We start from the raw sequence: 54,654 nt of genomic DNA on the forward strand, positions 1-54,654 counted from the left end.
CCGAGTTGAAATCAACCTACTCCCGCATCACCTTCAAGATGTACTCGGTCATTGACATTTTCTCCCGGTATCGCATCGCGAGTCGAGTTGAGATCGACTCGGCAGGATGTCACGCCGTTGAAATGTTTACCGAAGCCATCGCAAGGGAGGGCGCCCCTCGAGTGATCCACTCAGACAACGGTGGGACAATGAAGTCAACCGCGCTCATGAACCTTTTCGATGAGCACGGCATCGAGGCCAGCAATAGTCGGCCATATGTCTCCAATGACAACCCGTACTCTGAGGCCGAGTTCAGCACAATGAAAAGCCGGTCGTCATACCCGGAGTATTTCGAGAGCTTGCAGAACGCTCGTGAGTTCGACCACGCATATACCGTGTGGGCGAACAATCAGCAGTACCACTCTGGCGTCGCCCACTTCACGCCATCGCAAGTGCACTTTGGTACATGGCGCACAGTGTGGGCAAGGCGCGAGGCGACCCTACAACGGTACTACGAGTCCCATCCCGAGCGCTTCCGAGCAAAACCCAAAACGCCGTCCCCACCAGCGACGGTCGGGATCAACCACCTCGTGCAAACAGCCTGACCCAGAACAGCCACTGACTCCAACCAGCTTGACAACACCCGTCAGCTACACGTTCGTGCCAGACGACCGGAAACAGGGCCGGGCCGGCCGGGGCCAACGGCCCGGTACCGGTGCTGGCCGGGTCAGGGGCGCGGGAGGCGGATCTCCTGGGCGAGGACGGCGGGTACCAGCGGGTCGTCGGCGGCGACGTCGAGCAGGGCCAGCAGGGCGGTGACCCGCTCCGCGTCCTTGTCGAGTCGCGCGGCGGCCGCGATCTCGTCGGCCCGGGGGTCCTTGACCTCCTCTCCGGCGCGGATCCGCTCGGTGACCCAGGCAGTCCAGGCGGCCACGGCCGCGACCTCACCGGGGGCCTGCTCCGGGCCCCCGCGCTCGGCGATCACGGGCAGGGCGCGCACCGTCAGCTTGGCCGAGCCGTCGGCCGCGATACGGATCAGGTTGTCCGCCAGGCGCGGGTTGCGGAAGCGCTCCTCGAGGGCCGCGGTGTAGGCGTCGAGGTCGGTCGGCGGCAGCGGCAGCGTGGAGCGGGCCTCGTCCCAGAGCCGCTCGACCAGGGCGCGCACCTCGCGGTGACCGATCGCCTCGTCCACCCGGTCGCAGCCGGCGAGCTGGCCGGCGTAGGCCATCAGGGTGTGGGCGCCGTTGAGCAGGCGCAGCTTGCGCAGCTCGTGCTGGCCGATGTCGTCGGTGAACTGGACGCCGGCCTTCTCCCATTCGGGGCGGCGGCCGCGGAAACGGTCCTCGAGCACCCACTCGGTGAAGGGCTCGGTGACCACCGGAACCGTGTCCGGCAGGCCCGTGCGCTCCAGCACGAGGTCCCCGGCGGCGTCATCGGCCGACGGGGTGATCCGGTCGACCATCGAGGAGATGACATCGACGTGGTCGTCGAACCAGGAGCGGGTCTCCTCGTCGGTCGCGGCGAGCACGGCCGCGCGCAGGACCTCGCCGTTGCCGCTGAGGTTGTCGCAGGAGACCAGCGCGATGGGCTCGGTGACGCCGGCCTCGCGGCGGGCCTTCAGGCCCAGGGCGATCCGGGCGGGGACGGACACTGCCGGGTCGGTGCCGGCGGCGTAGCCCTTCTCGGTGATGGTCAGGGTGACCACGGCGGTGAAGGGGTCGGCCAGCAGGCGCACCAGGGCGTCGACGTCGTCGGCGGGGTAGGTCTCGTCGATGACGTCGACGATGCTCACCTCGTCGCCCTCGGCGCCGCGGACGATCAGGCCGTAGCGGCCGCCCTGGGCGTTCAGGGCGTCGGCCATGGCGGCGGAGCGGCCGGTGAAGGCGCTGACCGACCAGTTGCCGGCGCGCTGAGTGGCGACCAGGGTGTGGGCGCGCGCGAAGTTGCCGATGCCGAGGTGGACCAGTCGGCCCTCGTCGGTCGCGGCGGCGGCACCGGTGGCGGGGATGGGCTGAGACATCAGGAGGGGTCCTCTCCAGCGGCCGGTCCGAGACGGAAGACGTCCCGGGGCTGCTGCTCGGGCAGGGTCACGGCGAGCTCGGCGGCGTCCTCGTGGCGCATCCGGTGCTCGGCGACCAGTCCGGCGAGGTGGGTGGCGTCCAGCCGGCGGGCCATGTCGTGCCGGGCCGGGATCGAGCAGAACGCGCGGGTGTCGTCGATGAAACCGCTGGTGCGAGAGTATCCGATGGTCTCGGAGACGGCGCGGCGGTAGCGCAGGATCGCGTCGGGGGCGTCGATGAACCACCACGGGGCGCCGGCGTAGACGGAGGGGTACACGCCGGCCAGCGGGGCGATCTCGCGGGAGAAGACGGTCTCGTCGATCGTGAACAGCACGGTGCGGAAGTTCGGGCTGAGGCCGACGTCGTTGAGCATCGGGGCCAGGGAGTGGACGTAGTCCACCGGCACCGGGATGTCGAAGCCGACGTCGGGCCCGAACCGCTCGAAGGTGGCCTGGTGGTGATTGCGGAGGACGGCGGGGTGGATCGTCAGCACCAGGCCGTCGTCGGCGGCCAGGCGCGCCTGGTCGGCCAGCAGGTGGCGGCGCAGGGCGACGGCGGAGTCCTCGTCGATGCGGCCCTCGCGAGCGGCGGTGTAGAGGCGGCGGGCCTCGTTCTCCTCCAGCCGCGCGGTGCCGGGGTCGATGTGGGCGTGGTCCGAGGAGACGGCGCCGTGGTCGCGGAAGTACTCGCGGCGGATGCGCATCGCCTCGTAGTGGCCGTCGTACGTGCTCGTGTCCACGCCGGCCGCGGCACCGAGGGCGTCGGTGAGCTGGACGAAGTCGGCCCGGGCCGGCTCGAGGTACTTGTCCGGCCGGAAGGTGGGGATCACGCGGCCGGTGAAGGCGTCGTCGGCGGCGAGCGCGTCGTGGGGGGCGAGGTCGTCGACCGGATCGTCGGTGGTGGCCATGACCGTGATCTGGAAGCGGTCGAACAGGGCGCGCGGGCGGAACTCCGGCCGGGTCAGCTTGTCGGCGATCTCGTCGTACATCGCATCGGCCGTGGCCGGGGAGAGCACGGTCTCCAGGCCGAAGACGTCGTGGAACTCGTGCTCCATCCAGTAGCGCGAGGGGGTGCCGGCGAAGGCATGCCAGTGCGTCGCCAGCAGGTGCCAGGCGGCGCGGGAGTCCTTCTCCTCCAGCGGGCCGCGGCCGACCCCGAGGTCCGCGAGGTCGACGCCGCGGGCGTGCAGCAGCCGGTTGACGTAGTGGTCCGGGGTGATGAACAGCGAGGTGGGATCGCGGAACGGCTCGTCCTCGAGCAGCAGGCGCGGATCGACGTGGCCGTGCGGCGAGACGATCGGCTGGTCCTTCATCTGCTCGTAGAGGCCGCGCGCGAGGTCCCGGACGGTGGGATCGGCGGGCAGCAGGCGGTCGGGGTGGGGCACGAAGGCGTCGTTGCTCATGGCGCCATGGTGGCGCGGGGCGGCCTCGGGCGGCCCACGGTTGTCATGGGTTGCCGCTGGTCAGGGCATCGGTCAGCACGGTCCGGCCGGGCCAGTCCGCAGGCGCTCCGGCCAGGCCTGCCCGCAGTCGGCCCGCTCAGGCCTGCCCGCAGTCGGCCCGCTCAGGCCTGTCCGCAGTCGGCCCGCTCAGGCCTGCCCGCGCGGCCCGGTGGTGCCGCGCGGGACCAGCCGCACCGGCAGCGATCCTTCGACGGGGGTGCGGTGGGCCGACGGGTTCTCGATGCGTCGGATCAGCCGTTCGATGGCGGCGCTGCCCTGGGCGCGCTTGGGGGTGACGACGGTGGTCAGGCCGCCCCCGAGGTAGCGCGAGAGGGGGATGTCGTCGTGACCCATGATCGAGAGCTCGGCGGGGATCTTCACCCCGGCGCGCAGCGCGGCGACCAGGAAGCCGAAGGCCACCAGGTCGTTGTAGCAGACCACCGCGTGGGGCAGCTTCTCCCGCAGGTCCTCGAAGGCCTGCTCGCCGCCGGCGATGGTGGGGGCGAACGGGCCGTGGCGGTGGACGAGCAGGTCATGGGAGCGGGCGGCGGTGCGGGCCGCACGCCACCGCTCCCCGTCGGACCACGAGTTCACCGGGCCCGCGACGTAGGTGACGGTGCGGATGCCGTTCTCGGCCAGGTGCGCCATCGCCTGGCCCATGCCGTGCTCGTAGTCGGGGGTGACGGAGTCCAGGCCCGCGACCCGGCGGTTCAGCACCACCACGGGGAGGCGCTTGCTGAGGTGGTTCAGCGTGGCGTCGGAGAGCCGGGTGCCGGAGAGGACGATTCCGTCGACGACATCGAGGGCGCTCTCGAGGCTGGCGCGCTCGCGGTCCACGTCCTCGACGGTGTCGAGCAGGAGCAGCAGGAAGTCCTGCTCCTGGGCCGCTTCCTGCATCCCGGAGACCAGCTCGGCGAAGTAGGGGTTGGTGAGGTCCGCGATCTCGATGCCCAGACGCTGGTGCCGCACCCCGCGCTCCTGCGTGGCCGGGGCGGTGGTGCGGTAGTCGAGCGCCTTGGCCGAGGCCATCACCTTGGCGTGGGTGGCGGCGCTGACGCGGCCGGGACGGGAGAAGGCCCGCGAGACAGTGGAGGGCGCGACCCCGGCGGCCTTGGCCACGTCGTAGATGGTCACGCGATCGTCCGCCACGTATCCGGCTCCGTTCCTGCCCGCTCGGCACTGCCCGTTCTGAAGAGATCCGCAGGAGACTCTACCGGGGCGGTCGGCAACCAGCGGCAACTGCCCGCGCCGTGGACGCCGACGGGACCGCCGCCCTCAGTGCAGCTGGAGCCTGCGGTACCGGGCGCTGAGCGAGGAGGGGGCCACCACCGAGCTGGCGGTGCGCGGGGCGACGGAGGATTCGCGCACGTCCAGGCCGGGTTCGAGAATCAGGTCGCGGTCCTCGTTCCGGCCGTCGGCCCGCTCCTGCAGCAGCCGGATCGCCGAGACGCCCATCTGGTGGCGGGGCTGGCGCACCGAGGTCAGCCGCGGCCGGATCATCTCGGTCTGGCGGGTGCTGTCGTACCCCACCACGCTGATGTCCTCGGGCACGCGCAGGCCGGCATCGACCGCGGCCCCGAGGAAATCGATGGCCACCCCGTCGGTCTCGGCGAACACGGCGGTCGGGGAGTTCTCCTCCTGCAGGATCGAGAACAGCAGGTAGCGGATCGCGGGCTTCAGGGTCTCCACACTGCCGCCCTCGATCTGGAGGTGCCGCTCCAGACCCGCGTCCCGCATCCCCTGGGTGTACCCCTCGGCGCGGAGGCTGCCCTTGGCCAGGTGGGCGATGCGCTCATGGCCCAGGCCCACCAGGTGCTCCACCGCCAGGCGCGCCCCGAGCACGTCGTCGTTGCTGACGACGTCCACCCCGGGAACCGCGCGCTCCGCCTTGCCGACCAGGACGACGGGCGTGCGCTGAGCGGCCTTCTGCAGCATCTCGGCGGGAATGGCCGTGCCGAAGGTGACGATGCCGCGCAGCTTCTCGGCCCTGAGCTCCTCGAACTCGGTGCGCAGGTGCTCGAGGTCGCCGCGCCCGTCGAAGAACATCAGCCGCAGCCCCGCGTCGCCGGCGGCCTCCTCCATCCCGGAGACGACGTCGTGGGAGAAGACGCTGACGATGTCGCGCAGCAGCACGGCGACGGTGCCCGGGGCCGTGCGGTTCGGGCCACGACGCACGGCGCGATATCCGATCTCCTCGGCCGCGGCCAGGATCCGGTCGCGGGTCCCCTCCGAGACGCCCGGGCGGTCCCGCAGGGCCAGGGAGACGGCCGTGCTGGAGACGCCTGCCCGCGCGGCGACGTCCTGGAGGGTGAGCTTGCCGGTCTGCTGGGCCATGACTTCGAAGGGTAGCGCCGGCCACCAGCCGCCTCGACGCCGCGAGACCTCGTGACCAGGGCTCTTCCTCGAGCGTTCACCCTCGCGTCACCCTGCGGGAGCGATCCTCACTGAATTCAGTGCTCGCCGGAGCTGAATAAAGCAAATATCACACGCCTTCCTCGCGCCCGTTCACCGTGGCCGTGAATCGTGTTCACCGGCCGGACGAATTCGCACCGTACGGTCATCTTCCGAAGATGCCCCGGAGCTCGACGGGGAACGTCGCATGCCTACTCGGAGGAGAATCAGATGGCCATTCCCAGCCGCACCCGCACCCCCGTCGAAATCCGTCGCCGCACCGCTCTCGGGGCCCTGGGAGGAATGGGGCTGGTCGCATTCGCCGGCTGCGCGAACGACTCCGAGGGCTCGGCCTCCGGGGACGTCGAGGCCATCAACGAGGTCGACGAGATCACCTCGGCCGATTCGCTGACCGAGCCGCCCATGCTCGCCGAGCGCGTCGAGGCCGGCGAGCTCCCGCCCGTCGCCGAGCGCATGCCCGAGCTCGCCGACATCATGGTCGAGCCGGTCCACGAGCAGATCGGTGCCTACGGCGGCACCTGGAACTTCCCGACCAAGTCCGCCCAGGAGGGCCCCTGGGACATCGGCAAGCCCACCGAGGAGGCGCTGTTCCGCTTCACCCCAGAGGGTGACGGCGTCGAGCCCAACGTCGCCAAGGGCTTCGACGTCAACGACGACCTCACCGAGTACACGATCCACCTGCGCAAGGGCATGAAGTGGTCCGACGGCCACGCCTTCACCTCGGCGGACGTGATGATGTGGTGGGAGCACATCATGCGCCCGGAGATCTTCGGCCGCAGCGTCTACGACGCCTTCTGGTCCACCGACCCCGCCACCGGCGAGCGGGCGATGGCCGAGTTCTCCGCGGTCGACGACCACACCGTCCAGGTCGCCTTCCAGCATCCGCGCCCGATGTTCCTCGAGCGCGTCGCGATCGATGCGAAGTGGATGTTCGCCCCGGCGCACTGGATGGAGGAGGTCCTCGACGAGTTCATCGGCGAGGAGGCGGCGCTGGCCATCGCGAAGGAGCGCGGCTACGAGGACCTCGAGGGCTGGTACGAGTCGGCCTGCTACTACTACTGGTTCTGGTCGGATCGCCCGATGCTGCGCGCCTGGATCCCCACCGAGGACGCCGGCCCCGAGCAGGTCACCTGGGAGCGCAATCCCTACTACTGGAAGACCGATCCCGAGGGCAACCAGCTGCCCTACATCGACGAGCTGTCCCTGGAGACCTACCAGGACCCCAGCCACGTCGAGCTGCAGGTGCTCGAGGGCCACTTCGACATCGCCCAGTTCGAGTTCGGCTCCTTCACCCTGCTGCAGGAGAACGCCGAGAAGGGCGACTACACGGTCGCCCAGTGGGAGACGGCCGACTGGTTCTCCAACGGCATCCAGTTCAACATGGAGCCCGAGGACCAGACCCTGCGCGATCTCTTCCACGACGAGCGGTTCCGCGAGGCCCTCTCGGTCGCCGTGGACCGTGAGGCCCTCTCCGAGCAGCTGACGCTGGGCCTGGGAGCCCCGCAGCAGTCCTCCATCGCCGAGGGCCGTCCCTTCTACCAGGACGGCTGGGCCGAGAAATGGGCGAGCTACGACGTCGACCGCGCAGGCGAGCTGCTGGACGAGCTGGGGCTGACCCGTGAGGGCGACTGGCGCGTCCGCCCCGACGGCGAGCCGCTCCGCCTGGTCATCACCCAGGAGTCGGAGGCGCCGCAGGCCGGCCAGTTCGAGGAGCTGCTCAAGCATCACTTCGAGGAGATCGGCATCCAGATCGACGTGCAGCTGGTCGACCGCGGCCGCTACGGCGATCTGAACGACTCGGGCCAGCTGCAGCTGACCACGCGCGGCGCGATCGGCGGCATCCACCCGATCTTCCGCCCGGACACCGTGGTCCCGCTGCGCGCCGGCACGCCCTGGCACACCCAGTACGGCACCTGGTACGCCTCCGAGGGGGCCGAGGGCGTCGAGCCCACCGGCGACATCATGGAGCTGATCACCATCTATCGGGAGATGTCTGCGCAGACGGACACCGCCCAGATCGACACCTACGCCGAGCAGATCATCCAGCTGCACCAGAAGAACCTCTGGGCGCTCGGCTACACGGGGCCGGTCCCGCGCCTGTTCGCCGTCAGCAACAACATGGCCAACGTGCCCACCGAGACCACCTACGCCGATGAGTTCCGCGACCTCGGCCACGGCCGCCCCGCGCAGTTCACCTTCATCGATCCGGAGGTCGAGACGGCGTGAGGCACGGTGCGCCCGCGCGGGAGGAGCCCAGGTGCTGACGTACATCCTTCGGCGCACCCTGACGATGATTCCGGTGGTGCTGGTCATCTCGGTGATCGTCTTCTGGATCATCCAGCTGCCGCCTGGGGACTATGTCTCCAATCGGGTCCTGGAGCTGCAGCAGGAGGGCGAGCAGCTCAGCCGCGTCGAGCAGCAGGCGCTGCGGGACCGGTACGGCCTGGACGACCCCTGGTACGTGCAGTACCTGGCGTGGATCTGGGGCATCCTCACCCGCGGCGACCTCGGCTACAGCTTCGCCTACTCCCAGCCGGTGCTCGCGGTGATGGAGCGGTACATGGCCACGACCCTGATCGTGGCCGTCGCCTCCATGGCCTTCACCTACCTGGTGGCGATCCCGATCGGCGTGTACTCCGCCGTGAAGCAGTACTCGCTGGGCGACTACGTCTTCACCACGGTCGGGTTCCTGGGCATGGCGACACCGAACTTCCTGCTGGCCATCATCCTCATGTATCTGTCCTACATCTGGTTCGGGGACCCCATGCTGGGCCTGCAGTCCCCGGAGTTCTCGGGCCAGGGCTGGAGCCCGGCGAGGGTGGCGGACATGCTCAGCCACCTGGTGATCCCGGTGGTGGTGATCGGGACTGCCTCGACCTGCGAGCTGATCCGGGTGATGCGCGGGCAGATGCTCGATGAGATGACCAAGCAGCACGTGCTGACCGCTCGCGCCAAGGGCGTCAAGGAGTCCACCAACCTGCGCAAGTACTCGCTGCGGGCCGCGCTGAACCCCATCGTCTCCACCATCGGGTGGTCGCTGACGGCGATCTTCACCGGCTCGACGATCACCGCGATCGTGCTGAACCTGCCCACGCAGGGCCCGGTGATGCTCTCCGCGCTGATGGCCCAGGACATGTACCTCGCGGGCGCCTGGCTGGGGTTCATGGCGATCCTGACGGTGATCGGCACCCTGATCTCCGACATTCTCCTGGCCTGGCTGGACCCCCGCATCCGTGACGAGAGGAGGGCCCTGGCATGAGCGTCATCTCCCCCGCCCTGGGACGGCTCCGCGGCCGTCGTGCACCCTCGCTCGAGGCCGCCGCGGCACGCCGGGAGGACTACTACGCCGCCGGTCAGTGGCGGCTGATGTGGGCCAAGCTCTCCGCGCACCGTCTGGCGCAGATCTCGATGGTGCTGCTGGCGCTGCTGTACCTCGGGGCGATCTTCGCCGGGTTCCTCGCACCGTATTCGCTGGCCAGCTACGACTCCGACTACGTCGACGCCCCGCCGACGATGATCCACCTCGTCCACGAGGGCCGGTTCGTCGGCCCCTTCGTGTACGGCCTGAGCTTCGAGCGGGACCCCGAGACCCTGCGGCCGATCTTCGTGGCCGATCACGAGCAGATCCACCAGCTGCAGTTCTTCACGCAGGGCTCGGAGTGGTCCTTCTTCGGGCTGTTCAACTCGAGCCTGCACCTGTTCGGCGCCGAGGGCAGCGGCCGCGTGTTCCTGTTCGGCACCGACAGCCTGGGCCGGGACATCTTCTCCCGGATCCTGCTGGGCTCGCAGGTCTCGCTGACGATCCCGCTGGTCGGCGTGGCGATCAGCTTCGTGCTCGGCATCGTCATCGGCTCGATCGCCGGGTACTTCGGCGGCACCACCGACTTCCTCATCCAGCGTCTCATCGAGATCCTGCGCTCGTTCCCGACGCTGCCGCTGTGGATGGCGCTGGCCGCGGCGATCCCCTCGCGGGTCCCGGTGATCACGATGTTCCTGTACATCACGGTGATCATGGCGTTCATCGAGTGGACCAGCCTGGCTCGGGTGGTGCGCTCGAAGTTCATCTCGCTGAAGCAGGAGGACTACGTGATGGCCGCCCGGGTGGCGGGCGTGCGCCCGCTGCGGATCATCGGCACGCATCTGATCCCGGGCTTCCTCTCCTACCTGGTGGTGGCCGTGACCCTGGCGGTGCCGGGGATGATCATCGGCGAGACCGCGCTGAGCTTCCTGGGCCTGGGCATGCAGGCCCCGGCCACCTCCTGGGGCGTGCTGCTGCAGGAGGCGCAGGACATCACCAACGTGGCGATCTATCCGTGGAAGCTCATCCCGCTGGGCTTCGTCATCATCACGGTGCTCGCCTTCAACTTCCTGGGCGACGGCCTGCGCGATGCCGCCGACCCCCACAAGTGAGGCACCCGATGACGATCACCGCTGATGACACCGCCACCGGCACCCCGGTGCTGAGCGTCCAGGACCTGGCGGTCCACCTGCCCACCGAGCACGGCCTGCTGCGCGCCGTGGACGGCGTCTCCTTCGAGGTGCGCGCCGGGCAGACCCTCGGCATCGTCGGCGAATCCGGCTCCGGCAAGTCCGTGACCGCCAAGACGCTGCTGCGCCTGAAACCGGCCCGGTTCCATGAATCCGGGACCGTGCGGCTGCACGGGGCCGACGGGTCCGACGCGCTGGACCTCATGGAGCTGCGAGCCGACGGCCCGATGATCCGGGCCGTGCGCGGGCGACGGATCGCCATGATCTTCCAGGAGCCGATGACGGCATTCAGCCCGCTGCACACGATCGGCGACCAGATCATGGAGGCGATCCTGCTGCACCGCACCAGCGACCGGGCCGAGGCCCGCGACATCTGCCTGGAGTGGATGCTGCGGGTCGGCATCGGGGACGCCGAGCGCCGCATCGACCAGTACCCTCACCAGTTCTCCGGCGGCATGCGCCAGCGCGCCATGATCGCGATGGCGCTCTCGTGCGAGCCGGAGGTGCTGATCGCCGACGAGCCCACCACGGCCCTCGATGTGACCATCCAGGCGCAGGTCCTCGAGCTCATGCAGGAGCTGCAGGAGGAGACCGGGATGGCGATCGTGTTCATCACCCACGACCTCGCCGTCGTGGCGGGGATGTGCGACGAGGTGGCGGTGATGTACCTGGGCCGGATCGTCGAGCAGGCCCCGGTGCGCGAGCTGTTCTCCTCCCCCCAGCACCCCTACACCCGCGGCCTGCTGCGCTCGATCCCGCGGCTGGGCATGGGCCGGGACGAACGGCTCCACGCCATCGAGGGCACCGTCCCGCAGGCGATCGACCTGCCGCCGATGTGCTCGTTCCGCGACCGCTGCACCGCGCGGATCGAAGGGGTCTGCGAGACGGCCGAGCCGCGGCTGCTGGAGCTGACCGGCCGCCACCACGTGCGCTGCTTCCTGCACGACCCGGATGCGCCGGAGCCGGATCGGCTCGTCGGCTCCGCGGCGAGCGAGCCGGCCCGTGCCTCCGCCGTTGCCGCCGTCTCAGCTGTCCCCGGCACCCCCGCCCACCCCGAGGAGTCCCCCGCATGAGCGCGCTGCTGCAGATCGAGCACGTGACCAAGGAGTTCAGCGTCTCGCGCACGGAGTCCTTTCCCGCGGTCGACGACGTCTCCCTCACCCTCGAAGCGGGCGAGACGCTCTCCGTCGTCGGCGAATCCGGCTGCGGGAAGTCGACCCTGGGCCGGGTGATCGTGCGCGGCATCGAGGCGACCTCCGGGGCCGTACTCTACGATCCCGAGGGCACCGGCGACCGGGGCGGCCGCAACGCCGAGAGCACCGCCGACGAGGGACCGGCCGGCGAGCGCCCCGCCCGTGAGGGCTCGGCCGGTGAGCGCCCCGGCGGTGACGGCCGGGCCGGGAGCGGCCGCGAGATCGACTTCCTCGCTCTGAGGGGCCGCGCTCTGCGTAAGCACCGGCCGGATATCCAAATGATCTTCCAGGACCCGATGTCCTCCCTGGATCCGCGGATGACCGTCTTCGACATCATCGCCGAGCCGCTGCGGGCGACCCGTCGGCCCCGCAAGCAGGAGCTGCAGCGCCGCGTGCGTGAGATCGCCGAGAAGGTGGGGCTCGACCCGTCGCACCTGCGCCGCTATCCGCACAGCTTCTCCGGCGGCCAGCGTCAGCGGATCGGGATCGCCCGCGCGCTGATCACCGAGCCGAAGGTGATCGTGGCCGACGAGGCCGTCTCCGCGCTGGACGTGTCGATCCGGGCCCAGATCATCAACCTGCTGAAGGATCTGCAGGACGAGCTGGGGCTGTCCTACCTGTTCATCGCCCACGACCTCTCGATCGTCGAGTACATCTCGGACCGCGTGGCGGTGATGTACCTGGGTCGCATCGTCGAGCTCGCGGATACCGAGAGCCTGTTCTCCCGGCCCCGCCACCCCTACACCGAGGCGCTGCTCTCGGCGGTGCCGCAGCCGGACCCGGACGCTCCCCGCCGGCGGATCGTTCCCAAGGGTGAGGTGCCCAGCCCTACGGACCGCCCCGAGGGCTGCCTGTTCTCCTCCCGCTGCCACTACGCGACCGAGCTGTGCCGCACCACGACCCCTCCCCTGCGGGAAGCGGCCGACGGGCATTTCTCGGCGTGCCACTACGCCGAGGACCTGCCGCTGCGCGGCATCGCCGGACAGCCGGGAGTCGCGGCGGCGGAGCCGGCGACCATACCGTCACCGGCTCCGGCATCCTGACGGCCGGCTACTCGGCAGGTCGTTGAACGGCGAACACGTCCTCGGCCGACCAGAGATACTCACTGTCACACCGGTAGCCACGTAGCCACGGGCGCCCATCGACCACGCGCAGGTAGAACCCCTTCGGGTAGTCGTCGTCTTCATGCAACGGCCACGAGGCCACTGTGATCGCACCGGTCGGTGCGCGGCCGGCCAACATCACCGTGTCGGGTGCCGATTCCTGCTCCGTCAGCACCAAGCGGAGGTACGGTCCCGTGTCCGGTGGGCAGAGTGCCAGCCCGCGTTCCTGTGCAGCAGCGTGAATCTGATCGAGCCGCGCTCCGCCGCGGAACCCCAGATCGCTCACAGCAACGGACGTCACGTGCACGGACTGTGCGACAGGTTCGCGGAACACGCCGTGGGCAAGCAGCGTCTGCGCATGCTCATTGAGACCGACATTCCGATGGGCGAGAGCCTCCTTCAAGTCTGTTCGCGAGAGGGTGCCGACGTCCAAGGTCAGATCGAGGTGCGCCATGGACACAGCATGTCGCACCTCCGGCTCGTCGGCGCGTGCGACCGCCGGAGGAAGCTGGGTGCCGCAGATCGACCTTTGCCGAGTACTCAGCGCGTCAGCGTCTCAAGTGCACCGCGGATACGGTCTGCGATCTGCGGGCCATCAAGAAGCGGCCCCCGGGGGGTCGACGAGACGTTGGGATCCGATGGGCACATCGGAGTAGCGCGGGATCAGCTGAATGTGGAGATGGTTGACCGGTCCGTCGCACATCGAGACCTGGTAGACGCGCTCGACTCCGGAGAGCGCGGCGCGAAGCGCCTTTGCCACGTCACGGCACACCGTGAAGAGCCTGGTGATGTCCGCGTCCTCCAGCGAGGTGAAGTCCTGCACGTGGGCCTTCCACACCACGATGGTGTGTCCGGGCGCGCGAGGGTCTGCGGCCAGGGCGACTCGCACGTCCGGCTCGTCGAGGACGAGGGACTGCGGGCCGAGCACGAGTCCCGTCGAGAGTTCTTCGCACTGGTAGCAGATGCCCTTCTCGGTCAGCTCCGCTACGCGCGCGCCGACGCGAGCTCGCTGTTCCCTCCATCGGGACAGCTCGTCGTCGGAGGCGTGAGTACGGGGGACGTACCGGCTGTTGGAAGGCGGGTGGTGTGCGGCCATTGCAGCGCGTTCCTCACTCATCACTGGAGTCGGCGATGGCCACGGCGACATTGGTCAGCACGCCGAAGCAGACGCCTTGGCTCAGACCCACGGCGAGTCTCGGATGCCGCACGCCCCGATTCGTGAAGAACCGTTCCGCCCGCCTGTCGACCGCCACCCCGATCGCCGTGACCCCGGCCGACACCGTCCCTGCCACGGCGGCTACGGCCGCTCGGCGGAAGAGCACCGCCCGGTCCTCACGGCCCCGGGGGCGGCCTCCGTCGTCGCCCGTCGCCGCCGGTGCGGCGTGAGGGGTCCACGGCATCCAGCCGTCGGGCGTGGTCGTCCGAGCTCTCGCGAGAGCTCGGAGGGCGAGGTACGTGCCCGCCGCGCTGGCAATTGCGGACGCCGAGACGAGGACCATGACCTGACGACCGTACAGTCGCCCGACGGGGATGGCACCGACCGCCGAGTACATCGCGACGTCGAGAGCCAGCTGGGCCAGGGGACCGAGCTTCACAGAGTTGGACGTCCGCACGATCGACACCGTAGCAATCGGACGGGTTGGCACCACGCGGCTCTGCCCGTCGCGGCGCCGCTCAGATCGCGACGACCTCCTCGGCCCGACCCGACTCGGCGCTCGCGTACGCGGCCAGGATGATGCCGAGGACGTCGATGCCCTCCTGCACGCCGTGCAGCGGCGGGCGCCCGTCCTGGACGCAGTCGACGAAGGCGGCGATCTCCGCGGCGAAGGGGTCGCGAAGCTTGGTGGAGTAGACCTGCTCGGCCTCTTGGTCCCGCAGCGAGACGCGCAGTGTCATGCCGTCGGAGCTCAGCGACCCCTTCTCCCCCATCACGGCGAAGCGCTCGGCGCCCGGCACCCGCGGGTACGCCCACGACGTCTGGATCTGGCCCACGGCTCCGCCCTCGAACCGCACCAGCACCTGGGCGGAGTCCTCGCCCTCCATGAACGTCAGCCGGTGCGTGGACATCATCGAGAACACGGAGCTGGGCCGGGCTCCGGCCAGGTGCATCATCAGGTAGGTGGGGTGGTAGCCGGTATCGATGAACTCCCCGCCGCCCGAGGTGGCGGCGTTCGCGCGCCAGCCCATGGTGGAGGGGTCGAAGTCGTTGTAGAACGCATCGGTGGTGCGCACCTCGTACACGGTGCCCAGGGCCCCGGAGTCCACGAGCTCCTTGGCCCGGGCCACGGACGGCAGGAACAGCTTGTTGTGGGCGCACATGAAGCTCACGCCGGCCTCCTGCACGGCCTCGCGCACGGCGACGGCTTCCTCGGCGGTCAGGCACAGCGGCTTCTCGCACAGGATGTGCCGGCCGGCCTGCGCGGCGGCGACGATCGCGCTGCGGTGGAGGTGGTGGGGGAGGCAGATGTCGACGGCATCGACGTCGGCCTCGGCGAGCAGGGCGTGGAAGTCCGCGTAGCCCTCGGCTCCGGTCTGGGTGATGCGGCGGGAGAGGGTCTCGGGGTCTGCGTCGGCGATCGCGGTGACCTGAACGCGGTCGGGGTGCGCGGCGTAACCGCGCAGATGGGAGTCGGCGATGTTGCCGCCGCCGATCAGGCCGACGCGCAGGGGTGCGGGGGTGGGGGTCATGTCAGGTCTCCTCGGGGAGCGGGGGTCAGCAGGCGGAGTCGTTCGCGGCGATGACCAGTGCGGTCAGAGCGCGGGCACGGGCGAGGTTGTCGGTGGTGGGTTGTCCCTGTCGGATCGCCTCGGCCCACTGCTGCAGGGGCGCGGGTCCGTTCGCGGGGATCTCGATCCCGGACCATCCGTCGGCGGTGCGCAGGGACATGCGGGGCACGGGGGCGCCGCCCGTGGCATCGCCGTCGGGGCCGGCACTTCCGGGATCGCCGCCGCCGGGGTAGGTGCCGTAGAACACCGAGCCCTCGGTGCCGTGGACTTCGAAGCTCAAGGGGCCCGACGGGGTGGCGAACCCGGTCTCGATGACGCCGATCGCGCCGCCGGCCGTGGCGACCGTGACGACGGCGCTGTCCTCCACGGCTCGGCCGATGACGTGGGCGTAGGTGGCCTTCACGGTCTCGAACTCGTCGCCCAGGATCAGCTGGGTGATGCAGGCCGGGTGTGCTCCCAGGTCGGTGAGGGCGCCGCCGAGCGCCTCGTCGGGGTCGTAGAACCAGTCGGGCAGCTGGCCGGTGAGGGCGCCGCCGTGGGCGAGGCGCACACGGGAGGTGACCACCGTGCCGAGCACTCCCTCCTCCAGCACCTGCCGCAGGGCGGTCACGCAGCCCAGAGCCAGGCGCGGCAGCGAGACGGTCAGCACGCGTTCGTGCTGGTCGGCCAGCCGCATCAGCGTCTCGCAGCCCGCCACCGTGGGCGAGAGCAGCTTCTCGGTGAACACATGCTTGCCGGCGTCCAGCGCCGCGGCGATCACCTCGTCATGGTCGCGGGTGGCCGTGGTGACCACGACACCCTCGAGATCCGCTCGTCCCAGCAGCTCGTCCCGGGTGGCGGCGACCTCGATCCCCAGCTGCTCGGCGAGCTGCCCGGCGCGGTCGGCGTCCTCGTCCCAGAGCCCCACCACCTCCACGTCCGGGTGCGCGAGAAGGGCGCGAGCGTAGTCGCGGGCGTGGACGTGCCAGGCTCCCAGGACGGCGACCCGCAGAGAGTGGGACATGGGCAGTTCCTCCTGAAAGCTCGAATCGCTTACCGTGACAGCCGCTGAGATGCTAGAGGAGGAAAATGCGGATTCTGCGCCTTCACCGCACGCCTTCAGTGGTGTTCACGCAGCGTTCATTCCGGCCGGCCGGCGTGGCAGAAGCGGCCATAAATTCCGGGGCGGGATTCACTTGGCGTCACCGCTCGCGTTCAATCCGCGGCCATCGAGGCTCCTTATCGTCTCCGTGCGGGCCAGATACCGTGGTCCGTCACAGCCCTCAGAACAGGATTCCCGTGAGACCACGACGCCTCATCGCACTGCTCGACTGCGGAGACACCCTCATCGACGAGGGCACCGAGATCCGTGATGACGACGGCATCGTCGTCTCCGGCGACATGCTCCCCGGTGCGAAGCAGATGCTCCATGATCTCGATGCCGCCGGCTTCCGGCTCGCCCTGGTCGCCGACGGCAGGTACGTCTCCTTCGAGAACCTGCTCTCCCAGCACGGGGTGCTCGACGTCTTCGAATCGCTGACCTGTTCGGACGCGGTGCGTCATCAGAAGCCGAGCCCGCGCATGTTCAAAGCGGCGCTGGGATCGCTGGATCTGGCGGCGGAGGATGCTGGCCGCTGCGTGATGGTCGGCAACAATCTGGCCCGCGATATCGCCGGCGCGAACGCTCTGGGCATCACGAGCATCCACCTGGCGTGGACGTCGCGCTATCCGCGGGTCTCCGAGGCCGCCCTGGAGTGCCCCGACCATGTCATCGACACGCCCGCCGAGCTGCTCCCGCTGCTGGAGCGGCTCGATGCCCGTCTGCGCGAGAGCGAGGAGCGCACCGCATGAGCATCCCGACCCTTCCGTACGACCAGATCGTCGGTTTCGAGGAGGTCGACCCCCTCGAGCCGCGCCAGATCCTGGCGAAACGGTTCCAGCCCTACCTGGCGCCGCTGACCGGCTGCGTCCCCCACCCCGGGGTCGACGCCGACGGCAATATCAGCGCCGGCCTGCCCACGGAGTCGGTGGACGAGGGCGGGCGCGACTCCCGCGGCCAGGCGTATTCGCGCTCGGCCGCGCTGCCCGGGTACCGCGCGATCGTCTACGCCTGGTACTTCCCCAAGGACTGTCCCTCCCCCGGCCGCGGCCACCGCCACGACTGGGAGGGCGCGGTCGTCTGGTTGCGCGAGCCGGAGGGAGCGGCGGAGGCCGACGGGGGCGCCGACGCGCAGGCCGAGATGATCTCCTTCAGCTACTCCCAGCACGGTCGCCTGTTCACCGTGGAGCCGTCACCCGAGGTCACCCATGAGGGCCGGCCGATGCTCGGCTACAGCCGCTACGGCGAGAAGGTCACCCACTCGATGTGGCTCCACGACCAGCCCGGCGACCTCCACCCGCTGATCGACTGGGAGGACCTCCCCGAGGCGGCGCGCACCGCGCTGAACGAGGGCGACTACGGCGCCGGCACCCCGCTGATCCGCGAGGGCGCCTTCCAGCGCAACGTGTACCACTCCTGGCCCGGGGAGCCGGGGCAGATCATGGACCTGCTGGGGCGCACCCGGTAAGGGGTCGCTCGCACCAGCTGGGGAATGACTGTCTGCTCGGCGAGCGCCGCCGAGCTCACTCAGTGCGTGCCGCCGAGCTCGATGAGCAGCACACCGGCGGCGATCATCGCCATCCCGGCGAGCATCATCGGGGTCAGGGCCTCGCGGAAGATCACGCGGGAGGCCAGCGCGGTCAGCACGATGCCGATGGCGACCCACACGCCGTAGGCGACCCCGAGCGGCATACCCGTCCGCAGCGTCGCCGAGAGGAAGGCGAAGGCCCCGAGGTAGCCGAGCACCACCAGGGCGTACCAGGCGCGACGGCCCGTGGCGGCGGCCCGCAGCGACAGGGTGCCGGCGACCTCGGATCCGATCGCGCCGCTGAGCAGCAGCCAGCTCATGTCGTCTCCTCCGGTGAGGCATCGGGCCCAGTTGCGCGCCGGGCATGATCGGAGCCGGGCTTGGCGGTCTGCGCGCCCGGTGACGAGGCGTCGGCCGCTTGCGCGCGCTGGGAGCCGAGCTCGACGACCACCACCCCGGCCGCGACGAGGGCGATGCCCGTCGCCTTCAGCGTGGTCAGCGGCTCACCGAACAGGGCTGCCGAGAGCAGCGCGGTCAGCACCACGCCGCTGGCGCCCCAGATCCCGTAGGTGACGCCGAGGCCCATCCCCCGGCGCAGCACCAGGACCAGCAGTGCGAAGGAGAGGATGTAGCCGACGCCGACGAGGCCGTAGAGCGCGGGGACGTCCAACGCGCCGCGCAGGGCCAGGGTCGCGGTGACCTCGCTGAGGATCGCGCCGGCCAGCAGCAGCCAGGCGGTCACGACTCGCCGCCGAGCAGATCCGCGGCGGTCTCTTCGAGGGACGCGGTTTCGTCGGCCGGGATCTCGAGCAGCCCGCTGGCGCGGTCGAACCACACCCCGTCGGCCATCAGACGTACGGCCAGCAGGCGTCGGCGCAGGTCCGCGGGGGTCTCGGGCGGGACGACGAGCCAGCGGTCCAGCTGCTCCTGCCACCGCTCGGTGAGGGTTACGCGCAGGCGCGGGTCGGCGAAGATCACGAGGTCCGCCGGGGACAGCGAGCCCTGGCAGGACCACTGGAGGTAGGCGAGGAAGCGCTGGCGGGCGGGGACGCCGGCGAGGTCCTCGGCGCTCTGCCCGCCGGACTCGGTGATGCGGGCGAGCATCTCCTGCTCGTAGCGCTCGGCGATGCGGTCCAGCACCGCCGCGAGCAGGTCCTCCTTGGTGGCGAAGTGGTACATCAGGCCCGGTTTGGAGACCCCGGCGGCGCGGGCGGCGGCCTCCAAGCTCAACGTGCCGTCGGCGCCGAGGTGCGCCTCGGCGGCATCGAGCATGGCCTCGCGGGCCGACGGGCGGTGCGCGGGGCGGGTCTCGGTGGTGGTCGACGGCGAGGGGGAGGTCATGGGGATACTTTACCGACCGGATAGGCAAGTAAGGCAAGCAGGCCGGACGCCGACGTGCCATGGGCCTCACCCAGGCGTCAGCTGTGGTCCTCGGGTGCCGGCGCCCAGCGGGCGATCTGGGCGGCGAGGTGCCCGGCGCCGTAGCCGTTGTCGATGTTGACCACGCCGATCCCCGGGGCGCAGGCCGAGAGCATGGTCAGCGCCGCGGTGTGGCCTCCGGCGGCCACGCCGTAGCCGACGGAGGTGGGCAGCGCGACCACGGGCGCGCTGATCTGCCCGGCGATGACGGTGGGCAGCGCACCGTCCATCCCCGCGGCGACGACCACGCAGGCCGCCTGGCGCAGCTCGGGCAGTCGGGCCTGGAGCCGGTGCAGGCCGGCGATGCCGATGTCGGCGATCAGGCGGGTGGGCCGGCCGAGGTAGCGGGCGGTCAGCTCTGCCTCGCGGGCGACGGGCAGGTCGCTGGTGCCGGCGCAGGCGACGACGACCTCTCCCCCGCTGGGCGCGGGCGGCTCGGCGGGCCAGGCGAGGATCCGGGCGTCGGCCTCGTAGTGTGCCTGCGGCAGCGCGGCGAGCACGGCCTCGGCCCGCTGCCGGTCGGCGCGGGTGAACAGCACGGGGCCGAGATCCTCGCGGCCGTCGGCGTGGAGGCGGGCGTACTCCGCGGCGATGGCGCCGACCTGCTCGACGCTCTTGGCGTCGGCGAGCACGGCCTCCGGGGCGCCGCGGCGGCGGGCACGGTCGAGGTCGAGCTCGGCGAGTCCGTCGATCCACCCGTCGGCCCCGGGGCCCGGCTCACCCATGAGCGCTCGCGCCCTTGCCGACCACCTGCAAGGAGAACAGTCCCGAGCGGATGCCGTCGAGGTCGATCGTGACGTGGCGGAACCCGGCCTCCTTGCCGGCCTGGACCAGGGCGGTGCGGATGCCGGGCTCCATGGCGCGGGGCAGTTCGTCCGTGGGCAGTTCGATGCGGCCGATGTCGCCGTGATGGCGCACCCGGCAGTCGCTGAAGCCCTGCTCGTAGACGGCGTCCTCGAGGTCGTCGATCTGGCGGAGCTTCTCGGGGGAGACCTCCTGCCCGAAGGGCACGCGGGAGGCGAGGCAGGGAGCGGCAGGCTTGTCCGCGACGGGGAGGGACAGGGCGCGGGCGACGTCCCTGACCTGCTGCTTGGTCATGCCGGCGGTGGAGAGGGGTCGCAGCACCCGGTGGCGGGTGGCGGCGCCTGCGCCGGGGCGGTCGTGGCGGGTGGCGTCGTCCGCGTTCTCGCCGTAGGCGACGGCATCGAGCCGGTGCTCGCCGACGATGTCGTCACCGATGCGGGTGAACAGCTCGTCCTTGCAGTGGAAGCAGCGCGCGGCGTCGTTCTTCGCGTACTCGGGGTTCTCGGCCTCGCGGGTGTGGACCTCGATCACGCCGGCACCGATGACGCGGACCACCCGGTGGGCGAGGCGGCGCTCCCGGCGGGCGAGGGACGGGGAGACGCCGAGCAGGGCCACCACGTTCTCGGCGCCGAGGGCGCGCACGGCCAGGGCGAGCAGGGTCGCGGAGTCCACGCCCCCGGAGTAGGCCACACCGAGGCGGCCGATACCGCTGAGCTGCGCGGCAATCTCGTCGGCGTGGGCGAGGGTCTCGCCGACGAGGGCCTCGGGCGTCATGGACTGTTCGTCGATGTCGGTGCGGCCCGGGTGGAACAGCGACGCCGGGGCCGGGGCCGGGATCTCGCTCGGGGCCGGGGTCGCGCTCGAGCTCGGGGTGCGGGTGGCGGTCACTGGGAATCGCGCTCCTCGGCGAGGCGGAAGAGGACCTCGCCGGCGTGGTCGATGACGAGGGTGTCGGGGTCTTGGCGCAGGGCTTCGATGTCCAGGCTCGCCGGGTCGACGTAGCCGACGTTGTACTCCGCGCACACCTCGGGCGAGATGGAGGTGGCGAAGGAGCGGTTCACCCGCTGCTTCTCCTCACCGGTGACCGGGTCGTAGGTGCCCAGGCCGGTCACGTGCGTGGAGTGGGCGAGCTCGCCCCAGGGGTGGTCCTTGAACCGGTCCCACTGCTTCGTGAAGTACTCGATGTTGTGGTAGCCGATGTCGCGCAGGCCGGGGTGCATGGCGGCGACCTCGGTGATGTGCGGGGCGTAGATGATGACCTCGCCCCCGTCGGCGCACACCGGCTCGGACTTGTAGAAGCCCTTCGCGCCGGTCCAGATGTCCTCGTACATCTCCGGGACCAGGGCGACGATGCGCTTGTAGGGCTTGTCGACATAGGTGATGTGGGTTTGTGCGGAGATCTTGGCCATCGCGGCCCAGGCGGCCTGCGGGTCCCCGTAGGCGATCGCGCCGAGGTCTGCCCCGCCTTCGGCGACGTCCATGGTGAAGCAGTGCTTCTCGGCGTCGATGAGGTCGCTGGCGGCATCGATCAGCTGTCGCACCGGGGTGATGCCGAGGGTGCCGATGATGCGGCTGGCGGTGATGAGCGCGCCCACCCAGTGGGAGATGTCGATGACGTCGTGCACCGAGCAGCCGGGGAAGAAGTACTTGTTGCCGCCGGAGAAGCCGACCACCTCGTGGGGGAAGACGGGACCGACGACGAGGTTGACGTCGCTCTCGACGCACAGGCGGTTGATCTGCACGCGCATCGGGACGTCGGTGAGCAGCCCTCCGGTGAGTTCGGCGATGCGCTCGGCGGAGATCTCGCCGAGGTCGGCGATCTGGTCGGGGTCGTGCCAGGCGTGGTTGACGACGGTCCACTCGGGATAGGTGGCCTGGGCGCCGCGTTCGGTGGCCCCGAGCAGCGCATCGATCGAGTCCTGGTTCATCGCGGCGTGGGTGCCGAGTGCGATCAGCACGGTCACGGAGGCGGCGCGGCCGGCGAGCGCGTCGTGGATCGCGGGGAGCACCTTCGACAGCGGCACGTTGCGGGTGCCGTCGGGGATGATCAGGCAGACGCTCTTGCCGTCGTAGTCGGTGCCGGCGAGCTGCTCGGTGACGAACTGGCGGATCTGCTCGTCGGTGAGTGTGCCCTCCGCACCGCCCAGCAGGGCCGCACGTTCGGCCAGGCCCTCCGGGATCGGCTCGATGGTCGGCATCGTCGTCGTCTGCTCGCTCATCGCTCCACTATGCGCTGGGCGGGCTGGGGGTGCCAAGGTCGGGCGGGGTGTTGCCATGCGGCGACGCGGGCACTTCCCGCGAGCCGCGCCCCAGCTACTGCTTCTCGACCGGAGTCAGGGAGTCACAGCAGTCAGGTCGGTCACCGAGAACACGGGCCACCCGATCTCGGTGCGCCACTGCGATCGGTCCCGGGTGTCGCGAGGTCCCACGAGGTAGCTCTCTCGGACCGGACCAGCCACGCTGAGTGCGTTGGCGACGACCCAGGCGCCGACCTCGCCATAGGTCACATCGATGTCGTCGTGGTCACCGACGTGGGTCGCGACTGCGAGCTCGACGGTCGGCAACACCGCCGGGTGCACGCGTCCCCTGTTGGGTGGGTCCTGCGACGGCCGGTACACCAGCACGTGTCCATGACCTGCCGCGAAGAGGGCATTGTCGTACACGCCTCCCGGCGTTCCGTCAGGATCTCTCAGGGTCGCGTCGAGCTCGGCCATCGCACCGGCATACCAGCCCAGGACGTCATCGAGATCGACGTCGCCCTCGACAGCGGCGACGGTGGTCGGAGGGACGGGGCGAACCTCGACGTGCACCGGCGCGGGGTCGGGCGCGAGAAGGCGGCGCAGCGACTTCACGGCGGCCCGGGTCCGCTCGAGCTCGGACTCCAGACGGTGGAGGTGCTCGGCGACCAAGTCGGACCGGCCCTGAGGGTCTGCCGCCTCGAGGATGCGCCGAACGGTGGCGAGCGGGACATCGAGGTCCCGCAACCGATGGATGACCTGCGCCGTGGGAATCTGGTCCGCATTGTAGTAGCGGTACCCGGTCAGTTCGTCGACGTGGGCGGGAACCAGCAGCTCCGCCTCGTGGTAGCGGCGCAACGTCCGCACGCTCAGGTGGGTCAGTCGCGCGAACTCTCCGATGCTGAGGCCACTGGGCACTCTCGCAGTATGCGCTCTCTCCCTGGGGGAGAGTCCAGTGCTTGACCCTCAACCACGTGGAGGCGGGACTGTCGTCGCATGACGACTCACACCACTCCCCCGACCATTCATTCCGCAGCGCTTCCGGACACGATCCGCGCGTTCCTCGCAGCCCACACGGCCCGCGAGGCAGACGCCGCGGTGCGCACGTTCACCCGCGACGCCGTCGTCGTCGACGACGGCGAGATCTTCCACGGTACCGAGCAGGTGCTCGCCTTCCTCCGCAATGCCGGCAGCCAGTACACCTACACCACCGAGTTCATCTCCGCCCGGCGTGAGGACGACGCTCACTGGGAGGTCGTGAACCGCATCGAGGGCGACTTCCCCGGCAATGTCGCAGACCTCACCTACCGGTTCACCCTGACCGACGGCCTCATCAGCGAGCTGACCATCGGCTGAGTCGAATAGTCCCGGCGCTGGTTCACAGGCTGCTGTGACCGTCCATCCCGAGAACACGCTGCGAGAGCTCGCGTCGAGCACGACGGCCGCTGTCGAGGCAGATTCGCCTTCTTGATGGCACCGATCGCCCGAAGTACCGCATTCGCGCATCACCGCGCACACGCCGGATTCGGCAGAAATGAGGAAGAACAATGAGCACCATCGAAGGAATGGTCGTGAACGTAGTTCTCGTCCACGGAGCGTTCGCTGACGGGTCGGGATGGCGTGGCGTCTACGACCGCCTGACCGACCGTGGTTACCGCGTCACCATCGTCCAGAATCCGCTGACATCGTTGGAGGACGACGTCGCCGCCACGCGTCGGGTGCTGGACCTCCAGGACGGGCCGACCATCCTGGTGGGTCACTCGTGGGGCGGCACCGTCATCACCGAGGCCGGTGTCCATGACAAGGTCGCCGGCATGGTCTACGTCGCGGCCCTTGTGCCCGACGCCGGCCAGAACTCCAGCGAGCAGTACGAGGGATTCGCTGCAACCCCTGACTTCGTCATCGACGTGGGCGCGGATGGATTCGGGTTTCTCAACCGCGACGCGTTCAAGAAGGGATTCGCCGCCGACGCCAGCGACGCAGAGGTTGCCTTCATGCGCGACACGCAGGTGCCCGTCAACATGTCCGTCTTCGCCCAGACGGTCTCGCAGGCAGCCTGGCGACAGAAGCCGAGCTGGGCGGTGTTCGGCACCGAGGATAAAGCGTTCGACCAGGCCATGCTCACACACATGGCGGAGCGCGCAGGCGCCGCAATCGCCACCGTCCCGGGCAGTCATGCCGTGTATGTGACGCAGGCCGACGCGGTCACCGACGTCATAGTCGCTGCAGCTGAGGGCGCCTCGACCGTCGGTCGATAGCCGCTGCTCGCGGGCGGCTCGCCTCGAACGACGCGAGCCGCCCGCGCAGCAGCCCGTGACCCCGGCGGCAAGAGCGGCCTGTTCGACGCCACACTTGCGCGGGCACTGCGTCGCATGGCCGAGAACGTCCCTCCGCGCCCGGAGGACCTCGCGGGCTGGGCCGGAGAGGTTTTCGACCATCATCAGCGCTTCCCCGAAGTGCTCCGCCTGAGCATGTGGGCTCAGCTCGAGCGACCCGAGGCCGCCACTGAGCCGAGCGATGCCTATCGAGACAAGACGCTCGCCGTCGCAACGGCTGCCGCCCACCCGCTGACAGCCGTCGACGTCCTGGTCTTCATCTACGCCATCGCGCACGCCTGGCAGCTCTCACCGGAAGGGCTCACCGGTCTCGAGCAGAATGCGGGCACGGAAGAGGCGCTCGCCGCTCGCCGACAAGCAGTCGTCATCGTTGTCGAGCGGATGCTGCAGGCCGGCACCTGAGACGAGGCAGCGTCCCAGCAGCCGAACAGGCACTGCCGCCTGTCGCAGTGTGTTGACGGCGACTTGATCCAGGGCGATGGCCATCGTGGCGACGAGCATCGTGGTCAGCGCGAGTGAAGACGTCTCAGCTTCCGTGACCGTCGGCCGTGGTGGGCAGGATCGTGTCCGCGAGCGAATGCGCCGTCGCCGCCAGCGTTCCGACGTCCATCCCGGTGCGTCCCATGAAAGTCACGCCCTGCTGCGCGGCCAGGAGGGCCCGGGCTGTGGCGACCGGGTCGGCGGATGCGCTCAGGTCGCCCTGGGCTTGCGCACGGCGCACGCCGTCGGCCAGCACCGCCGTCACTCCCTCGTAGGCCTGCCGCGCTTCGGCAGCGACGGCGGGATCGGCGGTGGCCAGCTCGGTAGTGCTGTTGGCGAGCAGGCAGCCGCGTCGCGCGGCCACGCCGTCAGGGTCGCCGACCGGCATCGTCACGAAGGATCGCAGCGCCTCGACCGCCTGCGGCGCGGAGTCGAACGACCGGCGCAGCGCGCGATCGAGTGAGGCGATGTATCGGCGCAGCACCCGCAGGAACAGCTCACGCTTTCCCCCAAAAGCGGCGTAGAGGCTGCCCTTGCCCATATTGCTGGCCCGCATGAGGTCCTGCAGCGAGGTCGCCGTGTAGCCGGCGTCCCAGAATTGATCGCACACCGCACGGAGCACCTCGTCCTCGTCGAACTGTCGCGGCCTCGCCATGCCCCCAGGATATGGGTTTTTGACCGGTCGGTCCACCATGCATGTATGGTGGACCGACCGGTCAAGAACCAGCGCGAGGCCCCGTGACCGGGTGGGTACCCGCCTCGCCTCGACGCAGGACACGGGATAGGACCAACGCTCATGGGACAGCTGGCAGACAAGACGGCCCTGGTGACCGGCGCGAGCACGGGCATCGGGCTCGCCGCCGCCGAATGCTTCGTCGCCGAGGGCGCGAACGTATACATCACCGGGCGGCGCACACAGGAGCTCGAATCCGCCGCCCAGACGTTGGGCGATCGAGCGATCCCGATTCAGAACGACGTCTCCGACCTCGATGACCTCGACAGACTGTTCGGACGGATAGCCGACGACGGGAACCGGCTCGACATCCTCTTCGCGAATGCCGGAGGGGGCGAGGCGGGCCAGCCCCTGGACGCGCTCACCGCGGAGGCCTTCGACCACACCTTCGGCATCAACGTCAGAGGCACCGTGTTCACGGTTCAGAAGGCGCTCCCCCTGCTCAACAGCGGCGGGAGCATCGTGCTCACCGGCTCCAGCTCGGCACGTCGCGGCGTCGCCGGCTTCGGCGTCTACTCCGCCACGAAGGCGGCATTGCGGCAGTTCAGTCGGGTCTGGGCCGCTGAACTCGCGCCTCGCGGCCTGCGCGTCAACATCGTCGTGCCCGGCTCGACCGATACCCCTGGGCTCCGCGGCCTGGCCGAGAATCCGAGTCACGCCAAGGCGATGCTCGAGGGCATGGCCAGCGGTATACCGCTGGGCCGTACCGGTGAACCCGCCGAGATCGCCAACGCTGTCCTTTTCCTGGCCTCGGACCAGTCCAGCTTCATCACCGGCAGCGAGCTGTTCGTGGACGGCGGCGAGGTGCAGGTCTACCCATGATCGAGACGGTCCTTCGGCTCTCCTGGGCGCGCGAGGGGCCGCAGGGAGTGCTGATCGCCTCTGCGTCCATCCTGTCGTGGCAGGCAGGTTCACGGACGAACCGCCTCGTCCTGCATCTCTGCGTCCGGCAGCGCGCGGGTGGTGACGTGCGGCGCCAGGACCGCGGTGGCGACGGTCAGCCCCACGGCGGCACAGACGAAGACGGCTGGCACGCCGATCCAGCGACCGACCAGGCCGCCAGCCAGCGCTCCGATCGGCACCACGCCCAGAACGACGAGGCGATATGCCGCGGTGACGCGTCCCAGCAGCCGATCGGGCACTGCTGCCTGTCGCAGTGTGCTGACGACGACCTGGTTCACGGCGGTGGCCATCGCGGCGACGAACATCGCGATCAGCGCGAGCGAAGATGTCGTGCTCAGGCCCAGGACGGCGTAGCTCAGCGCGGGCAGGAGGCCCCGGCCAGGTGACGACCCCTCCCCCGAGCGGGCCGCAGTCGTGGTCTGCTTGAGCGATGAGTGATCTGACCACACCCACGGTCGAGATGCTGTGGGAGCGAGCGTCCCCTCATGACGTGCTGCGTGATCGGTTCGGGTTCAGCGATGCCCAGGCGGCATCGGAGTGGATCACGGAGACCGTTCGGGCCGTCTGGGGGGTTGATGCTTCGGACTGCACGCGCATCGTGATGTCCGACAAGAACGCGCTGGCATGGCTGAGTTCGTCGTCGGGGTCTCTGGTCGCCAAGTGGTCGATCGCCCGCGAGAAGTTCGAGCGTCTGGATGCGCTTTCGCGCATCGTCTCTGCCTTGGCTGACGACGACATCCCTGTCTCGGCACCGGTCGTTGCTCTAGATGGCCGGTTGCAGGTGGAGGTGGACGGCGTCTCCCTGGCCCTGCAGCGCAAGGTGCCGGGACAGATCCTTGACGTGGACGACCCGGCTCAGGTGTATGCCTCCGGCGCCGTTCTGGGTCGCTTGCACCACGCACTCGCCCAGGCTCCCGATGCGGGTGGCGTGCTGGCCTCGCCCGAGGGCGTGCCGAGCCTGTCCGAGAGAATCGAGGCATGGCTGCACGGTGACCGTGCGCATCTTCCGCCACAGGCAATCCGGACGTTGAGAGATGCACTGCCTGACCGAGGCGACGACCGGCCGGTGCAACTCTTGCACGGAGACTTCCGATCCACGAACGTCCTGTGGTCTGACGGACGGATATCTGCGGTGTTGGACTTCGACGAAGCCCGGGTCGACGACCGGCTCGATGAGCTGGCGCGTTCCGCGGTTCTCCTCGGCACGAAGTTCACGGAATGGGAGCCGGTCACCCCGGACGTGCGTGGCGAGTTCTTGCGGGGGTACGAATCGACCAACTCTCTGACCGACTCGGAGCTTCGATGGTGGCGTGCGCTGGTTCTCTGGTACACGCTCGCGATGGTGCCGATTTCGGACACGTCCTCGAGCTGGTCGCACGCTGCGGTCGAGGAACTCTCGGCCCCGCATTGGACTGGTCGACGACCTTGACCGCCATCGAGGGCGCTCGCGACAGATCCGCGCGGCGAGATGTACTCCGACCGGCCGGGTGGCGGAGCAACTGCCAATGGCAGCTCAAGGCATCTGCGACCCTCGGTTGAGGCCGTTGCTCCTCGCTTCCTCCTCCAGGCTGACGACCCCGCACCGAGCCCGCTGTTGACTGTTCGCCATGCCTTCATCCACCTCCCCTTCCCCCCGGCGATTGATCCTCGGCATCGCCTCAGTCGGGCTTCTGAGCGTCATCGTTCTCCTTCTCGTCCGTGGCATGACGTACCGAGGAACCGTCGCCTGGTCCGCAGGTCTGCCTGCGCCCGTGCAGACCCTGGCCGAGGCGGTCTCGGAGTACGGCATCCTCGGGCTCATCGCTCTGTTCGGCGTGGCCGCGTGGCGAGCGCGTCGATACGGAGTGAACCGGCTCGCTCGCGGCATCGCGGCCGGCTTCGGCGTCATTGGCGCGTACATCGCCAGCGAGTCCATGAAGATGCTGGTCACTGAGATGCGCCCGTGCCACAACTTCTCCGTGCGCACGATCACGAGCTGCCCGGAGGCTTCGGATTGGTCCTGGCCGAGCAACCACGCCACGATCGCCGTCGCGATCGCTGTGGGCGTGCTGGCCATGGCACCTCGGCTCGGACTGCTAGCGCTTCCGATGGCGGGCCTCGTCGCAACGTGTCGTGTCGTGGTGGGCGTTCACTACTTCCATGACGTCCTGGCCGGGGCGCTGCTCGGGACCGTGCTCGTCATCCTCGCCGCCCGTTGGGGGACGCCTCCCGTCCGACGGCTCCTTCACTGGTCCACGCGCTTCTCGATCGTCAATCGGGTTCTCTCGACGGAATCGCCCCGCCATCAGCCAGGGGGCGCTCGTCGCGCGGATCGACGCCTATCTCGGATGTCGCTGCGCGCCGCTCACTGACGCTTGGTCCGATGTTGGCCGTGCCCGAAGCGCGGCGGTTTATGCCGGTCGAACCCGGGGGATCAGGTGCAGCGCAACGCCCTGCATCGACGCTGCCGGGGAAACTTGATTGCCCTGGACGGATCGGCCCCGAAGACTGGCCCCATGCCCGACGAATCCACCGACCGAACCATCCACCAGCACCCGCTGGCCTATCTGCTGGGCCTCGAAGGCGTGGCCCTCATGCGTGCTTTCGCCGGCGAGCACGACCGGGCGTTCACCGAGGCTCGGATCGCCGAGGTGCGTCACCTCCTGGACCGCGCGGACGAGCTCGGGCCGGGGATCGATGTTCCTCCCCTGCCGGTGGCCGATGGCTATGACGGCTGGGCGGAGAGTTACGACGGCGAGGACAACGGCTGCTTCCCGATGCGTGACGATGTGCTCGCTCCGATGCTCGATGCCCTCCATCCAGGGCGCGTCCTCGATGCCGCCTGCGGGACCGGTGCGGTCACCCGGCAGCTGGTCGACCGCGGCCACGACGTCGTCGGCGTCGACTTCTCCGAGGCAATGCTGGCGCGCGCCCGCACGGCCGTCCCCGAGGCTCGATTCCGGGCGAGCTCACCGCTCTTCCTCTGCCGGATGGCGATGTCGACCACGTGGTGTGCAGCCTGGCGTTGACCCACCTCCGTGACCTGGCTCCGTTCTTCGCCGAGGCGGCGCGGGTCATGCGACCCGGCGGCCATCTGATCGTGCTCGACACCCGCGGCCACTTCATCGGATCGCCGCGCTATCCCCTGGTCAAGCAGTCTCCCGACGGCCGCACCGGGCACATCACCGGATTCAGCCACGGCCTCGGGGACTATCTGCGCGCCGCCCTACCGCACGGTTTCGGGGTGCGGGCCTGCGAGGAGACCTTCCGCGGCGACGTCACCGTCGGCCCCGAGGACAAGGCAGCGCCGCTGACCCCCGGTCCGCCGAGCATCTGGGAGCTGCATCCCTGGGCGGCCGACGCCACCAACGCCGCCAAGGCGGGGCAGTCGTCCCTGGTGGCCTGGACATTCGAGCTGGTACCCGGGTTCTGAACCCGATTCGCTCGCGCCCGACTGCGGCGCCCGCTGCTGGAGGCTGACCCCACCTGCGGTCACGGCTGGAAGCGCCCGAAACCGGCGCTCCCCGGCGGGCGCCGGGGTGTCCGGCTCCGTCGGGCGTGACGTACGGTCGAAGCACGCTGCTCGCCCCGCATGGGCGACCTCATGCCACAGCACGAGAGGAAGGCATCCCATGGATCACATCCGTCTTGGTCACTCCGGTCTGTACGTCTCCCGTCTGGCGCTGGGGACGATCCCCTTCGGCTCCGGAGGCGGCTTCGAGAAGATCGCCGGGCTCTCGGTGGACGATGCCCGTCGGCAGCTCGACGAGGCCATCTCCCGCGGCGTGAACTTCATCGACACGGCCAACATCTACTCGGCCGGGGACTCCGAACGGGTGCTCGGCGAAGCCCTGGGGAATCGCCGCGAGGACATCATCCTCACCTCCAAGGCCCGCACCTCCATCGGCGAGGGCCCCAACGACACCGGCGCCAGCCGGCAGCACGTCACCCGCGCGGTCGAGGACAGCCTGCAGCGCCTGGGCACCGACCACCTCGACCTGCTGTACATGCACCAGTGGGACGGCCAGACGCCGATCCTCGAGACCATCCAGACCGTCACCGACCTGATCCGTGCCGGCAAGGTCCGCTACTGGGGCGTGTCGAACTACAGCGCGTGGCAGCTGACCAAGACGGTGTACGAGGCGCGGCAGGCCGGGCTCGAGGCCCCGATCGCGCAGCAGGTCTACTACACGCCCGAGGCTCGCGAAATCGAGTACGAGATCATCCCGGCCGCCCGCGACCTGGGGGTCGCAACGTTCGGGTGGAGCCCGCTGGGCGAGGGCCTGCTCAATGGCAAGGTGCGCCGTGGCCAGGAGACGCCGTCGGATACGAGGCAGGGCACGGGCTGGCCGGAGCCGCACGTGACGGACCGCGAGCGCGCCTACGACCTCATCGAGCTGTTCGACGAGATCGCCGAGGACCTGGGCTGGACGATCCCCCAGGTGGTGATCTCCTGGATCCTCAATCGGCCGGGCGTGGACGGCACGGTGATCGCCGCCCGGTCGTTCGAGCATCTCCAGGAGGACCTCGACGCCGCCGACCTCACCCTCCCCCAGGAGGCCCGTGACCGCATCACCTTGGCCTCCCAGCAGCCGGCCTACTACCCGCTGTGGCACCGCCTGCTCAACGGACAGGACCGACCGGAGCCGGCCGAGGCCGAGTTCTACCAGGAGCACCAGCGGGCGCTGGACGCTGCAAAGGAGGAGTGACCCCGGTGCGCGGCGCGCTAGGGAAGCTGGTCTGGTCACTGCCGGAGTATGTCGCCTGATGGAACGGGGCCACCGGGCACCGGCGTGATCCCCAGGCGCGCCCGGAATCCACCCTGGGGTTGATCCTCACCATCCCGTAGGCGGATCCGCGCCGCGCCGGCCCGTTCGTAGTCTGCGGTTACTCGCCGGGAACGGCTCGGCGGGAACGCAGAGACGAAGGACGACCCCGTGAGCACCTACAGCACGATCACCCACCACGGCACCGGCAAGGGCACCGCCAGCTTCGTCCTCGGTGTCTGCTCCCTGCTCGCCGGTTGGATCCTGATCGCCCCGCTCGTCGGTCTGCTGCTCGGCATCTCCTCGCTCGGGAACGAGCCGGCCGCCCGCGGCCGCGCCGGATGGGGCATCGTGCTGAACCTCCTGTCGATGCTCGGGTGGATCATCGCCTTCGTCCTGCTCGCCGTGGCCGGCGTCGGCCTGACGTTCCTCAACGGCAATCTGGACGTGGGCTCACTCCTGGGCGCATGACTCCGGCCCGGTGCGCGCTCGGACGCCGTGGTCGCGCCCTGATCGGGGCCCTCAGACAGTGTGAAGAGACCACCGCTGGCCCCGCTGCTCTACGGGCCTCAGGCATCGCTCTCAGGCCGACGGCCGCTTCGTCCGCATCACCTTGTGGGTGCCGTCGCACCACGGCTTGATGGCCGATCCCCCGCACATGCACACGGCACTGACCGGTCGCCAGGTGCGGTGCTCCTCGCCGTCCTCGTCCTGGATGACGTGCTCCCCGCGCAGCAGCATCGGGCCGCCCGGGCACAGGACGACGTCGGGGTGAGCGTCTGCCGCCTCGGCGCTCATGCTGCCCACTCCGCGAGCATCCGCTCGGCGTAGCGATCGTCGACGTGCATCGAGGCCCAGGCGCCGAAGTAGATGTTCTCGTACTGGTCGGGGTTCTCCTCCAGCAAGGTGCCGCAGACGTTCCGGATCGCGAGCTGCTCGTGGACCGCGTCGGCCTCCACGTGCTCGGTGTAGTACTCGATGATCTCCGCAGGGAATCCCAGGCGCTCCAGGCCTCGGGCGACCTTGCGGGATGGCGCGGAGCTGGTGGCTTCGAAAGCGCCGAGGAAGCCGAGGGACGCCGCCCGCAGCCGGCGGTTCAGGCCGAACATGCTCATGACGTTGTCCTGCTCGAGGATCTCCAGCGGGGCCTCGTCGATGTAGGCGCCGAACTCGGAGGACAGGCCGCTGGCCTCGAGGCCACGCGCGAAGAGCTGGGCGTGCAGGCGGTTGGGGTCGCCGCCTCCGTACTCGTCGTACTGCAGTTCGACCACGGCCGCTTTGACCCGGTTGGTCAGCCGCGGGATCGTCCACGTGGTGTGGTCGGATTCCTTCAGCGTGTAGATCGACTTGTGGCGCAGGAACTGGCGCATCTGGTCCGCCGTGGCCGCGCTCTGCAGGTGGCCCACGACCGACGGGCCGTCATGGCCGGCGACGAAGGCGAAGAAGTTCTCGGCGAAGTCGCCGGGCTCGGGGAATTCAGGGGCGCGGTCGCGGAGCTCCTGTTCGAAGCTCTGTTCCAGCTGTCGTCGCAGGCCGATCAGATGCGGGTCCCATTCCAGCTCATCTGCAACATCGTCGAAGCCGCGGTGGTGCAGCTCGAACAGGGACCACAGGGCGATCTGGACGTCGTCAGGGCCGTCGGCCTCGGGAACCGACCCCACCCGTGCGGTCTCCCCCGAACGCATCGCGTCCAGGACCGCGTCGCTGAGGGATCCTCGCGCCGTGGGGGTCAGCATTGCTCGCTCCCGGTTCCGACGAATATCCGTGGCGCTGCAGCGGGTCGCGCAACGGTGGGCGGGCACGTCAGCGGGCGCATGGAAGTCCTCATCTCGCGGTCATCGACGCGCGGCCGGGAACAGATCGCCCGGAGTCTATGGCCCTGTGCGACTGCGGCTCACGCACCTGCCCGGGACGCGTGAGCCGCGGTCGGGGCGGTCCAGCTAGGCGGCGGCACGGAAGGCCTGGTCACGAGGGTGCACGACGACCCGTACGGTCAGCTGACTGACCCGCGGCAATCATGAACCTAGTGGTCGGTACGCTCACGACGGCGGGCTCCGGTCGCATGTCGGTGTGGCGAACGGAGTGCTGGACGGCCTGGCGAACGGAGTGGCGGCAAATACTGATCACCTCGAGGCAGCTTCAGCGGACGGGTGTACCCACTACACTCCTTCTCACGTTATAATCTACGGAGGGCGACGATGGTGTCACGCCATGAGCGACGCGCGCAGGTGCGCGGCTGGCAGCGCGCCGTCCTGGTGGCGTTCGCCCTGGGAGGGTTCTCGCTCTCGAGCTGGGCGACGCGACTGCCTGCCATCCGCGAGACGCTCTCGCTGGACAACGCGCAGCTCGGCCTTGCTCTGCTCGCCCCCACCATCGGCTCGGCGCTCGGCCTCGTGGCGGCACCGATCATGCTGCGCACCTCCGGGGCACGACGTGCTCTACTGGTCATGCTCGGTGCCGCGGCTACCGGGATCGCGGTTGCGGGTGGGGCGGTCTGGGCGAGCAGCGTGGCGGGATTCCTCGTCGGCCTGGGAATCGCCGGGCTCGGGATCGGGGCGACCGACCTGCTGATCAACATCGACGGCGCCTCGGTCGAACGTCTCGCCCGGCGCACACTGATGCCGTTCCTGCATGCAGCCTGGCCGGCGGGTGCGGTCCTCGGCGCCGGGATCGGCGCCGTGTGCGCACGGCTGGGGATCGCACCCGCGGCGCAGCTGCTCGGGCAGGCGGTCCTCGTCGTCCTCGCCGCGGTAGTCCTGGTGCGGTTCGTCCCCAGTGGGTCGCGGGGCCTGCGCCGGCGGAAGGATCCCGGGACGACGTCGCGGCGCCGGCTCAGCGGCGTGGTGGATCTGCGCCTGCTGGCGATCGGTGTCGTCATGTTCGCCGCGGAGTTCGGCGAGGGCGCCGCAAACAGCTGGCTGAGCATCGCCATGCGGGATGCCCTGCGGCAGTCCGAGGCTTTCGCCGCCGGAGTCGTCGGCGTCTATGCGGCCGCGCAGGTGCTGATCCGGGTGGCCGGCGGCCCGCTGGTGGACCGCTTCGGACGGGTGACGATGATCCGCGCCTGCACCGCGCTCGGCGCTCTCGGCGTGGCTGCCATGGCCCTGGATCTCGGCGTTCCCCTCGCGGTTCTCGGCGTGCTGCTGTGGTCCGTGGGGGTCTCCATGGGTTTCCCGTTGGGGATGTCCGCCGCGGCCGAGGGGCCCGACGGCGCCCGTCGGGCCTCGACCGTCGCCAGCGTCGGATACGTCGCGAACCTCGTCAGCCCGCCGCTCATCGGCTTCCTGGCCAGTGGCTACGACGTGCTGACGGCGTTCTGGCCGATTGCGGGGCTGTTCCTCCTCAGCGCCGCACTCGCTCCGGCCTTCCGCTCCTCCCGGCGGCGGACCTGATCCTGCAGCGGCCGTCCCTGAACAAAGGCGTGGGGGCACGACGACGTCTGTACCGTGGGCCGTATGAGCGATATCCGGGTGTTCGCGGGCCGTGCCAGTGAGTCGTTCGCGGCCCTGATGTGCGAGCGGCTCGGCGTGCCGCTCAGCGACACCCGGTTGCAGCGGTTCGCCAATGACTGCCTGGAAGTGCAGCTGATGGACAACTGCCGGGAGCGGGACGTCTACCTCGTCCAGTCCATCGCCGCCCCGGTCCAGGAGCACCTCGTCGAGCTGCTGCTGATGATCGACGCGGCGCGCGGGGCCAGCGCCTCACGGATCACCGTGGTGATGCCGCACTTCGCCTACGCCCGCTCCGACAAGAAGGACGCCCCGCGCATCTCCGTCGGCGGCCCCCTGGTCGCGGACCTGCTGGCCACCGCGGGAGCGGATCGGGTGCTGACGATGACGCTGCACGCCCCGCAGGTCCAGTCCTTCTTCCGGATGCCGACCGATCAGCTTCACGCGCTGCGGGAACTGGCCGATCACTTCTCCGGCGAGGACCACTCGAACACGACCGTCGTCTCCCCCGACCTCGGCAACGCCAAGAGCGCCACCGCGTTCGCGCGCCGGATCGGTGCCCGCGTCGCCGCGGGCGCCAAGGAGCGCTTCGAGGACGACCGGGTCGTGATCACCTCCCTGATCGGCGACGTCGCCGGCCGCGACATCATCGTCCTGGACGACGAGATCGCCAACGGCAGCACGGTCATCGCCATCCTCGAGCACCTGCGCAATGCCGGTGCCGGGCGCGTCCGCGTCGTGTGCACCCACGGGATCTTCTCCAACGGCGCCCTCGACCGCATCGGTGCCGCCGAGGAGGTCGACGAGATCGTCACCACGGACACGGTCCCGCGCCAGGGCAAGGACCACCCCAAGCTCAGCGTGCTCAACGTGGCCCCGGCCTTCGCGGAGGCCGTGCGCAGGATCCACAGCGGCGACTCGGTCAGCGCGCTGTTCGGCCCCACGGCGCTGTAGGCGGCGACCCCGCGGCACCTCCCGTCTCTATTCGATGACCCGTCATCTATTCGACGACGTGTGCAGTGTCCGCCTGATGCACCGTGCACTCATCCACGCTCGCCCGTTCCTCCGCCGTCGGAGGCTCGAAGAGCGTCAGGATCCGTGCCAGGTCTCTGCGGGAGACGGAAGCAGCCCCCTGCTCGCCGCGCGCCGAGCGCTGTTCGAGGCGCCGCCACAGCTCGGGTTCCGGGACCTCGAAGACGTGCCAGTGGATCCGTGCGCCTCGCGCGCGGGCGTCGGCGAAGACCATGGTCCGCTCCTCCTGCATCCAGAGACCGTCCTCGAGGATGACGTCCACGTCGTGCTCGAGGAGGGCGAGGGCGTGGCGATACAGCCGTTGCTGGAGGCGTTCGTGGACGGCGGCGTCGGCCATGTCGAGGCCGAGGTCGTCCTGCCAGTCGTCGGTGGAGATCCGCAGGCCGTGACCGTCTGCCTCGAGCCGGCGGGCAAGAGTGGTCTTCCCGGAGCCGGGCGGGCCGCAGAACAGGTTCAGGACAGCCATGGGCACAGTTTCGCATGGTTGCCCCGTCGGCCTGCGCGCCACCGTTCGGTAGGTCCCGCCCCAGAACCTTCCACCGCTGACCTGTTGCTGGCTACGGTCCAGGCAGCGGGCCGTCGAGCGCCCGTTCGGAAGGACGACACGACAAGGAGCGAGATCATGACCCACCACGTCAGTTCCATGCTGGAGACCTACCCGAAGGACCTCGGCAGCATCGATCAGCAGAAGCTGGCCGAGTGCATCGAGGCCTGCTTCGAATGCGCCCAGACCTGCACCGCGTGCGCCGACGCCTGCCTGGCCGAGGACATGGTCGCGGACCTGCGTCAGTGCATCCGTCTGAACTCGGACTGCGCCGACGTCTGCGAGACCACCGGCCGGGTGCTCTCACGTCAGACCGGGAAGAACGTCGAGCTGAACCGCTCGCTGCTCGAGGCCTGCCGAACCGCCTGTGCCGCCTGCGCCGAGGAGTGCGAGAAGCACGCGGAGATGCATCAGCACTGCAAGGTCTGCGCCGAGGCCTGCCGCCGCTGCGAGCAGGCGTGCGCCGACCTGCTCTCTGCGATGGGCTGAGAGGGAGCCCGCCGACCGACCCCCGCCGCACTGCGGCCTGAAGCACGTACCGCAGCGCACGTGAGTCACACGCACAGAGGGAGCCCGGCCGACGATGGCCGGGCTCCCTCCGTGCGCGAGAGATCACCGCTCGGTGACCCTCGGTGCGTGGACATGCGGGACGTGCGAAAGGGGACGACCGGATGGCCGTCCCCTTTCGGGGTCAAGGGCCGCTGCGGCCCTCGGGAGTGATCAGTTGTTGCCGCTCTGCTGACCGCCCTGACGGCCGGCCTGGCTGGGATCGGCGGAGTTCTCTTCGCCGAAGCTGCCCGAGCTGGCCTGGCCACCCTGGCGGCCCGCTTCGCTCGGATCGGCCGAGTTCGACTCACCGAAGCTGCCCGAGCTCTGCTGGCCGCCTTCGCGACCGGCCTGGCTCGGATCGGCGGAGTTGGAGTCGCCGAAGCTGCCGGAGCTGGCGTAGCCGCCCTGCTGACCGGCCTGGCTGGGATCGGCCGAGTTCTGCTCGCCGAAGCTGCCCGAGCTCTCCTGGCCGCCCTGCTGGCCGGCCTGGCTCGGATCGGCCGAGTTCTGCTGGCCGAAGCTGCCCGAGCTCTGCTGACCGCCCTGGCTGGCCTGCTGTTCCGTGTCGTCCCGATTGCCGAACTGCCCGGGGTTGTTCTGATCAGCCATGATGAACTCCCTTCATGTCCGCCGGCCGGCGGCCGGCCGAGCTATCTGCTCGTGACCAAAACGTTATGCACAGTGAGAGCCGCTTCTCAACCCCCACGACCGACCGTTAAGCCCCCGGCCATCTCGGCGGAACCCGCACGTCGACCGCCGGCCGACGGCACCACGGCCACGAGCCGCAGCGCACTTCTCGCCGCTGGCCTCGACGCTCATCGAGCTGACATACCCCGCCCGGCGCGCCCCGGCCAGTCTCCTGCCGATATCCGGTCCGACCGGTCGGGAACCCTTGGCGGCCCCTCGCGGCGTGGCTACGTTGGCGAATGGGACCAGCCCCCGACGCAGACCCGTCGGAGCCGGCCCCTCTCCCGAGACGTCGACGCCGCACCGCGGCACCCACGATGACTCGATTCCGCAGAGGACCGATCATGACCACAGCCCGACCCGACCCCGCGTCATCCGCCGGCCGCACCCCCGGCACCGGCCGCTCCCCCATCCAGATCGCATCCCTGGTGTACGGCGTGATCTTCCTTCTCGTCGGCATCGCGGGATTCATCCCCGGCCTGACCGCCGACGTCGGCTCCACGCAGTTGGCCGGGCACCATTCCGAGGCGATGCTGATGGGCATCTTCCAGGTCTCGATCCTGCACAACGTCGTGCACCTGCTCTACGGGATCGCCGGCCTCGCGCTGGCGAGCCGCCCCTCCCTGGCTCGCCTCTACTTCCTCGTCGGCGGCGCCGTATACCTGGTGCTGTGGATCTACGGGCTCGTCATCGGCGACCACTCGATGGCCAATTTCGTGCCGCTGAACACGGCCGATGACTGGCTCCACTTCGTCCTCGGTGTCTCCATGATCGGCCTGTCGTTCCTGCCCCGCCTCGGGCCCGGCCGCACCGCCACCGCGACCCAGTACGGAGGCGCTGAGCACGGGCGGCACTGACTTCTTCGTCGGTGCCCCGCTCTCGCGGGCGCACCACTGACCGCTTCGCCGACGACGCCTGGCGCGGATCGCCGGCGAAGCGACTGGATCGACAGAATCGCCCCTGAAGGAGAAGATCCGTGTTCTTCCACAAGCAGGAACTGCAGTTCAAGGCCACTCCCGACAAGCCCGACGCCGTCTACGCCCGCAAGCTCCAGGAAGTGCTCGGCGGCCAGTACGGCGAGATCACCGTCGCCATGCAGTACGGCTTCCAGGCCTGGAACACCCACATCCCCGGCAAGTACCGCGACCTGCTCTACGGGATCGGCGCCGAGGAGTTCGGGCACGTCGAGATGCTCGCGACCATGATCGCCCAGCTGCTGGAGAAGGCTCCGATGGGCGTGACCGAGGACGCGGTGCAGTCCGATCCCACGATCGCCGCCGTCGTGGGCGGGATGGACGTCCAGCACGCCATCGTCGCCGGCGCCGGGGCACGCCCCGTGGACAGCAACGGGAACCCGTGGAGCGGCAGCTACATCACCGCCAGCGGCAACCTGCTGGCCGATTTCACCTCCAACGCCAACGCTGAGATGCAGGGCCGCACCCAGGTCGCTCGGCTGTACCACATGACCGACGACTCGGGCGTGCGCGACCTGCTCTCGTTCCTGCTGGCCAGGGACACGATGCACCAGAACCAGTGGACCGCGGCGGCCCGTGAGCTGCAGGAGGAGGGCCTCGAGCAGATGCCTGTTCCGAGCAACTTCCCGATCAATGACGAGTACCGCGAGGCGTCCTACCAGTACCAGAACTTCTCCGACGGTCAGGCGGCCTCCGAGGGCTCCTGGGCCAGTGGCCCCACGCCCGACGGGAAGGGCGAGTTCAGCTACCACGACGGGCCGACGACCTCCGCGCCGATGCCGGAGCCCACCCGCCCGGACCCGCGGCTGTACGGCACCACCGACAAGCCCAACCCGATCGAGAAGGCCACCGGGGCCGTCAAGGACACGTTCAACAAGCAGTGAATCACCACGCACTGACCGCACACCGCTGCCCGCGCGGCGGGCAGCAGTGGGAAGGAGAACCATGACGGAGAACCAGTACGGCCATACCGATCCGGAGCCCACGCGGCCGTCCCAGGCCGAAGGGGAACCGGACGAGGACCTGATGCCGGCGGGAGACGCGAGCGACGAGCCGGAGCCCACCGAGCAGGACGACGGCGAGCGCTTCGATCCGGACCCTCTGCGGCCTTCGCAGGCCGAAGGTGACTCGCAGGGTTGAGCAGACAGCCCTCGGGGCCGCCCCGGTGCCTTCGGGCCCCGGGGCGGCCTTGTCAGCTCCCGGCCCGCTCGGACGCTCCGGCACGTCTCCCGTCTCGCGCGCGGGCCTGGGTCTGAGTCAGAATCTCTGATCATCACGGTGCCCCGGCCCGCGCTCGGCGGCCCGCAGACGAACGACACCTGGAGGTCACATGTCCACCGAGATGCGGCGCATCGGGTCGCTCGACGAGCTCGAGGCAGAGCTGCGCGAGAATCCCGAGCTCTTCCTGCGCTACTCAGAGGGTCCCGATGCGGACCGGGAGGGCGGGAGCATGGACAGTGAGAGTGGGCTGGAGATGCCGGGGCTGTCCGTGAACCCCATGCATCCCGAGTCGTGGTGGACCCGGCCCGTCACCGACTGGCTGGCCCGGCAGCTGTGCCAGTATAAGGATCTGGCGGAGAAGAACCCGGAACGCTTTGCGTGGGTGCTGCGCGGCGAGCGCGTCGGCAACGGGCCGGACTGCGAACCGCTGATGACGAACGTCGAGCCCATCGCGCGGCTGGAGCCCTCCGTGCTCGAGGAGGCCGAGCGCGTGTACGAGGAGAACTTCGACGCCGGCCAGGGCCCGGAGGACTGAGCGCCCGGAAGAGCGAGCGCTCCCCACAGCTCAGCGCGCCCCGCGGCCCAGCGCCCCCGCCGCCAGCACGACACGCGGCCCAACGCGCCCGCCACCAGCACGACACGCGGCCCAACGCCCCCGCCACCAGCACGACACGCGACCCAGCGCGCCCATTCCACCGAAACATGCCGCGAGCGGCACGGATCAGTGGAACGGAACGGCGCGTCGCCTACCGTTCCGGCTCGTGCTGCCCGAAAACTCCTCCACCCGTCGGCCCCCGCGCTTACGCTTCCGGTGAGCGCACGACGCCGCGTCGGCGCCCTCGTGGAGGAGGACATCATGCCCGCAGCCCTGCACCCCTACCTGAACTTCCCCGGCAACGCCCGAGAGGCTTTCGAGTTCTACGGCTCGGCCCTCGGGGCCACGCCCCAGTTCGCCACCTTCGGAGAATTCGGAGCCGTCCCGGACGGCGACCCCAGCGCCGACAAGATCATGCACGGCAGCCTCGAGGTCACCGACCTCATCAAGCTCTACGTCTCGGACGTCATCGAGGGCATGTCCCCCGAGGGCTTCGTCCAGGGCAACAACGTCACGCTGTCCCTCATGGGCGATGACGACGCCGTGCTGCGCAGCGCCTACGAGAAACTCTCCGAGGGCGGCACCATCACCATGCCGCTGGAGAAGCAGATGTGGGGCGACGTCTACGGCAGCTTCACCGACCGCTTCGGCATCGTCTGGCAGGTCAACATCTCCGGCTCCGACGAGGGCTGACGCTCCACTCGCGAGCAGCTGTCGGGACTGTTGCGCCTCGTGCGATGAAGGGGCTCGCCCTCTGGCATGGCTGTCCATGAGCGGGACCACTGTCCATCAGCGGGACGTCAGTCGCAGATGCCGTGCTGAGAGCACGGCGAGCCCGACTGACGTCCCGTCGACGGACAGCACCTGCTCGTCGAACGGGTCACGAACGGGCACGCGGGCAAGATTCGTCGCCTCGCAGGCTCGACAGGACCGGTCACGCACGGACAGACAGGATTCGCCGACTGACGGGCCGGCTGGCTCGCTGCCCGACCGGCTCGCTGGCCGGCTGGCCAGCTGGCCAGTCTTACCGCGCGAAGTCGAGGACCAGCCGACCGCGCACGCCGCCCGCCTCCAACCGGCGGTGGGCCTCGGCCGCCTCGCCGGCGGGCAACACGTCGGCGACGCGAAGCGTGAGCACGCCCTGTTCCGCCTGGTCACGCAGGGTCTCGAGCTTCTCGCGCTCCTCGGCGACCTCGGCCACCATCACGGGATGAACCCGCAGGTCGCGCTCACCGTTGCCTCGATATCCGCGGAAGGTGGCCACGGAGCCGCCGTCCTTGACGGCGGGCAGCACCTGCTCGTTCTGGATCGCCCCGTCGGCGAGACCGTCGACGCCTTCGGGGTAGAGCTCGCGGATCCGCTCGACAACCTCGTCGCCCCGGGGCACGATGGCGTCGGGCCCGAGGGAGCGCACCAGTTCCTCGTCCTTCTCGGCGGCGTCGGCGATGACGGCCAGTCCGTCGGCCTTGGCGAGCTGGATCAGGTAGCCGCCCAGCGCTCCGGCAGCGCCGGTCACGGCCAGCACCCCGCCGGGCGGGAGACCCAGCAGGTCCAGCGCGTGGCGCGCCGTCATGCCGTTCATGGGCAGGGTGGCGGCTTCGGCGTCGTTCGCCTCGCGCGGCGCGCGGACGACCGAGCCGACGGGCAGGACGATCTCTTCGCGGTAGGCGCCGTGCTCGCCGTGGGGCACGACGATGCCGATGACGCGGTCGCCCTCGGCCAGATCGGTCTCGGTGTCCGGGCCGACCTCGACCACGGAACCAGCGATGTCCATGCCGGGGACGATGCCGGCGATGCCCTGGTCGCTGCCGTCGCGGGGCGGCATGCTGCGCTTGCCGGTGTCGGTGGGGTTGACGGTCGCGGCGGTGACGCGGACCCGCACCTGGCCGGGGCCGAGGTCCTCGGCCGGGACGTCGATCTCGTGGAGGACCTCGGGCCCTCCGTGCTCGGTTACTCCGATGGCTCTCATAAGTCCTGGGTATCACGGGTGCGCGAGGTCGCGCACGGGGCGTGAGGGAAGAGATATCCCGCGGCGACGAGACGGCGCAGGCAACGGGCGGGCGTCACGAGTCAGCGGGCCACGGACCGTCCGGTCCTCGAGCCTGCCCCGGTGCACGAACGGCGTGCCTCAGCTTTCGCCGCGGCGCCCGCTCTGGTGCCGCACCGGCCGGGCGACGCGCGCCGGTCCCGCGGCTCGGCTGGACGTGCCGGTCTCGCGCAGCCGCAGCAGTGCCTCGCGCAGATACGGCATCGCATACTCCACCGCCCCGCGCCCGGCGGGCTGGATCAGCTCTTCCCTGATCAGGCGACTGCGATGGACGTTCTGGTTGTTCACGTTCAAGCCCATCCGCGCCGCGATCTCCGAGACCTGGGACGGCCCCTCGTCCTCGATCATGGCGTAGAGGTACTCGAGTTTGCGGCCGGTGATGTCGCGCAGCGCCGGGCCGTGGACGTTGTAGATCATCGCGTCGATCGTCGGCTCCCGCGCACCCTCGACGTCCTCGATCTCGATCACGTCGGCCTCGCCGCTGCGCTGCCACGCGTGCGATCCCACCACCTGCATCAGATAGGGGTAGCCCCGTGAGATCTGGCCGGCCCGCACGGCGGCCTCGGGGGTGATGGACTTCGCGGTGTCCGAGACGGTCAGGCGGATGACCTCGGCCGCGGTTCCCTCGTCCACGCTCCCCACTTCGACCTTGTGGGCACGGCGCAGGAACGTGGTGCGCGGGTGGGCCAGCAGCTCGTCGACCCCGGCGCGGATCCCCGCGGCGACGAAGCCGACGGCGTAGCCGCGTCCGATGAGGTCCTGCATGTGCTGGGCGATCTCGTGGAGCTGGTCGCGATCAGCGGACTGGACCTCATCGATGCTGACCACGAGCCCGCCGCCCTCCTCGGTCAGCAGCTCGGCGAGCCGCTCCAGCAGCCGCCCCAGGGGGACGGCCTCGCCGTCATAGCGGTCGATGAGCTCGCCACCGGCACCGGCGCGCGCCCCGAAGGCGCCGACGGTCGCGGACGTCGGCCGGATCGACTCGGCTTCGGGATCGGTCTCCCGCAGCAGGTCCACGGTGGCACCTCGCAGCTCCTCGACCATGGACGTCGAGGAGGTGTGCAGGATGATGGTGCGCCAGCCGGCGAGGTCGGCGACGTCGTGCATCTGCGTCAGCAGCACCGTCTTGCCGACGCCCCGGGCGCCCGAGATCAGCACGGAGCGCTCGCCCACCGAGCGGCGGCCGGCGAGCGCCTCACCGAAGTCCTCCAGCGGCGAGCCCTGCATCGCCAGTACGCGCGGGGTGAGCCCGAATCCCGGTGTGAACGGATTGCTGTCCATGCGCGCCCTCCCGAATCGTCGAGCGCCACGCTAGCCCATGCGGTTTATGTCCGGTTACACAGTCACGACTGTTATAGACTGTTATACACCAACGGCCAGCAGCGATCCGCCCGCCAGAGCCGCAGTCCGTCACCCTCCCCGTCCGTCGTCGCCCCTGCCGCGGCGCTCATCGAGGTCGTGGGAGCGACCGCCCCGTCCCCGCCCACGCCCGCCTCCAGCAGAGCCTGACAGGCGCGCCAGCATACGATCGCCCCATGGAGCCGACACCTTCCCCCACGCCGTCCTCCGCACCGAGAGCGAGCGCTGCCCCCGCCTCGCCCGGGAGCGAGGGACGCCTCGCCTACATCGACGCAACCGCCGGCATCGCCGGGGACATGCTGCTGGGCGCCCTGGTCGATGCGGGTGCGGATCTCGAGGCCGTGCAGCGGGTGCTCGACGCCCTGATCCCGGGTTCGGTGCGTCTGGCGAGCCGCTCCGTGGACCGGGGTGGCCAGCGTGCGGTGAAGGTCGACGTCGACGTGCTGGTCGAGAATCCTCCGCACCGCACGTGGGCGTCGATCCGCGCCCTGCTGGAGGGCGCTCGAGCCCGCGAGGACGTCCCGGGGCGCACGATCGACCTGGCCCTGAACGTGTTCGGGCGCCTGGCCGAGGCCGAGGGGAACACCCACGGGGTCCCGGCCGACGACGTCCACTTCCACGAGGTCGGCGCCCTGGATTCTCTGGCCGACGTGATCGGCGCCTGTGAGGCGTGGCGGCAGCTGGGCATCACCGAGGGCGCAGGCAGCACGATCGCCGTCGGCAGCGGACGCATCCGTGCAGCGCACGGCGATATCCCGGTGCCGGTACCGGCCGTGGTGCAGCTCGCGGTGGGGTGGCCGACGGTAGCAGGCGAGATGCTGCCGGCGCGGGGGCACTCCCATGGGAACGGCCACGATCACGGGCACGACCACGAGCCAGGCCACGGGCACCACAGCGACCACGGGCACCTTCACGCCCACGCCCACGCCGACGCCGACGCCGACGACAATGACGGCGACCACGCCGATCACCAGGCGCATTCCGGGGATTCGTCTGCCGCTCCCCCGGTCCCCGAGCACGTCGCCGGCGGCCCCCACGAGCACGGCGGTCGCCGCGTCCCGCCGGGCGTCGCGCCCGGCATCGGCGAGCTCGCCACCCCCACCGGCGTGGCCCTCCTGCGCGGCCTGGCCCCGACCTCCGGTCCCCAGCCGACCCTGATCAGCGAAGCGGTCGGTATCGGGGCGGGCACGAAGGACACTCCCGGACGTCCCAACGTCGTCCGGGTGCTCGTCGGCAGGCCGGTCTCCGAGCTCCCCGCCCCGGAGACCATAGGCCTCGGAGACGCTCACGACACCCCGACGTCGGCCCTCCAGCTCGAGGCCAACGTCGATGACCTCGATCCGCGGCTGTGGCCCGGCGTGATCGACGACCTGCTCGAGCACGGCGCGCTCGACGCCTGGCTGACCCCCGTCGTCATGAAGCGCGGCCGCCCCGGGGTCACCGTCCATGCCCTGGTCAGGGAGGAAAGCGCCGGGAAGACGGCTGAGCTGATGATGGACCGCACCGGCACGCTCGGGGTGCGCAGACACCGGGTCGAGCGCGTGATCCGCACCCGGGAGTTCACCGAGGTGGAGGTGCGCGGGCAGCGCATCGCGGTGAAGGTCGCCCGCGATGCGGACGGCACCGTAGCCCGCCGCGAACCCGAGTTCCGGGACGTCGCCGCGGCCGCTCGGGTGCTGGGGATGAGCGAGCGCGCGATGCTCGATCTGGCACGGGAATCCGCGGCCGGCCTGACGGACGGCGATTCGTGACGGATACTGAGGTGGGACCACCGACGCCCCAGGAGGACACCATGGTTGCCCTGACCGACGTGACCACGAAGGCCATCGACGAAGCGAGGGCGGCCGAGAACGGTCGCCACGCCGAGATTCTCATCAATGACGGTCTGCTCCGCCAGACGGTCATCGCCCTGACCAAGGGCACCGTGCTGCCCGAGCACAACTCCCCGCCGGCCGCGTCCATCCAGGTGCTCGGCGGTGCGCTGCGCGTGACCGGGGACGAGCCGGTGGTTCTGGAGAACGGGATCATCGGGGCGCTCGCGCACCAGCGGCACTCGGTCGAAGCGCTCGAGGACTCGGTGTTCCTGCTGACCGCAGTGGTCAGCGTGCCCGGCACCGACAGCTACGGCGGCCCCGGCTCACGCACCGGCGAGGTGCCCAAGGTCGAGGCCGAACCGCCCAGCGACGCGGAGCAGGCCGCGCAGCTGCGTGAGACGGACCAGCAGACCGGCGGCGGCCGCATCGACGGCTGATCCTGCCCGCCCGCACGATCGATCCCGCCGACTACTGGCGCGTCAGCGGGTGCCGTTGCCATATAGCGATCGGCACCCGCTATGTCGCCAGTACCCGGCCACGGTCGCCGGCGCCGGCCGTGTCAGGCGGCCACGCGGGAGTCGTCGCGGATCTGGCCGACCAGCTCCTCGAGCATGTCCTCCAGCGTGACGATGCCGATGACCTCGCCGTTCTCGTCGGTCGCCGCCCCCAGGTGCGCCCCGGAATCCTGCATCACGGTCAGAGCCTGGCGCAGCGGCTCGTCGGCTCCGACGAAGGGCAGGGCGCGGATGCGCTCGGCCGGGATCGGGTCCTCGCGGTGCTCGGCCATCGAGTCGAGCAGGTCCTTGATGTGGACGTAGCCGGTCAGGCGCCCGTCGGCGGACTGCACCGGGAACCGGGAGAAGCCCTCCACAGCGGCGGCCTCGGCGGCCGCCGCGGTGACGCCCTCGGGGAGAGTGGAGACCTTCTCCAGGGGGATGACGAGGTTGACGACGCTGCGGGCTTCGAAGGTCAGCGCGCCCAGCAGCAGGGCCTCGTCGTTGTCCTCCAGCAGCCCGCCCTGGCGGGATTCGCTGACCATCGCCGCCACCTCGTTGCGCGTGAACACGCTGGTCACCTCCTCCTTCGGGGTGACGCCGAGGATGCGCAGCACCACGTTGCCGATGCCGTTGAGCAGCCACAGCAGAGGCCGCAGCACGGTGACGATGCCCATCAGCAGCGGAGCGAGGATCAGCGCCATCCGCTCCGGGCCGGCCAGGGCGATGTTCTTGGGCACCATCTCGCCGAAGACGACGTGGAGGTAGGTGACCAGGGACAGCGCGATCACGAAGGCGATCGGGTGGGTCAGTGCGCCGGGCACGCCGACCGCCTCGAAGGGCACCTCGAGCAGGTGGGCAATGGCCGGTTCGCTGATGGCGCCGAGAGCCAGGGAGCACACGGTGATGCCCATCTGGGCCCCGGCCATCATCAGCGAGACCTGCTCCATCGCGGAGATGGTGATCCTCGCAGCCCGATTGCCGTCGAGGGCCTTGGGTTCGATCACGGAGCGCCGGGCCGAGATCAGGGCGAACTCGGCGCCGACGAAGAACGCATTCAGCGCCAGCAGCACGAGGGTGAGGGAGATGCCGAGCCAGGTGCTCATCGGGTCACCTCCTGTGTGCGGTGCCGGGCGACCTTCTCGGGCTCATCGTGCTCCGCGGCTCGGTGTTCCAGGGCGCGGGAATCGACAGCCGGGCCATCCTCGCCCGCGCCGTCGTTCGCCTCGTCGTCCTCGTCCTCGTCCTCGGCAGCCGGTTCGACCTTCACGTGGACTGTCTCGATCCTCAGACCGTCGACCTCGGTGACCTGAATCCGCAGTCGGGCCGGGTCCTCGCCGGGGGCGGGGTCGGTGTCCACGACGATCTCGTCGCCGACCTCCGCGAGCCTGCCCAGCTCCAGGGTGACCAGGCCGCCGAGGGTGTCGTAGTCCTCGTGCTCGGGCACCGTGACCCCGAGGCGCTCGGTGGCCTCGTCGGGCCGCATGCGCGCATCGAGGTCCCAGGAGCCGTCGGGCTCGGGGGTGTCGTCCATCTCCTCGTCGTGCTCGTCGCGCACCTCGCCGACGATCTCCTCGACCAGGTCCTCGAGCGTGATCAGCCCGGCGTAGTCGCCGAACTCATCGACGACCACGGCCATCTGCAGCCCGCCGGAGCGCAGGGTGTCCATGAGGTCGTCCAGCGGGACCGTGTCCGGCACGAACGTCACGTGGCCCATCACCGCGTCGACGCGGGTGGTGGGGCGCTCGTCGAAGGGGACGGCCAGGCCGTGACGGATGTGCGCCACCCCGACCACCTCGTTCTCATCGGTCAGGACCGGGAAGCGGGAGTGGCCCGTGGTGCGCGCCAGCTCCAGCAGGTCCACGACGGTGTCGTCGATGTCCAGGGCGTCCATGCGCCCGCGCGGGACCATCGCGTCGTGGGCGCGGCGGTCGCCGAAGGCGAGCGTGCGCTGGACCAGGCTGGCGGTCTCCTCGGCGAGGGCGCCCTCGTCGGCCGATCGCTTGACCAGCACCGAGAGCTCCTCGGCGCTGCGGGCAGAGCCGAGCTCCTCCTGGGGTTCGACGCCGAGCGCCCGGACCACGGCGTTCGCGTTGCCGTTGAACAGCCGGATGGGCAGCGAGAAGATCGTGGTGAACAGGCGCTGGAAGCCGACCACCAGCTTCGCCGTGCGCAGCGGCTCGGCGATCGCGAGGTTCTTGGGCACCAGCTCGCCGAAGATCATGGTCATGCCCGTGGCCAGGACCAGGGCCAGCGCGACCGAGACCGAGCGGGCCCCGACCTCGCTGAGCCCGGCGCCCACCAGGGGCGGGCCGACCAGCTGGGCGATCGCGGGTTCGGCGAGGAAGCCGATCCCGAGGTTGGTGACGGTGATGCCGAGCTGGGCGCCGGAGAGCTGCGTGGAGAGGGTCTTCATCCCCCGCAGAACGCCGACGGCGCGCTTGTCGCCGGCTTCGGCGGCTGCTTCGACGTCGTTGCGGTTGGCGGTGATCAGGGAGAACTCGGCGGCGACGAAACCGCCGCAGGCGATGACGAGCAGCAGCCCGGCGCCGAGCGAGAGGAGAGGACCGATCAGGTCCATCGGCGGATCCCCCCGCGGAAAGTCTGTGTGCTCAGGCCCGAAGGCCTTCGACTGTCACTAGGGGCGTCGCTGGCGGCGCTCATGATCTCCTGGTGCTCCTCGGTTCCGCCCCGGCTCTCGGAGTGGAATGAGGGAATGCTACAACCCGCACGGGCGCGGCGGGAGGGATGTGGAGAGCGAGGTTCGACGCGGAGGGGCGGACGTCGCGCTCACCGGTCGTCGGCCGCGGACCGCGTGCGCTCGTCGGCCCGCTGCCGGACGAAGCTCGCGATCGCTCGCAATTCCACCTCATCGACCGCGTGACCGAGCTGAGGGCGATGCACCTCGTCGAGCCGGGTGTGGGCGCTCATGAACTCCCGTACCTGGTCCACGCGCTGCGGATCGAACAAGGGGTCCAGGCCGCCGTGGCCCCACAGCGCGGGCGGGCGCACCTCGGCGAGCGCGGCATCCCCCGGCATGGGCGCGGGGAACGGCGCTCCGGAGAGCTGAACGATCCAGTCCAGCGCCCGGGGATCGCGGCGCAGCAGCTGCAGGGCGAGCATTGCGCCCTGGGAGAAACCGATGGCACCGACGACGGGGGCGCTCTGCGCGGAGATCCAGGTCTCGACGGCGGCGGCCGACGTCTGCAGCGATTCCGGGCGCTGAAAGTCGATGCTCGCATCCAGCCAGGCGTAGCCCTGGACGTAGCGGTGGATGCCGCGCAGGGAGGCGTAGGTGAACTGGGGCGCCAGCGACGGGGCGAGACCGGCGAGGTCGTGCTCGTGGCTGCCCAGGCCGTGCAGCAGCAGCACGATCGGGAGGTTCTGCTCGGGCCGCGAGGTGCGCGCCGGCTCAGGAGCGGATGACCACACCACGGCGGAGTCGTCGATGGACTCCGAGATCAGCTCGACCGGAGGGTTCTGCGGCGGGGTGCTCATGCATGCAGGCTAATCACTCGCGCGCTGCGGTCGCGCATGAGGACCGGCTGGAGAGTGGCGTCGGACGGAGAAGGTCCGGAACGGGCGGTACCGGAGCGAGGAGTGCCGAGAGGACGGCACAGGTCTCCGGGCAGGGGCAGACCCGCAGGTTGCGCCTGAGCGCTGGTCGGATGGACGAGGTCCGACCCCTGCGGGTCCGGGCAGCTCGGTGGAATTCGCTGCGGGTCCGTCGATCTGATGTCCCGCCGTGGCGGGTCAGGTCGATGGTCGCCTCAGCGGCGAGCCACCTCACATGTCCGATAAGACTTCATTCTTCGGACCACCTCCTTTCCTGTGTCCACTCAACGTACGACCGCCTCCCTCAGGCACGCAACGGATTATTCGCAGCGCGAAGTCCCTGCGCCGCGGACCGTCCGAGCCGCGAGTTCTCGGAGGCCGAGGCCCGCGCAGTCCGCCACGATCTGCGCAGCTTCGGCACCTCCGTGAGCCCGGGATCCGCGACCTTGTGGGAATGCCGGATGGTTACCAACAGGTTCACGGATGTCGCGCAGGCCCTCGAGGTCTCGCGCCGCGTCGCCTCGCGTCTGCTACGGCATGTCGGTGGTGTGACCGCTGTGCGACCGGGCGCTCGGGGGCGGGAACGATACGCGATCGTCGTGCTCGGGGCCGGGAACGGCGGGCGGGCACGGTACGCCATCGTCGCGCTCGGGGGCGGTCGGTGGCATCGGCGGCTGGAGCGGGTCCTGGGCAGCAGAGACGGGGCGCACCCGGATGGATGCGCCCCGTCTCCGTTCAGGTGTGCTCGCCGATCACGCGAGCGGTGGTGGCCTCAGACCTGCGGGCCGGGCTGCGGCGGAACGCTGGTCCCTGCCGGGCCCGTCCCTGCCGGACCACCCTGGCTGGGTCCACCCTGGCCGGGTCCACCCTGGCCCGGTCCGCCCTGGCCCGGCGCGGAGGAGCCGGCACCGGCGGTGGGCGGGTTCTGCTCGAGCTTCTCGAGCTGACGAGCGGCGGCGTCGCGGCCGCCGAGGCCGAAGGCGAGCACCGCGGCAGCGGCGGCGCCGATCACCAGGGCACCGAAGGCCATCGCGATGATCGAGTCGGCCACGCCCATGGACTGCAGGCCCATGGCGGTGAACAGGATGATGATCGCCCACTTCACGATGGTCGCGGCCGTGCCCGAGAGCAGCTTCGCCACGATCGTGGCGATGAAGAAGCCGGCGGCGATGATCGCGGCCCCGAACAGGACGCTGCCGCCGAGCTCGAGGATCTCGCTGAGCAGGGCGGTGATCTGCGGGAAGCCCAGCACCTGGGCACCCATCACGGCGAAGAACAGCACCACGGCGATCTCGATGATGCGCAGCACCGTCGGGGTCGCGGAGGTTCCGGGCGAGAGGACCTCGTGCTTCTGCAGCCAGCCGTCGATGCCCGATCCTTCGAGGATCGGACGGAACAGGCCGGTCGCGAAGCGGGCGATGAGCACGCCGATTCCCACCAGCGCAGCCGCGGCGATGATGTTCGGGATCGCCGTGAAGACGTCGCTGAGCATCTGCGAGGCCGGATCGGAGATCGAGGCGATCCCGAGGATCTGCAGCGCGGCGATCGACACCACGATCATGATCAGGGCGAACACCACCGAGGCGATGATCTCGGGAACGTTGGCGCCCGAGCTGGCCTGCTGTCCCGGCCGGCCCTGCTGCGGCGGCTGTCCCTGCTGCGGCGGCTGTCCCGGCTGGCCTGCCTGCGCAGCGGCGCCCTGGGGCGCGCCCTGCGCCCGGGCCGCGGAGCCGTCGGCGGAGGTGATGCCACCGGTCGCCTTCTGGAAGCCCGCCTGGGCGGTGCCCAGCAGCTTGCCGAAGTCCACGGTGCTCAGTGCCGTCACGATGAGCGCGCGCACGATCTTGGCGATCGTCAGGCCGATGATGAAGACGAAGACCGCGCCGATGATGTTGGGGATGAAGCTGAGGCCCTGCTCCAGCATCGCCGTCACCGGCGAGAGGACCTGGGAGAGCTGGAAGATGCCGAGGATGATGATCAGGCCCAGCAGCCACACGATCATCGAGGCGATCGTGCCCAGGGAATTGCCCAGGCCCTCGCCGTTGACACCGGGCCTCCGCAGGGCGGGGATCCTCTGGGTCAGTTTCGCGACGCCGGCCTTGGCCAGCATGGCCAAGATCGCGGTGACGACCAGGATGACGACGGCGGCAAGGATCTTCAGTCCCAGCCCCGCTCAATCGACGGACGATAAGAAATCCACGGTGTCCTCCGGGAATCGGGAAGCAGTTGTGCACATCGACCGCGACCGGCGAGCGGGTCACCGGTCCCGAATCGATCGAAGAATCCTCACGGGCTCTTCACAGGTAGCATGGGGCATCCTGAGAGGTTCGTCCATCATCGCAGGTCACGACGGTCCCTGCGTGTCGTCCGTCACACCGGGCGTTCAGGCTCCCGGGTCGGTGAACTCCTGATTGAACTCTGTGGTGTCGGGGTCGGCTGCCACCGTGTCGGCGTCGGAGCCGGCCAGCTGACTGGTCTCGTCGGGCCCGTCACCGTCGGTGACCATCTCGTCGCCCTCGCGGTTGCCCTGCTCGGCCGCCGCGTACTCCTCGAGCCCGCGGTCCTGTGTGGCGTCGTAGCGGAAGCCGTCCGTGTTGCGTGAATCTCCGCCCTCGGCGGCGACCCGGTCGGTCTCCAGGGCGTCGTCGATGCTGGGCTCGCCGGGCGCCTCGTCGCCCGCCCGGGCGTATTCGTCCTGGCTCGTCTCGACGGTCTCCTCGAGCTCGAGGTCCTCGTCCGGGTCCACAGCGATGTTCTCGGCCGTCTCCTGCGCCGGGTCCAGGGCAGCGTCCTCCGCCGCGTCCTGGGCGGGGTCGACGGGGGCATCGTCCTCGGCCGGGTCCGCCTCGGGTTCCAGAGCGGGATCCTGGGTCGGCCCCAGCGCCGGGTCCTGCTCGGGGTCGACGGCGGGGTCGGGGTCCGGGGCGGTGGCCGGATCCTGCGTCGGGTCGGGGGTGAAGTCACCGGTCTGGGTCATGGGATGCCTCCTGGGCTGTCAGGGCTGACGGGGCCACGATGCTGGGCGGAGCGAGCCGGCCGACCTCGACGGAGCGAGCCGGCCGGACTCGATGGGGCGACAGGCTACGTCGAGGCCGCCCGGGAGTGCACCCGAGCGGCCTCGGTCAGGCGGGGCGGACGAGCGGACCGCGCGGTCATGCAGACTCGCGGCCTTCGCGGCCCGCGGCTCAGCTGAGCGCGTCGACGATGGCCTTGTTGAACGCGTCCAGGTCATCCGGCGTGCGGGAGGTGATCAGCCGGAAGCCCTTGGACTCATCGACCACGACCTCCTGGTCGCTCCAGTTGCCGCCGGCGTTGACCAGGTCGGTGCGGATGGTCGGGACCGAGGTGACGTCACGGCCCTCGACCAGGCCGGTGTCCACCAGCAGCCAGGGGGCGTGGCAGATCGCGGCGACGGGCTTGCCGTCGGAGGCGAACGAGCGCACCAGGGACTGCGCGGTCTCGTCGGTGCGCACGGTGTCGCCGTTGATCGTGCCGCCGGGCAGCACGATCGCGTCGAAGTCGGAGGCGTTGACGGAGTCCGTGGTGGCGTCGACGGGGACCTCCGGGCCGAATTCCTTGTCGGCCTTCATGGTGGTCACGGCGCCCTGCTTCGGCGCGGCCACGGTCACCTCGGCGCCGGCCTCCCGCAGAGCATCCAGCGGGCGCTGGAGCTCGTCGGCCTCGGTACCGAAGTTGCTGGTCAGGATAAGGACCTTACGGCCGTTCAGGGCAGTGCTCATGGTGCTGTCCTTCCCTCGTGCTTCCCGAAATGTCGCGGCGGCGAGGGCCCGGCAACCGGCTCCCTGCGGAGTGCTGCGGCGCCGGGTCCGCCTCGGGATCGACCGTAGCAAAATGCCCCTCCAGCGCCCCGACCGATCGGACGAGCGTGAGGCGCCGCCACGACGGGATGCCGCAGCGCTCAGCCTCTCCGTGCTCTGAGGTCCCCCGGCCCTGAGGTGGTCTCAGGTACGCCAGCCCTGAACTGCGGCCCCGGAGCCCGCGACCTCAGGTTCCGCAGAAGGTCATGAAATCCGCGCCGCCGTCGCCGGGGCCTTCCAGCTCCTCGAGGCCCGCGCGACGATCAAAGGGCCGACGGACGGCCTCCAGCAGGGTCCGCACCGGGTCGAGGTCACCCAGGTGCGCGGCACGCAGCGCCGAGTCCAGATGCACGTTGCGGGGGATGTAGACGGGGTTGTGCTGTTCCATCGCCGCGCGGGCGGCATCGGCCGCCTCCCCGTTGCCACGCAGCTCCAGCAGGCGCCGGTGCCAGTCCTCGAAGGGCGCCCGGTCCTGGAACAGCTCCGCCGCGCGGCCGTCGGTGAGTGCGCGGAAGAAGCCGGTGTGGTCCACGTGCTGCTGCTCGAGCAGCGTGAACAGGTCCGCACCGAGGGCACGGACCACATCGGGCGGGGCCGCAGCCGGGATGCCGAGCTTGGCAGCGAGGCCGCGGGCGTAGGCGTCGAGGTAGTGGGGCTCGAACCGCTCGAGCACGGCGGTGGCGGCCTCGACCGCGGCGTTCGGGTTCTCCGGATCGATGAGCGGGACCAGGGTCTCGGCGAAGCGAGAGAGGTTCCACAGGGCGATGCCGGGCTGATTGGCGTAGGCGTACCGGCCGCCCCGGTCGATCGAGCTGAACACGGCGCCGCGGCGATGCTCGTCGAGGAAGGC

57 protein-coding genes and 1 pseudogene (1 of these 58 only partly in view) are annotated in these 54,654 nt (G+C 70.0%); 27 read left to right on the top strand and 31 right to left on the bottom strand.

What is annotated here, in order from left to right:
- Positions 1–584, top strand: a 584-nt coding sequence (locus ACFQS2_RS00370) for a transposase (protein WP_377792270.1), incomplete at its 5' end; no start/stop codon positions are given.
- 122 nt (positions 585–706) lie between these two features.
- Here the strand turns inward: ACFQS2_RS00370 and ACFQS2_RS00375 are convergent.
- The 4 genes from ACFQS2_RS00375 to ACFQS2_RS00390 form a co-directional block, all read right to left on the bottom strand.
- The gene (locus ACFQS2_RS00375; RefSeq protein ID WP_377792333.1) at positions 707–1,999 is read right to left on the bottom strand and encodes a mannitol dehydrogenase family protein; all 1,293 of its coding nucleotides are present in this window, start codon (positions 1,997–1,999) and stop codon (positions 707–709) included.
- Entirely contained in the window at positions 1,999–3,441 is a 1,443-nt protein-coding gene (uxaC, locus tag ACFQS2_RS00380; protein WP_377017737.1) for a glucuronate isomerase, read from the bottom strand. The genes ACFQS2_RS00375 and uxaC overlap by 1 nt, the downstream gene beginning before the upstream one ends.
- A 186-nt stretch (positions 3,442–3,627) precedes the next feature.
- Positions 3,628–4,629, bottom strand: coding sequence for a LacI family DNA-binding transcriptional regulator (locus ACFQS2_RS00385; RefSeq protein ID WP_377792334.1), 1,002 nt, complete (start codon positions 4,627–4,629; stop codon positions 3,628–3,630).
- A 126-nt stretch (positions 4,630–4,755) separates the two neighbouring features.
- Positions 4,756–5,814, bottom strand: a complete 1,059-nt coding sequence (locus tag ACFQS2_RS00390) for a LacI family DNA-binding transcriptional regulator (protein ID WP_377017741.1) — start codon at positions 5,812–5,814, stop codon at positions 4,756–4,758.
- 288 nt (positions 5,815–6,102) lie between these two features.
- On the opposite strand from ACFQS2_RS00390, the gene ACFQS2_RS00395 reads away from it, so the two are divergent.
- Genes ACFQS2_RS00395 through ACFQS2_RS00415 form a run of 5 tightly spaced genes read left to right on the top strand, consistent with a single transcriptional unit; the run spans position 6,103 to position 12,616 of the window.
- Positions 6,103–8,118, top strand: coding sequence for an ABC transporter substrate-binding protein (locus ACFQS2_RS00395; RefSeq protein WP_377792335.1), 2,016 nt, complete (start codon positions 6,103–6,105; stop codon positions 8,116–8,118).
- A 31-nt stretch (positions 8,119–8,149) separates the two neighbouring features.
- Positions 8,150–9,151, top strand: coding sequence for an ABC transporter permease (locus ACFQS2_RS00400; protein ID WP_377017745.1), 1,002 nt, complete (start codon positions 8,150–8,152; stop codon positions 9,149–9,151).
- The gene (locus ACFQS2_RS00405) at positions 9,148–10,302 is read left to right on the top strand and encodes an ABC transporter permease (RefSeq protein ID WP_377792336.1); all 1,155 of its coding nucleotides are present in this window, start codon (positions 9,148–9,150) and stop codon (positions 10,300–10,302) included. Before ACFQS2_RS00400 ends, ACFQS2_RS00405 begins: the two co-directional genes overlap by 4 nt.
- Positions 10,303–10,310: 8 nt before the next feature.
- A complete protein-coding gene (locus ACFQS2_RS00410; protein WP_377792337.1) occupies positions 10,311–11,453 on the top strand; it encodes an ABC transporter ATP-binding protein in 1,143 nt (380 codons plus the stop codon).
- Positions 11,450–12,616: an ABC transporter ATP-binding protein gene (locus tag ACFQS2_RS00415; RefSeq protein WP_377017751.1), complete on the top strand. Its 1,167-nt coding sequence runs from the start codon at positions 11,450–11,452 to the stop codon at positions 12,614–12,616. The genes ACFQS2_RS00410 and ACFQS2_RS00415 overlap by 4 nt, the downstream gene beginning before the upstream one ends.
- A 7-nt stretch (positions 12,617–12,623) precedes the next feature.
- Here the strand turns inward: ACFQS2_RS00415 and ACFQS2_RS00420 are convergent, their stop codons facing one another.
- The 5 genes from ACFQS2_RS00420 to ACFQS2_RS00440 form a co-directional block, all read right to left on the bottom strand.
- Complete coding sequence (locus tag ACFQS2_RS00420; RefSeq protein WP_377017753.1) at positions 12,624–13,130, bottom strand: hypothetical protein; 507 nt, start codon at positions 13,128–13,130, stop codon at positions 12,624–12,626.
- 141 nt (positions 13,131–13,271) lie between these two features.
- Positions 13,272–13,772: an HIT family protein gene (locus ACFQS2_RS00425; RefSeq protein ID WP_377792338.1), complete on the bottom strand. Its 501-nt coding sequence runs from the start codon at positions 13,770–13,772 to the stop codon at positions 13,272–13,274.
- A 13-nt stretch (positions 13,773–13,785) separates the two neighbouring features.
- Entirely contained in the window at positions 13,786–14,289 is a 504-nt protein-coding gene (locus tag ACFQS2_RS00430) for a hypothetical protein (protein WP_377017758.1), read from the bottom strand.
- 61 nt (positions 14,290–14,350) lie between these two features.
- Positions 14,351–15,364 (bottom strand): Gfo/Idh/MocA family protein, encoded by a 1,014-nt coding sequence (locus ACFQS2_RS00435; RefSeq protein WP_377792339.1) that lies wholly within the window; start codon positions 15,362–15,364, stop codon positions 14,351–14,353.
- Between the two features lie 25 nt (positions 15,365–15,389).
- A complete protein-coding gene (locus ACFQS2_RS00440; protein WP_377792340.1) occupies positions 15,390–16,406 on the bottom strand; it encodes a Gfo/Idh/MocA family protein in 1,017 nt (338 codons plus the stop codon).
- Positions 16,407–16,681: 275 nt separating this feature from the next.
- Here ACFQS2_RS00440 and ACFQS2_RS00445 point away from each other — a divergent pair, with 275 nt between their 5' ends.
- Together ACFQS2_RS00445 and ACFQS2_RS00450 are read left to right on the top strand one after the other, a co-directional pair.
- Positions 16,682–17,233, top strand: a complete 552-nt coding sequence (locus ACFQS2_RS00445) for an HAD family hydrolase (RefSeq protein WP_377017764.1) — start codon at positions 16,682–16,684, stop codon at positions 17,231–17,233.
- The gene (locus ACFQS2_RS00450) at positions 17,230–17,949 is read left to right on the top strand and encodes an NPP1 family protein (protein ID WP_377792341.1); all 720 of its coding nucleotides are present in this window, start codon (positions 17,230–17,232) and stop codon (positions 17,947–17,949) included. Before ACFQS2_RS00445 ends, ACFQS2_RS00450 begins: the two co-directional genes overlap by 4 nt.
- Before the next feature lie 59 nt (positions 17,950–18,008).
- Here ACFQS2_RS00450 and ACFQS2_RS00455 read toward each other — a convergent pair whose 3' ends face one another.
- The 7 genes from ACFQS2_RS00455 to ACFQS2_RS00485 form a co-directional block, all read right to left on the bottom strand.
- On the bottom strand, positions 18,009–18,329 hold the full coding sequence (locus ACFQS2_RS00455) for a DMT family transporter (protein ID WP_377017769.1): 321 nt from the start codon (positions 18,327–18,329) through the stop codon (positions 18,009–18,011).
- Positions 18,326–18,751, bottom strand: coding sequence for a DMT family transporter (locus tag ACFQS2_RS00460; RefSeq protein ID WP_377792342.1), 426 nt, complete (start codon positions 18,749–18,751; stop codon positions 18,326–18,328). Before ACFQS2_RS00460 ends, ACFQS2_RS00455 begins: the two co-directional genes overlap by 4 nt.
- Positions 18,748–19,350, bottom strand: coding sequence for a TetR/AcrR family transcriptional regulator (locus ACFQS2_RS00465; RefSeq protein WP_377792343.1), 603 nt, complete (start codon positions 19,348–19,350; stop codon positions 18,748–18,750). Before ACFQS2_RS00465 ends, ACFQS2_RS00460 begins: the two co-directional genes overlap by 4 nt.
- Before the next feature lie 77 nt (positions 19,351–19,427).
- The gene (gene larB / locus ACFQS2_RS00470; RefSeq protein WP_377792344.1) at positions 19,428–20,153 is read right to left on the bottom strand and encodes a nickel pincer cofactor biosynthesis protein LarB; all 726 of its coding nucleotides are present in this window, start codon (positions 20,151–20,153) and stop codon (positions 19,428–19,430) included.
- Positions 20,146–21,120, bottom strand: coding sequence for an ATP-dependent sacrificial sulfur transferase LarE (larE, locus tag ACFQS2_RS00475; protein ID WP_377792345.1), 975 nt, complete (start codon positions 21,118–21,120; stop codon positions 20,146–20,148). Before larE ends, larB begins: the two co-directional genes overlap by 8 nt.
- Complete coding sequence (locus ACFQS2_RS00480) at positions 21,117–22,451, bottom strand: lactate racemase domain-containing protein (RefSeq protein ID WP_377792346.1); 1,335 nt, start codon at positions 22,449–22,451, stop codon at positions 21,117–21,119. Before ACFQS2_RS00480 ends, larE begins: the two co-directional genes overlap by 4 nt.
- Positions 22,452–22,565: 114 nt before the next feature.
- Positions 22,566–23,387: a MerR family transcriptional regulator gene (locus ACFQS2_RS00485; RefSeq protein ID WP_377792347.1), complete on the bottom strand. Its 822-nt coding sequence runs from the start codon at positions 23,385–23,387 to the stop codon at positions 22,566–22,568.
- Between the two features lie 78 nt (positions 23,388–23,465).
- Between ACFQS2_RS00485 and ACFQS2_RS00490 the strand changes: the two genes are divergently transcribed.
- The 3 genes from ACFQS2_RS00490 (at position 23,466) to ACFQS2_RS00500 (ending at position 25,207) form a co-directional block, all read left to right on the top strand.
- On the top strand, positions 23,466–23,825 hold the full coding sequence (locus ACFQS2_RS00490) for a nuclear transport factor 2 family protein (RefSeq protein WP_377792348.1): 360 nt from the start codon (positions 23,466–23,468) through the stop codon (positions 23,823–23,825).
- A 191-nt stretch (positions 23,826–24,016) separates the two neighbouring features.
- Positions 24,017–24,727: an alpha/beta fold hydrolase gene (locus ACFQS2_RS00495; protein WP_377792349.1), complete on the top strand. Its 711-nt coding sequence runs from the start codon at positions 24,017–24,019 to the stop codon at positions 24,725–24,727.
- A 114-nt stretch (positions 24,728–24,841) separates the two neighbouring features.
- Positions 24,842–25,207: a hypothetical protein gene (locus ACFQS2_RS00500; RefSeq protein ID WP_377792350.1), complete on the top strand. Its 366-nt coding sequence runs from the start codon at positions 24,842–24,844 to the stop codon at positions 25,205–25,207.
- A 124-nt stretch (positions 25,208–25,331) separates the two neighbouring features.
- On the opposite strand, the gene ACFQS2_RS00505 is transcribed toward ACFQS2_RS00500, so the two are convergent.
- Positions 25,332–25,940, bottom strand: coding sequence for a TetR/AcrR family transcriptional regulator (locus tag ACFQS2_RS00505; RefSeq protein WP_377792351.1), 609 nt, complete (start codon positions 25,938–25,940; stop codon positions 25,332–25,334).
- Positions 25,941–26,081: 141 nt separating this feature from the next.
- Between ACFQS2_RS00505 and ACFQS2_RS00510 the strand changes: the two genes are divergently transcribed.
- The gene (locus ACFQS2_RS00510; protein ID WP_377792352.1) at positions 26,082–26,840 is read left to right on the top strand and encodes an SDR family NAD(P)-dependent oxidoreductase; all 759 of its coding nucleotides are present in this window, start codon (positions 26,082–26,084) and stop codon (positions 26,838–26,840) included.
- An 89-nt stretch (positions 26,841–26,929) separates the two neighbouring features.
- On the opposite strand, the gene ACFQS2_RS00515 is transcribed toward ACFQS2_RS00510, so the two are convergent.
- Positions 26,930–27,370 (bottom strand): hypothetical protein, encoded by a 441-nt coding sequence (locus ACFQS2_RS00515; RefSeq protein WP_377792353.1) that lies wholly within the window; start codon positions 27,368–27,370, stop codon positions 26,930–26,932.
- On the opposite strand from ACFQS2_RS00515, the gene ACFQS2_RS00520 reads away from it, so the two are divergent.
- The 5 genes and pseudogenes from ACFQS2_RS00520 (at position 27,352) to ACFQS2_RS00540 (ending at position 32,137) form a co-directional block, all read left to right on the top strand.
- A complete protein-coding gene (locus ACFQS2_RS00520) occupies positions 27,352–28,350 on the top strand; it encodes a phosphotransferase enzyme family protein (protein ID WP_377792354.1) in 999 nt (332 codons plus the stop codon). The two genes, ACFQS2_RS00515 and ACFQS2_RS00520, sit on opposite strands and share 19 nt — an antisense overlap.
- Before the next feature lie 274 nt (positions 28,351–28,624).
- Positions 28,625–29,272: a phosphatase PAP2 family protein gene (locus tag ACFQS2_RS00525; protein WP_377792355.1), complete on the top strand. Its 648-nt coding sequence runs from the start codon at positions 28,625–28,627 to the stop codon at positions 29,270–29,272.
- A gap of 429 nt (positions 29,273–29,701) precedes the next feature.
- Positions 29,702–30,333, top strand: a pseudogene (locus ACFQS2_RS00530) (class I SAM-dependent methyltransferase).
- A gap of 199 nt (positions 30,334–30,532) precedes the next feature.
- The gene (locus ACFQS2_RS00535) at positions 30,533–31,609 is read left to right on the top strand and encodes an aldo/keto reductase (protein WP_377017797.1); all 1,077 of its coding nucleotides are present in this window, start codon (positions 30,533–30,535) and stop codon (positions 31,607–31,609) included.
- Between the two features lie 228 nt (positions 31,610–31,837).
- Entirely contained in the window at positions 31,838–32,137 is a 300-nt protein-coding gene (locus ACFQS2_RS00540; protein WP_377017799.1) for a hypothetical protein, read from the top strand.
- 111 nt (positions 32,138–32,248) lie between these two features.
- Here ACFQS2_RS00540 and ACFQS2_RS00545 read toward each other — a convergent pair whose 3' ends face one another.
- Positions 32,249–32,464: a CDGSH iron-sulfur domain-containing protein gene (locus tag ACFQS2_RS00545; RefSeq protein ID WP_377017801.1), complete on the bottom strand. Its 216-nt coding sequence runs from the start codon at positions 32,462–32,464 to the stop codon at positions 32,249–32,251.
- Positions 32,461–33,402: an iron-containing redox enzyme family protein gene (locus tag ACFQS2_RS00550; protein WP_377017804.1), complete on the bottom strand. Its 942-nt coding sequence runs from the start codon at positions 33,400–33,402 to the stop codon at positions 32,461–32,463. The genes ACFQS2_RS00545 and ACFQS2_RS00550 overlap by 4 nt, the downstream gene beginning before the upstream one ends.
- A gap of 462 nt (positions 33,403–33,864) precedes the next feature.
- On the opposite strand from ACFQS2_RS00550, the gene ACFQS2_RS00555 reads away from it, so the two are divergent.
- On the top strand, positions 33,865–35,058 hold the full coding sequence (locus ACFQS2_RS00555; RefSeq protein ID WP_377017806.1) for an MFS transporter: 1,194 nt from the start codon (positions 33,865–33,867) through the stop codon (positions 35,056–35,058).
- Between the two features lie 63 nt (positions 35,059–35,121).
- Positions 35,122–36,069 (top strand): ribose-phosphate diphosphokinase, encoded by a 948-nt coding sequence (locus ACFQS2_RS00560; RefSeq protein ID WP_377017808.1) that lies wholly within the window; start codon positions 35,122–35,124, stop codon positions 36,067–36,069.
- A 46-nt stretch (positions 36,070–36,115) separates the two neighbouring features.
- Here ACFQS2_RS00560 and ACFQS2_RS00565 read toward each other — a convergent pair whose 3' ends face one another.
- Positions 36,116–36,613, bottom strand: coding sequence for an AAA family ATPase (locus tag ACFQS2_RS00565; protein ID WP_377792356.1), 498 nt, complete (start codon positions 36,611–36,613; stop codon positions 36,116–36,118).
- 156 nt (positions 36,614–36,769) lie between these two features.
- On the opposite strand from ACFQS2_RS00565, the gene ACFQS2_RS00570 reads away from it, so the two are divergent.
- Complete coding sequence (locus ACFQS2_RS00570; protein WP_377017812.1) at positions 36,770–37,180, top strand: four-helix bundle copper-binding protein; 411 nt, start codon at positions 36,770–36,772, stop codon at positions 37,178–37,180.
- Positions 37,181–37,411: 231 nt separating this feature from the next.
- On the opposite strand, the gene ACFQS2_RS00575 is transcribed toward ACFQS2_RS00570, so the two are convergent.
- On the bottom strand, positions 37,412–37,849 hold the full coding sequence (locus ACFQS2_RS00575) for a stress protein (RefSeq protein WP_377017814.1): 438 nt from the start codon (positions 37,847–37,849) through the stop codon (positions 37,412–37,414).
- Between the two features lie 422 nt (positions 37,850–38,271).
- On the opposite strand from ACFQS2_RS00575, the gene ACFQS2_RS00580 reads away from it, so the two are divergent.
- From ACFQS2_RS00580 to ACFQS2_RS00600, 5 genes are all read left to right on the top strand, one after another.
- Positions 38,272–38,784, top strand: coding sequence for a DUF4383 domain-containing protein (locus ACFQS2_RS00580; protein WP_377792357.1), 513 nt, complete (start codon positions 38,272–38,274; stop codon positions 38,782–38,784).
- 119 nt (positions 38,785–38,903) lie between these two features.
- Positions 38,904–39,785 carry a manganese catalase family protein gene (locus ACFQS2_RS00585; RefSeq protein WP_377017818.1) on the top strand — a complete coding sequence of 294 codons (882 nt, stop codon included), beginning with the start codon at positions 38,904–38,906 and terminating at the stop codon, positions 39,783–39,785.
- Between the two features lie 61 nt (positions 39,786–39,846).
- Positions 39,847–40,041, top strand: coding sequence for a hypothetical protein (locus ACFQS2_RS00590; RefSeq protein WP_377017820.1), 195 nt, complete (start codon positions 39,847–39,849; stop codon positions 40,039–40,041).
- A 190-nt stretch (positions 40,042–40,231) separates the two neighbouring features.
- Positions 40,232–40,657 (top strand): DUF6098 family protein, encoded by a 426-nt coding sequence (locus tag ACFQS2_RS00595; protein ID WP_377017822.1) that lies wholly within the window; start codon positions 40,232–40,234, stop codon positions 40,655–40,657.
- A 276-nt stretch (positions 40,658–40,933) separates the two neighbouring features.
- Positions 40,934–41,410, top strand: a complete 477-nt coding sequence (locus tag ACFQS2_RS00600; protein WP_377017824.1) for a VOC family protein — start codon at positions 40,934–40,936, stop codon at positions 41,408–41,410.
- A gap of 331 nt (positions 41,411–41,741) precedes the next feature.
- Here ACFQS2_RS00600 and ACFQS2_RS00605 read toward each other — a convergent pair whose 3' ends face one another.
- Positions 41,742–42,686 (bottom strand): NADP-dependent oxidoreductase, encoded by a 945-nt coding sequence (locus ACFQS2_RS00605; RefSeq protein ID WP_377017826.1) that lies wholly within the window; start codon positions 42,684–42,686, stop codon positions 41,742–41,744.
- Positions 42,687–42,845: 159 nt separating this feature from the next.
- On the bottom strand, positions 42,846–44,045 hold the full coding sequence (locus ACFQS2_RS00610; protein WP_377017828.1) for an AAA family ATPase: 1,200 nt from the start codon (positions 44,043–44,045) through the stop codon (positions 42,846–42,848).
- A gap of 254 nt (positions 44,046–44,299) precedes the next feature.
- Here ACFQS2_RS00610 and ACFQS2_RS00615 point away from each other — a divergent pair, with 254 nt between their 5' ends.
- Both ACFQS2_RS00615 and ACFQS2_RS00620 read left to right on the top strand, forming a co-directional pair.
- Positions 44,300–45,874: a LarC family nickel insertion protein gene (locus ACFQS2_RS00615; protein WP_377017830.1), complete on the top strand. Its 1,575-nt coding sequence runs from the start codon at positions 44,300–44,302 to the stop codon at positions 45,872–45,874.
- 41 nt (positions 45,875–45,915) lie between these two features.
- Positions 45,916–46,374 (top strand): hypothetical protein, encoded by a 459-nt coding sequence (locus ACFQS2_RS00620; RefSeq protein ID WP_377017832.1) that lies wholly within the window; start codon positions 45,916–45,918, stop codon positions 46,372–46,374.
- 122 nt (positions 46,375–46,496) lie between these two features.
- Here ACFQS2_RS00620 and ACFQS2_RS00625 read toward each other — a convergent pair whose 3' ends face one another.
- The 7 genes from ACFQS2_RS00625 to ACFQS2_RS00655 all read right to left on the bottom strand — a co-directional run.
- Positions 46,497–47,537: a hemolysin family protein gene (locus ACFQS2_RS00625; RefSeq protein WP_377792358.1), complete on the bottom strand. Its 1,041-nt coding sequence runs from the start codon at positions 47,535–47,537 to the stop codon at positions 46,497–46,499.
- Positions 47,534–49,012 carry a hemolysin family protein gene (locus tag ACFQS2_RS00630; RefSeq protein ID WP_377017836.1) on the bottom strand — a complete coding sequence of 493 codons (1,479 nt, stop codon included), beginning with the start codon at positions 49,010–49,012 and terminating at the stop codon, positions 47,534–47,536. The genes ACFQS2_RS00625 and ACFQS2_RS00630 overlap by 4 nt, the downstream gene beginning before the upstream one ends.
- A 209-nt stretch (positions 49,013–49,221) precedes the next feature.
- Complete coding sequence (locus ACFQS2_RS00635; protein WP_377017838.1) at positions 49,222–49,929, bottom strand: alpha/beta hydrolase; 708 nt, start codon at positions 49,927–49,929, stop codon at positions 49,222–49,224.
- 829 nt (positions 49,930–50,758) lie between these two features.
- The gene (locus ACFQS2_RS00640) at positions 50,759–52,153 is read right to left on the bottom strand and encodes a mechanosensitive ion channel (protein ID WP_377792619.1); all 1,395 of its coding nucleotides are present in this window, start codon (positions 52,151–52,153) and stop codon (positions 50,759–50,761) included.
- Positions 52,154–52,369: 216 nt separating this feature from the next.
- Positions 52,370–52,963: a hypothetical protein gene (locus ACFQS2_RS00645; protein ID WP_377017840.1), complete on the bottom strand. Its 594-nt coding sequence runs from the start codon at positions 52,961–52,963 to the stop codon at positions 52,370–52,372.
- Between the two features lie 208 nt (positions 52,964–53,171).
- Positions 53,172–53,726, bottom strand: coding sequence for a type 1 glutamine amidotransferase domain-containing protein (locus ACFQS2_RS00650; RefSeq protein ID WP_377017842.1), 555 nt, complete (start codon positions 53,724–53,726; stop codon positions 53,172–53,174).
- A gap of 265 nt (positions 53,727–53,991) precedes the next feature.
- Positions 53,992–54,654: the 3' end of a YdiU family protein gene (locus ACFQS2_RS00655; RefSeq protein WP_377017844.1), read on the bottom strand. It continues 858 nt past the right edge of the window; only the last 663 of its 1,521 coding nucleotides appear in the window; its start codon lies beyond the right edge, outside the window — the gene reads right to left on this strand; it ends in the stop codon at positions 53,992–53,994.

It is taken from the genome of Brachybacterium sp. GCM10030267 (assembly GCF_042666875.1).
GTDB lineage: Bacteria > Actinomycetota > Actinomycetes > Actinomycetales > Dermabacteraceae > Brachybacterium.

What these genes read in the sequence shown, in the direction of transcription:
- ACFQS2_RS00615 (WP_377017830.1), top strand. Translation starts at nt 44,300, where the DNA reads ATGGAGCCGACACCTTCCCCCACGCCGTCCTCCGCACCGAGAGCGAGC.
- ACFQS2_RS00450 (WP_377792341.1), top strand. Translation starts at nt 17,230, where the DNA reads ATGAGCATCCCGACCCTTCCGTACGACCAGATCGTCGGTTTCGAGGAG.
- ACFQS2_RS00595 (WP_377017822.1), top strand. Translation starts at nt 40,232, where the DNA reads ATGTCCACCGAGATGCGGCGCATCGGGTCGCTCGACGAGCTCGAGGCA.
- ACFQS2_RS00580 (WP_377792357.1), top strand. Translation starts at nt 38,272, where the DNA reads ATGACCACAGCCCGACCCGACCCCGCGTCATCCGCCGGCCGCACCCCC.
- ACFQS2_RS00550 (WP_377017804.1), bottom strand. Translation starts at nt 33,402, where the DNA reads ATGCTGACCCCCACGGCGCGAGGATCCCTCAGCGACGCGGTCCTGGAC.
- ACFQS2_RS00375 (WP_377792333.1), bottom strand. Translation starts at nt 1,999, where the DNA reads ATGTCTCAGCCCATCCCCGCCACCGGTGCCGCCGCCGCGACCGACGAG.
- ACFQS2_RS00565 (WP_377792356.1), bottom strand. Translation starts at nt 36,613, where the DNA reads ATGGCTGTCCTGAACCTGTTCTGCGGCCCGCCCGGCTCCGGGAAGACC.
- ACFQS2_RS00635 (WP_377017838.1), bottom strand. Translation starts at nt 49,929, where the DNA reads ATGAGCACCCCGCCGCAGAACCCTCCGGTCGAGCTGATCTCGGAGTCC.
- ACFQS2_RS00610 (WP_377017828.1), bottom strand. Translation starts at nt 44,045, where the DNA reads ATGGACAGCAATCCGTTCACACCGGGATTCGGGCTCACCCCGCGCGTA.
- ACFQS2_RS00500 (WP_377792350.1), top strand. Translation starts at nt 24,842, where the DNA reads ATGGCCGAGAACGTCCCTCCGCGCCCGGAGGACCTCGCGGGCTGGGCC.
- ACFQS2_RS00545 (WP_377017801.1), bottom strand. Translation starts at nt 32,464, where the DNA reads ATGAGCGCCGAGGCGGCAGACGCTCACCCCGACGTCGTCCTGTGCCCG.
- ACFQS2_RS00560 (WP_377017808.1), top strand. Translation starts at nt 35,122, where the DNA reads ATGAGCGATATCCGGGTGTTCGCGGGCCGTGCCAGTGAGTCGTTCGCG.
- ACFQS2_RS00555 (WP_377017806.1), top strand. Translation starts at nt 33,865, where the DNA reads ATGGTGTCACGCCATGAGCGACGCGCGCAGGTGCGCGGCTGGCAGCGC.
- ACFQS2_RS00630 (WP_377017836.1), bottom strand. Translation starts at nt 49,012, where the DNA reads ATGGACCTGATCGGTCCTCTCCTCTCGCTCGGCGCCGGGCTGCTGCTC.
- ACFQS2_RS00410 (WP_377792337.1), top strand. Translation starts at nt 10,311, where the DNA reads ATGACGATCACCGCTGATGACACCGCCACCGGCACCCCGGTGCTGAGC.
- ACFQS2_RS00435 (WP_377792339.1), bottom strand. Translation starts at nt 15,364, where the DNA reads ATGACCCCCACCCCCGCACCCCTGCGCGTCGGCCTGATCGGCGGCGGC.
- ACFQS2_RS00625 (WP_377792358.1), bottom strand. Translation starts at nt 47,537, where the DNA reads ATGAGCACCTGGCTCGGCATCTCCCTCACCCTCGTGCTGCTGGCGCTG.
- ACFQS2_RS00535 (WP_377017797.1), top strand. Translation starts at nt 30,533, where the DNA reads ATGGATCACATCCGTCTTGGTCACTCCGGTCTGTACGTCTCCCGTCTG.
- ACFQS2_RS00645 (WP_377017840.1), bottom strand. Translation starts at nt 52,963, where the DNA reads ATGACCCAGACCGGTGACTTCACCCCCGACCCGACGCAGGATCCGGCC.
- ACFQS2_RS00520 (WP_377792354.1), top strand. Translation starts at nt 27,352, where the DNA reads ATGAGTGATCTGACCACACCCACGGTCGAGATGCTGTGGGAGCGAGCG.
- ACFQS2_RS00510 (WP_377792352.1), top strand. Translation starts at nt 26,082, where the DNA reads ATGGGACAGCTGGCAGACAAGACGGCCCTGGTGACCGGCGCGAGCACG.
- ACFQS2_RS00490 (WP_377792348.1), top strand. Translation starts at nt 23,466, where the DNA reads ATGACGACTCACACCACTCCCCCGACCATTCATTCCGCAGCGCTTCCG.
- ACFQS2_RS00425 (WP_377792338.1), bottom strand. Translation starts at nt 13,772, where the DNA reads ATGGCCGCACACCACCCGCCTTCCAACAGCCGGTACGTCCCCCGTACT.
- ACFQS2_RS00525 (WP_377792355.1), top strand. Translation starts at nt 28,625, where the DNA reads ATGACGTACCGAGGAACCGTCGCCTGGTCCGCAGGTCTGCCTGCGCCC.
- ACFQS2_RS00570 (WP_377017812.1), top strand. Translation starts at nt 36,770, where the DNA reads ATGACCCACCACGTCAGTTCCATGCTGGAGACCTACCCGAAGGACCTC.
- ACFQS2_RS00465 (WP_377792343.1), bottom strand. Translation starts at nt 19,350, where the DNA reads ATGACCTCCCCCTCGCCGTCGACCACCACCGAGACCCGCCCCGCGCAC.
- ACFQS2_RS00605 (WP_377017826.1), bottom strand. Translation starts at nt 42,686, where the DNA reads ATGAGAGCCATCGGAGTAACCGAGCACGGAGGGCCCGAGGTCCTCCAC.
- ACFQS2_RS00480 (WP_377792346.1), bottom strand. Translation starts at nt 22,451, where the DNA reads ATGAGCGAGCAGACGACGACGATGCCGACCATCGAGCCGATCCCGGAG.
- ACFQS2_RS00440 (WP_377792340.1), bottom strand. Translation starts at nt 16,406, where the DNA reads ATGTCCCACTCTCTGCGGGTCGCCGTCCTGGGAGCCTGGCACGTCCAC.
- ACFQS2_RS00495 (WP_377792349.1), top strand. Translation starts at nt 24,017, where the DNA reads ATGAGCACCATCGAAGGAATGGTCGTGAACGTAGTTCTCGTCCACGGA.
- ACFQS2_RS00505 (WP_377792351.1), bottom strand. Translation starts at nt 25,940, where the DNA reads ATGGCGAGGCCGCGACAGTTCGACGAGGACGAGGTGCTCCGTGCGGTG.
- ACFQS2_RS00590 (WP_377017820.1), top strand. Translation starts at nt 39,847, where the DNA reads ATGACGGAGAACCAGTACGGCCATACCGATCCGGAGCCCACGCGGCCG.
- ACFQS2_RS00575 (WP_377017814.1), bottom strand. Translation starts at nt 37,849, where the DNA reads ATGGCTGATCAGAACAACCCCGGGCAGTTCGGCAATCGGGACGACACG.
- ACFQS2_RS00405 (WP_377792336.1), top strand. Translation starts at nt 9,148, where the DNA reads ATGAGCGTCATCTCCCCCGCCCTGGGACGGCTCCGCGGCCGTCGTGCA.
- ACFQS2_RS00395 (WP_377792335.1), top strand. Translation starts at nt 6,103, where the DNA reads ATGGCCATTCCCAGCCGCACCCGCACCCCCGTCGAAATCCGTCGCCGC.
- ACFQS2_RS00650 (WP_377017842.1), bottom strand. Translation starts at nt 53,726, where the DNA reads ATGAGCACTGCCCTGAACGGCCGTAAGGTCCTTATCCTGACCAGCAAC.
- ACFQS2_RS00420 (WP_377017753.1), bottom strand. Translation starts at nt 13,130, where the DNA reads ATGGCGCACCTCGATCTGACCTTGGACGTCGGCACCCTCTCGCGAACA.
- uxaC (WP_377017737.1), bottom strand. Translation starts at nt 3,441, where the DNA reads ATGAGCAACGACGCCTTCGTGCCCCACCCCGACCGCCTGCTGCCCGCC.
- ACFQS2_RS00390 (WP_377017741.1), bottom strand. Translation starts at nt 5,814, where the DNA reads ATGGCCCAGCAGACCGGCAAGCTCACCCTCCAGGACGTCGCCGCGCGG.
- larB (WP_377792344.1), bottom strand. Translation starts at nt 20,153, where the DNA reads ATGGGTGAGCCGGGCCCCGGGGCCGACGGGTGGATCGACGGACTCGCC.
- ACFQS2_RS00455 (WP_377017769.1), bottom strand. Translation starts at nt 18,329, where the DNA reads ATGAGCTGGCTGCTGCTCAGCGGCGCGATCGGATCCGAGGTCGCCGGC.
- ACFQS2_RS00620 (WP_377017832.1), top strand. Translation starts at nt 45,916, where the DNA reads ATGGTTGCCCTGACCGACGTGACCACGAAGGCCATCGACGAAGCGAGG.
- ACFQS2_RS00415 (WP_377017751.1), top strand. Translation starts at nt 11,450, where the DNA reads ATGAGCGCGCTGCTGCAGATCGAGCACGTGACCAAGGAGTTCAGCGTC.